This is a genomic window from Mariprofundus ferrooxydans PV-1 (genome assembly GCF_000153765.1).
GTDB classification, from domain to species: Bacteria; Pseudomonadota; Zetaproteobacteria; order Mariprofundales; family Mariprofundaceae; genus Mariprofundus; species Mariprofundus ferrooxydans.
Genome location: NZ_DS022295.1, coordinates 566,887 through 624,557, shown reverse-complemented (window position 1 = coordinate 624,557; position 57,671 = coordinate 566,887). Strand labels below are relative to the sequence as shown.

The 57,671-nt window shown below is 53.5% G+C and carries 52 protein-coding genes and 1 tRNA gene (1 of these 53 running past the window's edge); 37 read left to right on the top strand and 16 right to left on the bottom strand.

Annotation, left to right across the window (positions count from 1 at the left end):
• Positions 1–142: the start of a YeiH family protein gene (locus tag SPV1_RS09850; protein WP_009851037.1), read on the bottom strand. Its footprint begins 887 nt before the window's first position; 142 of the gene's 1,029 nt are visible here — the first part of the coding sequence; it begins with the start codon at positions 140–142; its stop codon lies beyond the left edge, outside the window.
• Between the two features lie 105 nt (positions 143–247).
• On the opposite strand from SPV1_RS09850, the gene SPV1_RS09845 reads away from it, so the two are divergent.
• The 5 genes from SPV1_RS09845 (at position 248) to SPV1_RS09825 (ending at position 3,730) form a co-directional block, all read left to right on the top strand.
• Positions 248–1,156 (top strand): LysR family transcriptional regulator, encoded by a 909-nt coding sequence (locus SPV1_RS09845; RefSeq protein ID WP_009851036.1) that lies wholly within the window; start codon positions 248–250, stop codon positions 1,154–1,156.
• 60 nt (positions 1,157–1,216) lie between these two features.
• Entirely contained in the window at positions 1,217–1,750 is a 534-nt protein-coding gene (locus SPV1_RS09840; RefSeq protein WP_009851035.1) for a sigma-70 family RNA polymerase sigma factor, read from the top strand.
• A gap of 106 nt (positions 1,751–1,856) precedes the next feature.
• Entirely contained in the window at positions 1,857–2,879 is a 1,023-nt protein-coding gene (locus SPV1_RS09835; protein WP_009851034.1) for a permease, read from the top strand.
• Between the two features lie 11 nt (positions 2,880–2,890).
• Entirely contained in the window at positions 2,891–3,127 is a 237-nt protein-coding gene (locus SPV1_RS09830; protein WP_040881811.1) for a thioredoxin family protein, read from the top strand.
• 93 nt (positions 3,128–3,220) lie between these two features.
• A complete protein-coding gene (locus tag SPV1_RS09825) occupies positions 3,221–3,730 on the top strand; it encodes a cytochrome c (protein WP_231288370.1) in 510 nt (169 codons plus the stop codon).
• A gap of 223 nt (positions 3,731–3,953) precedes the next feature.
• Here the strand turns inward: SPV1_RS09825 and cydX are convergent, their stop codons facing one another.
• Genes cydX through cydP form a run of 4 tightly spaced genes read right to left on the bottom strand, consistent with a single transcriptional unit; the run spans position 3,954 to position 6,942 of the window.
• On the bottom strand, positions 3,954–4,076 hold the full coding sequence (gene cydX, locus SPV1_RS14190; RefSeq protein ID WP_009851031.1) for a cytochrome bd-I oxidase subunit CydX: 123 nt from the start codon (positions 4,074–4,076) through the stop codon (positions 3,954–3,956).
• 12 nt (positions 4,077–4,088) lie between these two features.
• Positions 4,089–5,222 carry a cytochrome d ubiquinol oxidase subunit II gene (gene cydB / locus SPV1_RS09815; RefSeq protein ID WP_009851030.1) on the bottom strand — a complete coding sequence of 378 codons (1,134 nt, stop codon included), beginning with the start codon at positions 5,220–5,222 and terminating at the stop codon, positions 4,089–4,091.
• A gap of 17 nt (positions 5,223–5,239) precedes the next feature.
• Complete coding sequence (locus SPV1_RS09810; RefSeq protein WP_009851029.1) at positions 5,240–6,763, bottom strand: cytochrome ubiquinol oxidase subunit I; 1,524 nt, start codon at positions 6,761–6,763, stop codon at positions 5,240–5,242.
• On the bottom strand, positions 6,763–6,942 hold the full coding sequence (gene cydP, locus SPV1_RS09805) for a cytochrome oxidase putative small subunit CydP (RefSeq protein WP_231288369.1): 180 nt from the start codon (positions 6,940–6,942) through the stop codon (positions 6,763–6,765). Before cydP ends, SPV1_RS09810 begins: the two co-directional genes overlap by 1 nt.
• A gap of 327 nt (positions 6,943–7,269) precedes the next feature.
• On the opposite strand from cydP, the gene SPV1_RS09800 reads away from it, so the two are divergent.
• The 4 genes from SPV1_RS09800 to SPV1_RS09785 are packed head-to-tail and all read left to right on the top strand — an operon-like array spanning position 7,270 to position 11,349.
• Positions 7,270–7,806, top strand: a complete 537-nt coding sequence (locus SPV1_RS09800) for a Tll0287-like domain-containing protein (protein ID WP_009851027.1) — start codon at positions 7,270–7,272, stop codon at positions 7,804–7,806.
• 18 nt (positions 7,807–7,824) lie between these two features.
• A complete protein-coding gene (locus tag SPV1_RS09795; protein WP_009851026.1) occupies positions 7,825–9,438 on the top strand; it encodes a tetrathionate reductase family octaheme c-type cytochrome in 1,614 nt (537 codons plus the stop codon).
• Entirely contained in the window at positions 9,435–10,103 is a 669-nt protein-coding gene (locus SPV1_RS09790; protein WP_009851025.1) for a cytochrome b/b6 domain-containing protein, read from the top strand. The genes SPV1_RS09795 and SPV1_RS09790 overlap by 4 nt, the downstream gene beginning before the upstream one ends.
• A 4-nt stretch (positions 10,104–10,107) precedes the next feature.
• Positions 10,108–11,349 carry a cytochrome c5 family protein gene (locus tag SPV1_RS09785; RefSeq protein ID WP_040881931.1) on the top strand — a complete coding sequence of 414 codons (1,242 nt, stop codon included), beginning with the start codon at positions 10,108–10,110 and terminating at the stop codon, positions 11,347–11,349.
• A 7-nt stretch (positions 11,350–11,356) separates the two neighbouring features.
• Here the strand turns inward: SPV1_RS09785 and SPV1_RS09780 are convergent, their stop codons facing one another.
• Positions 11,357–11,779, bottom strand: a complete 423-nt coding sequence (locus SPV1_RS09780; RefSeq protein ID WP_009851023.1) for a Fur family transcriptional regulator — start codon at positions 11,777–11,779, stop codon at positions 11,357–11,359.
• Between the two features lie 57 nt (positions 11,780–11,836).
• Between SPV1_RS09780 and SPV1_RS09775 the strand changes: the two genes are divergently transcribed.
• From SPV1_RS09775 to parC, 24 genes are all read left to right on the top strand, one after another.
• Entirely contained in the window at positions 11,837–12,835 is a 999-nt protein-coding gene (locus SPV1_RS09775; RefSeq protein ID WP_009851022.1) for a cytochrome-c peroxidase, read from the top strand.
• Positions 12,836–12,948: 113 nt separating this feature from the next.
• Positions 12,949–13,536 carry a heme-binding beta-barrel domain-containing protein gene (locus SPV1_RS09770; protein ID WP_009851021.1) on the top strand — a complete coding sequence of 196 codons (588 nt, stop codon included), beginning with the start codon at positions 12,949–12,951 and terminating at the stop codon, positions 13,534–13,536.
• A 5-nt stretch (positions 13,537–13,541) separates the two neighbouring features.
• Positions 13,542–14,126 carry a methyltransferase family protein gene (locus SPV1_RS09765; RefSeq protein ID WP_009851020.1) on the top strand — a complete coding sequence of 195 codons (585 nt, stop codon included), beginning with the start codon at positions 13,542–13,544 and terminating at the stop codon, positions 14,124–14,126.
• A 69-nt stretch (positions 14,127–14,195) separates the two neighbouring features.
• Complete coding sequence (locus SPV1_RS09760; RefSeq protein WP_009851019.1) at positions 14,196–15,263, top strand: hypothetical protein; 1,068 nt, start codon at positions 14,196–14,198, stop codon at positions 15,261–15,263.
• Positions 15,256–15,942 (top strand): TIGR04283 family arsenosugar biosynthesis glycosyltransferase, encoded by a 687-nt coding sequence (locus SPV1_RS09755; protein WP_009851018.1) that lies wholly within the window; start codon positions 15,256–15,258, stop codon positions 15,940–15,942. The genes SPV1_RS09760 and SPV1_RS09755 overlap by 8 nt, the downstream gene beginning before the upstream one ends.
• Positions 15,943–16,554, top strand: a complete 612-nt coding sequence (locus SPV1_RS09750; protein ID WP_009851017.1) for a TIGR04282 family arsenosugar biosynthesis glycosyltransferase — start codon at positions 15,943–15,945, stop codon at positions 16,552–16,554.
• An 85-nt stretch (positions 16,555–16,639) separates the two neighbouring features.
• Positions 16,640–17,275 (top strand): dTMP kinase, encoded by a 636-nt coding sequence (gene tmk / locus SPV1_RS09745; RefSeq protein ID WP_009851016.1) that lies wholly within the window; start codon positions 16,640–16,642, stop codon positions 17,273–17,275.
• Positions 17,276–17,289: 14 nt separating this feature from the next.
• On the top strand, positions 17,290–18,246 hold the full coding sequence (locus tag SPV1_RS09740) for a DNA polymerase III subunit delta (RefSeq protein ID WP_040881930.1): 957 nt from the start codon (positions 17,290–17,292) through the stop codon (positions 18,244–18,246).
• Positions 18,247–18,424: 178 nt separating this feature from the next.
• Entirely contained in the window at positions 18,425–19,183 is a 759-nt protein-coding gene (locus SPV1_RS09735; RefSeq protein ID WP_009851014.1) for a hypothetical protein, read from the top strand.
• A 67-nt stretch (positions 19,184–19,250) separates the two neighbouring features.
• On the top strand, positions 19,251–20,885 hold the full coding sequence (locus SPV1_RS09730) for a PP2C family protein-serine/threonine phosphatase (protein ID WP_009851013.1): 1,635 nt from the start codon (positions 19,251–19,253) through the stop codon (positions 20,883–20,885).
• Positions 20,882–22,261, top strand: coding sequence for a class II fumarate hydratase (locus tag SPV1_RS09725; protein WP_009851012.1), 1,380 nt, complete (start codon positions 20,882–20,884; stop codon positions 22,259–22,261). Before SPV1_RS09730 ends, SPV1_RS09725 begins: the two co-directional genes overlap by 4 nt.
• A 130-nt stretch (positions 22,262–22,391) precedes the next feature.
• Positions 22,392–22,877: a hypothetical protein gene (locus SPV1_RS09720; RefSeq protein ID WP_009851010.1), complete on the top strand. Its 486-nt coding sequence runs from the start codon at positions 22,392–22,394 to the stop codon at positions 22,875–22,877.
• A gap of 98 nt (positions 22,878–22,975) precedes the next feature.
• Complete coding sequence (locus SPV1_RS09715) at positions 22,976–23,944, top strand: ABC transporter ATP-binding protein (protein WP_009851009.1); 969 nt, start codon at positions 22,976–22,978, stop codon at positions 23,942–23,944.
• Complete coding sequence (locus SPV1_RS09710; RefSeq protein WP_009851008.1) at positions 23,941–24,891, top strand: ABC transporter ATP-binding protein; 951 nt, start codon at positions 23,941–23,943, stop codon at positions 24,889–24,891. The genes SPV1_RS09715 and SPV1_RS09710 overlap by 4 nt, the downstream gene beginning before the upstream one ends.
• A 15-nt stretch (positions 24,892–24,906) precedes the next feature.
• Complete coding sequence (locus tag SPV1_RS09705) at positions 24,907–26,769, top strand: ATP-dependent DNA helicase (RefSeq protein ID WP_009851007.1); 1,863 nt, start codon at positions 24,907–24,909, stop codon at positions 26,767–26,769.
• Positions 26,770–26,952: 183 nt separating this feature from the next.
• Positions 26,953–27,597 (top strand): PAQR family membrane homeostasis protein TrhA, encoded by a 645-nt coding sequence (gene trhA, locus SPV1_RS09700; protein ID WP_026195326.1) that lies wholly within the window; start codon positions 26,953–26,955, stop codon positions 27,595–27,597.
• 121 nt (positions 27,598–27,718) lie between these two features.
• Complete coding sequence (locus tag SPV1_RS09695) at positions 27,719–28,135, top strand: DUF4405 domain-containing protein (protein WP_009851005.1); 417 nt, start codon at positions 27,719–27,721, stop codon at positions 28,133–28,135.
• Positions 28,136–28,225: 90 nt separating this feature from the next.
• Positions 28,226–29,758 carry an alanine/glycine:cation symporter family protein gene (locus tag SPV1_RS09690; protein ID WP_009851004.1) on the top strand — a complete coding sequence of 511 codons (1,533 nt, stop codon included), beginning with the start codon at positions 28,226–28,228 and terminating at the stop codon, positions 29,756–29,758.
• Positions 29,759–29,770: 12 nt separating this feature from the next.
• The gene (locus SPV1_RS09685) at positions 29,771–31,642 is read left to right on the top strand and encodes a hybrid sensor histidine kinase/response regulator (protein ID WP_009851003.1); all 1,872 of its coding nucleotides are present in this window, start codon (positions 29,771–29,773) and stop codon (positions 31,640–31,642) included.
• 42 nt (positions 31,643–31,684) lie between these two features.
• Complete coding sequence (gene thpR, locus SPV1_RS09680) at positions 31,685–32,272, top strand: RNA 2',3'-cyclic phosphodiesterase (protein ID WP_231288368.1); 588 nt, start codon at positions 31,685–31,687, stop codon at positions 32,270–32,272.
• 9 nt (positions 32,273–32,281) lie between these two features.
• Positions 32,282–33,292 carry a recombinase RecA gene (gene recA, locus SPV1_RS09675; protein ID WP_009851001.1) on the top strand — a complete coding sequence of 337 codons (1,011 nt, stop codon included), beginning with the start codon at positions 32,282–32,284 and terminating at the stop codon, positions 33,290–33,292.
• Positions 33,285–33,761 (top strand): regulatory protein RecX, encoded by a 477-nt coding sequence (locus SPV1_RS09670; protein ID WP_407942778.1) that lies wholly within the window; start codon positions 33,285–33,287, stop codon positions 33,759–33,761. The genes recA and SPV1_RS09670 overlap by 8 nt, the downstream gene beginning before the upstream one ends.
• Positions 33,762–33,809: 48 nt before the next feature.
• Positions 33,810–36,425: an alanine--tRNA ligase gene (alaS, locus tag SPV1_RS09665; protein ID WP_009850999.1), complete on the top strand. Its 2,616-nt coding sequence runs from the start codon at positions 33,810–33,812 to the stop codon at positions 36,423–36,425.
• A 434-nt stretch (positions 36,426–36,859) separates the two neighbouring features.
• Complete coding sequence (gene parC, locus SPV1_RS09660) at positions 36,860–41,116, top strand: DNA topoisomerase IV subunit A (protein ID WP_040881804.1); 4,257 nt, start codon at positions 36,860–36,862, stop codon at positions 41,114–41,116.
• Positions 41,117–41,299: 183 nt separating this feature from the next.
• On the opposite strand, the gene SPV1_RS09655 is transcribed toward parC, so the two are convergent.
• The 3 genes from SPV1_RS09655 to mazG all read right to left on the bottom strand — a co-directional run bounded on the left by SPV1_RS09655 (position 41,300) and on the right by mazG (position 43,030).
• Positions 41,300–41,376 (bottom strand) — tRNA-Glu (locus SPV1_RS09655).
• A gap of 85 nt (positions 41,377–41,461) precedes the next feature.
• Complete coding sequence (pgsA, locus tag SPV1_RS09650; RefSeq protein ID WP_009850996.1) at positions 41,462–42,010, bottom strand: CDP-diacylglycerol--glycerol-3-phosphate 3-phosphatidyltransferase; 549 nt, start codon at positions 42,008–42,010, stop codon at positions 41,462–41,464.
• Positions 42,011–42,217: 207 nt separating this feature from the next.
• On the bottom strand, positions 42,218–43,030 hold the full coding sequence (gene mazG / locus SPV1_RS09645) for a nucleoside triphosphate pyrophosphohydrolase (protein WP_040881803.1): 813 nt from the start codon (positions 43,028–43,030) through the stop codon (positions 42,218–42,220).
• A gap of 239 nt (positions 43,031–43,269) precedes the next feature.
• On the opposite strand from mazG, the gene SPV1_RS09640 reads away from it, so the two are divergent.
• Together SPV1_RS09640 and SPV1_RS09635 are read left to right on the top strand one after the other, a co-directional pair.
• A complete protein-coding gene (locus SPV1_RS09640; protein ID WP_009850994.1) occupies positions 43,270–44,670 on the top strand; it encodes an NAD(P)H-dependent flavin oxidoreductase in 1,401 nt (466 codons plus the stop codon).
• Positions 44,671–44,710: 40 nt separating this feature from the next.
• Positions 44,711–46,309, top strand: a complete 1,599-nt coding sequence (locus SPV1_RS09635; protein WP_009850993.1) for a hypothetical protein — start codon at positions 44,711–44,713, stop codon at positions 46,307–46,309.
• On the opposite strand, the gene SPV1_RS09630 is transcribed toward SPV1_RS09635, so the two are convergent.
• On the bottom strand, positions 46,306–47,118 hold the full coding sequence (locus tag SPV1_RS09630) for an arsenite methyltransferase (protein ID WP_009850992.1): 813 nt from the start codon (positions 47,116–47,118) through the stop codon (positions 46,306–46,308). The genes SPV1_RS09635 and SPV1_RS09630 overlap by 4 nt on opposite strands.
• Before the next feature lie 81 nt (positions 47,119–47,199).
• Complete coding sequence (arsS, locus tag SPV1_RS09625) at positions 47,200–48,165, bottom strand: arsenosugar biosynthesis radical SAM (seleno)protein ArsS (protein ID WP_009850991.1); 966 nt, start codon at positions 48,163–48,165, stop codon at positions 47,200–47,202.
• A 188-nt stretch (positions 48,166–48,353) separates the two neighbouring features.
• Between arsS and SPV1_RS09620 the strand changes: the two genes are divergently transcribed.
• Positions 48,354–49,505: an IS4 family transposase gene (locus tag SPV1_RS09620; RefSeq protein WP_009849287.1), complete on the top strand. Its 1,152-nt coding sequence runs from the start codon at positions 48,354–48,356 to the stop codon at positions 49,503–49,505.
• Positions 49,506–49,560: 55 nt separating this feature from the next.
• On the opposite strand, the gene SPV1_RS09615 is transcribed toward SPV1_RS09620, so the two are convergent.
• From SPV1_RS09615 to SPV1_RS09595, 5 genes are all read right to left on the bottom strand, one after another.
• The gene (locus SPV1_RS09615; RefSeq protein ID WP_009850990.1) at positions 49,561–51,576 is read right to left on the bottom strand and encodes an ATP-dependent DNA helicase RecG; all 2,016 of its coding nucleotides are present in this window, start codon (positions 51,574–51,576) and stop codon (positions 49,561–49,563) included.
• Between the two features lie 137 nt (positions 51,577–51,713).
• Positions 51,714–52,400 carry an Arm DNA-binding domain-containing protein gene (locus tag SPV1_RS09610; protein ID WP_009850989.1) on the bottom strand — a complete coding sequence of 229 codons (687 nt, stop codon included), beginning with the start codon at positions 52,398–52,400 and terminating at the stop codon, positions 51,714–51,716.
• Positions 52,401–53,066: 666 nt separating this feature from the next.
• Positions 53,067–53,828, bottom strand: coding sequence for a ribonuclease H family protein (locus SPV1_RS09605; protein ID WP_009850988.1), 762 nt, complete (start codon positions 53,826–53,828; stop codon positions 53,067–53,069).
• Positions 53,829–53,951: 123 nt separating this feature from the next.
• Entirely contained in the window at positions 53,952–54,956 is a 1,005-nt protein-coding gene (lpxK, locus tag SPV1_RS09600) for a tetraacyldisaccharide 4'-kinase (protein WP_009850987.1), read from the bottom strand.
• Between the two features lie 127 nt (positions 54,957–55,083).
• On the bottom strand, positions 55,084–56,043 hold the full coding sequence (locus SPV1_RS09595) for a transposase (RefSeq protein ID WP_040881802.1): 960 nt from the start codon (positions 56,041–56,043) through the stop codon (positions 55,084–55,086).
• Positions 56,044–56,246: 203 nt separating this feature from the next.
• Here SPV1_RS09595 and ahr point away from each other — a divergent pair, with 203 nt between their 5' ends.
• The gene (ahr, locus tag SPV1_RS09590) at positions 56,247–57,248 is read left to right on the top strand and encodes an NADPH-dependent aldehyde reductase Ahr (RefSeq protein ID WP_040881800.1); all 1,002 of its coding nucleotides are present in this window, start codon (positions 56,247–56,249) and stop codon (positions 57,246–57,248) included.
• Positions 57,249–57,671 lie beyond the last annotated feature (423 nt).

The window sequence follows — 57,671 nt, the reverse complement described above, 5'->3', positions numbered from 1 at the left end:
CCAGCAAAATGCCGACAATCAGTGGGCTGATTCCCGCGTGCTTTATCCAGGACCACTGGCTGATTTGTATTGCGGCCAGTGCAAATAGTGAGACAAACAGAATGCCATTGATTGTATCTGCGCGTTTATTGGGACTGAACAAGCATCACCTCCTGAAAATACGGTGGCAAATCTTATAAACAGATATTGGTGATTAATAATGATGGTTTGTAATGAAACATATCACTGTCAGTGATATCATAGGCCGATGCGTCTCAACCCTGATCAATTACTCAGCTTCGTCGCTCTGGCTCAGACCGGCAGTGTCAGTATGGCTGCAGCAGCGCGCCACCTGACTCAACCGGCCATATCCAACCAGTTAAAGCGCTTGCAGGACAGTGTCGGTGTACCGCTATATCGTCGGCAGGGGCGCGGCGTGGTTCTGACCTCAACAGGCGAGATATTTTATCGCCATGCTTTGCAGGTACAGCATAGTTTGCAGCAGACAGAGCTGTTTGCCGATGGGTTGCAGGGGCTGACTGCCGGACGCGTTCGTCTGGCTGCCAGCCAGACGATTGCCGGCTCTTTTCTGCCGGCGGCTCTGGTACTATTTAATCAGTTATATCCTGAAATTGAGATTTTTGTCGATAGTGCCAATAGTCAACAGGTGTTTGACCGTATGGACACACATGATCTTGGGTTGGTCGAGAGTCTGTTGCCGACGGCTGTGCCTGATTGCTGCAGTGTAGAGCTGCTTGGACATGACAGGATTGTCGCCGTGATGCGACCTGACCATCCGCTGGCTGCCCAACCGGCAATCGAGCTGAGTGAGCTGGCAATGTATCCACTCATCTGGCGCGAGGCCGGGTCAGGAACGCGGGATGTGCTGGAGCAGGCCATGATGACGGAAACAGGCCGACGGCCGGAAGTACATCTCTGTCTGGGCGGCGTATCGGCAGTACTGGAGGCCGTGCGCCAGGGGCTTGGAATCGGTGTGGTATCGCAATTCTGCTTGCCTACGGGTGAAAGCATTTTGACAACACGCCCGTTTACACCGCAGCTGGTTCGGCCGATGAGTCTGTTGATGCCGGCGCATGCTTCACCTGTAGCACATATTTTTGCCGATTTTATCATTCCGTATGTCAAGAAGCGTCTTATGGATGCCAAAGATGAATAGATACGCTTGTGATCCGGCAGAGGTAGTGGGGTCAGCAGCGGATAAAACAGGGGTATTGGTTTGAAGTGTCTGATCAGGGCGTGGCATAATCATGAGGCAGAATTGCGCGGCTGGCTCATCAGTCGGCTGGATAATGCGGCAGATGCTGATGATCTGTTACAGGATGTGTTCGAGAAGGCGATGTTACAGGGAGAGCGCTTCTGTACGGTTGAGAATGCGCGCGCGTGGCTCTATCGGGTAACCCGCAATGCCTTGATTGACCGTTACCGACTTACACGCGAGCTGGTCGAATTGCCTGATGACATTGCGGCAGACCTACCGGAGACTGAAACGGTAGATAACCTCTCCGAATGTATTCCACGTGTCCTCTCCGAACTGTCTGCAGGTGACAGAGAGGTGATTAACTGCTGCGATATTAACGGTATGTCGCAGCAACAGTTTGCGAGCTTAAAGGGCTTAAGCCTGCCGGCAGTAAAATCCCGCATTCAACGGGCGCGGCGGCGCCTGCGTCAAACACTGGAGGAGAATTGTCAGGTTCGCCTTGATGAAAGCGGCCATGTCTGCAGTTTTGTGCCCAGACCACCCTTGAAATAATACCTGCATCTTTTTACAGCTTCGTTCGTCTTCTGTTATGATGCTATAAGAAAGAGGTATTGAGATGTCACATGCAGTTCAATCTGCTTCGCTAAGCGCTCTGAAAATGGTGCCCGATCGCTACCCGAGGCTGTTTTTGTTGATAGCTGCTCTGTTATGGGGTGTTATCTACGCCAATCTGGCCGGCGGTGCTGCAGCATTAACGGCTCTGTTGCCGGTGGATCAACAGAGTCACCTGGCAGGCAGCCTGCAATTCCTGATTTATGAAGCCCCCAAAGTACTGATGTTACTCACTGCTGTTGTGATGGTGATGGGCATGATTAACTCATGGTTCACGCCGGAGCGTACGCGCAGCCTGTTGGCAGGCAAGCGAGAAGGCGTGGGGAATATCATGGCTGCTCTGCTCGGTATTGTAACGCCGTTCTGCTCCTGCTCGGCGGTACCCCTGTTCATCGGTTTTGTGCAGGCCGGTGTGCCATTGGGCATCACATTCTCATTTCTGGTTGCAGCCCCCATGGTCAATGAAGTGGCGCTCACCCTGTTGTTTGCACTGGTGGGTTGGAAAGTCGCACTGCTGTATCTGGGGTTGGGGCTATCAATTGCGATTGTTGCCGGCTGGGTGATCGGCCGGCTGAAGATGGAAGCGTATCTGGAAGATTGGGTGCGTGATATGGCAAAAGTCGATCCTGCTGTTAAAACGGTGTCCATCAATATGGCTGATCGACTGCATGCCGGTTTCAACGCGGTGAAAGAGATTGTCGGTCGTGTCTGGCTCTATGTGGTGATCGGTGTGGCCATTGGTGCGGGCATTCACGGTTATGTGCCGCAGGACTATATGGCCGGCCTTATGGGCAAGGATGCCGCATGGTGGTCTGTGCCGGCCGCGATCCTGATCGGTGTGCCGATGTATTCCAACGCTGCCGGTATTATTCCTGTTGTTGAAGCCTTGCTCGCCAAGGGTGCGGCTCTGGGCACGGTGCTGGCGTTTATGATGAGCGTGATTGCACTCTCTTTCCCTGAAATGGTGATCTTGCGCAAGGTTCTGAAAATGCGGCTTATTGCCGTGTTTGTTGGTGTAGTGGCAGGCGGTATTTTAACAGTCGGTCTGATATTCAATCTGTTATTATAAAGGAGATGGTGATGAAAGAGATAAAGGTGCTCGGCAGTGGTTGCAACAGCTGCAGGAAAACAATGGAGATGATTGCTGCTGCAGCTGAAGAGAAGAATGTGAAAATTGTACTGGAGAAAGTGGAAGATATGCAGGCGATTATCTCCTATGGCGTGATGTCTACGCCGGGCATAGTGGTGGATGGTGAAGTGGTGCATGCCGGTGGATTACCGAGTCGCAAGGAGATTGATTTATGGCTGTCGCAGTAAGCTGGTTTGTTACAGCATAGCAGTCATCAAGCAGGCCTGTTATCGGGCCACAAGGGAGCATCCGGCAGGGTGGTTCACAAACAGGAGGTCAAAATGAAAACATACAGATGGATAGCATGCGGTATTATTGCTTGTGCGTCACTCTCCGTCAGTGCATTGGCTGCAGATTCTGCAACAGAGATGCGCCCGGGCATGCAGATGGGACGGATGATGGGGCAGGGCGGCGGCATGATGGGAAAAGGCATGCAGCCGATGGTTGATGAACGCGAATCAGCCGGTATTCCGGAACGGATGAAGGTGAGGCAAAAGGCAAAAATGCGCATCCACCTGGAAGCAGTAAAAGATATTATAGATGCCATTGCAGCGGGGGATTTTGATAAGGCATCGGATACAGCAACCCGAAACCTGGGCATGGGAAAGCGAATGGGGAAAATGTGCAAGGGCATGAAAAACGAGGCGTTCAGGTCTCTGGCTCAATCGTTTCATCAGAGCGCTGCTCACCTGGCTGAGGTGCTGAAAAAAGGTGATACGAAGCAGTCATTGATTGCACTTGGTGATACGATGAATTACTGCATTCAGTGCCACGCAACCTATCGTCAGTAAAAAAGCATTCGTGCAATTTTCAAGCTTGCCAGAGACAGTGGTGCTCTAAGCTGTTGGCTTTGAGATCCGGCGCGACAAACAGATATGTATAAGTCAGTTTATATCTTTTATTTCAATAGGATAATATGCATATCCTATAATATAGATTAGCTGTGAAGAGCCCTGTTTTGTGGAGTATGCGCGACTGAAATAAACTGCCTTTTCAGTCGCGCATACTCGCTTTTTACCGGTGCTTCAGACCTTTATCAGGTGTTATATCATCTTTGTGAAACTCAAACCATACAGCTGCCAGGACGCCCATCGCGCAAGCCAGCAATACACCCAGAATCCATGCAAAATACCACATTGTCATATCTCCTTAATACATGCCGTATTCATCACGGCGAACATCCTCAACCAGAACCGGGCCACGCAGCACGCGGTACACCCAGGTTGTATAGGCGAGAATCAATGGCACAAAAATCACTGCGGCAACCACCATCAGCCAGAGTGAGTGTTCGCTGGAGCTCGAATCCCATACCGTCAGGCTATGATCAGCCATGCTGCTGGAGGGCAGCATGAATGGAAACAGGGCGAAGCCGGCAGTCAGAACTACACCGGTTACGCTGATGCCGGTGGCCAGAAACGCTGTGACGGGTAATGCAGATAGCACGATAGCCGCCAGAGCCCCGACAAATCCCATCGCCGGTGCAATCCACATCCACGGCATATCATAAAAGTTCTGCATCCATGCGCCGACAGCCATAACCACGTGTTTATCCGTAGGTGCCAGGCCTGCATTCATGTTGCCAATCGTAGCGACATGATACCCCTGAAGGTGATAGATCACCCAATAGCCGGCGAGCGCGAAGAGTACGATAAATGCGATGGCAGTGAACCTCAGCGCCTGTCTGGCCTGTGTTTGTACGGCAGCGCGGGTTTTGACATTCAGGAAGGCCGCGCCATGCATCATCAACATGGCCAGTGAAACCAGTCCGGCCAGAATGGCGAACGGGGAGAGGGTGTCGAGAATACCGCCATCCATCACCACGCGCATTTCCGCATCAAAGTGGAACGGAATGCCGGTCAGCATCAAACCAAACGCTGCGCCGAACACGATGGCCGGCAGGGCACCGCCAGCCGTCAGGGCCCAGTCCCAGAATCCGCGCCATTGTAGTGAGGTCAGCTTGCTCCGGTATTCAAACCCTGTAGGTCGGAAGAAGAGTGCAAACAGGGCAGCCAGCATGGCCGGATAGAGTACCGAAAATGAGACGGCATAGACTACCGGCCAGGCGGCGAATACTGCGCCTGCCCCCAGAATCAGCCAGACCTGATTGCCATCCCATGTCGGACCGACGCAATTGATGATGACGCGACGTTCATCGTCATTTTTACCGACAATACGCAGCAAGGCACCCACACCCAGATCGAATCCATCGGTTAGTGCAAATCCGATCAGCAGTACGCCGACCAGAGCCCACCAGATTAGTTTTAAAGTTTCATAATCGAACATGATTTACTCTCCCTGTATCAATGTGCATTCAGTAGTGCAGGGCCCTTGCGGGCGTATTTAATCATTAGATACATCTCGGCAATGCTTAGTGCCGAATAGAACAGCACAAAGGCAATGAAGCTGGCGGTGACCGAACCGGCAGTGAGACTCGATGTGGATAGCCACGTCGGTAAAATACCGCTGATGGTCCACGGCTGACGCCCGTATTCAGCGACAAACCACCCCAGCTCCGCCGCAATCCATGGTAATGGCAGCGACCACATTGCCATTTTGAGCAGCCATGGTTTATCCATGAAATTATTTTTATAGACTGCCCATGCGGATAACACGAAGAGCAGCAACAACATGAAGCCGGTGGCTACCATGATGCGGAAGGTGAAAAACAGCGGTGCCACTCTGGGTACGGAATGCATAGCTGCCTCATGAATCTGCGCATCTGTGGCATCGACCACATTCGGTGTATATTTACGCAGCAGCAGGGCATAACCGAGATTTTCCTCATGCGCCTTCAACAGCCCAATGGTGGCTGCATCTTTTTGTCCCTTGTGCATCTGCTGTAGTGCACCATAAGCGATGATGCCGTCTTTGATGCGCGCTTCGTTGTGTGTGATGATCTCTTTGAGCCCCTCGACCGGTTTATCGATCGAGCGGGTAGCAATCAATCCCAACGCATAGGGAACCTGAATAGCATAACGGGTTTGCATGGCATCCTGATCCGGCAGGCCGATGAGGGTGAAGCTGGCCGGGGCCGGCTGGGTTTCCCACTCCGCCTCGATAGCCGCCATTTTGGCTTTCTGCACATCTCCGATGGTGTAACCGGACTCATCCCCCAGCACGATTGCCGAAGCGATGCCTGCCAGTCCGAAGCCCGCTGCAATCGCAAAGGAACGTTTGGCAAATTCGATATGTCTGCCCTTGAGCAGATACCACGCGCTGATCGCCAGTACAAAGACGCTGCCGGTGACATAACCGGCGCTCACCGTATGAACGAATTTTGATTGTGCGACCGGGTTAAACAGCAGATCGGAAAAGCTGGTTAACTCCATACGCATCGTTTCGGCATTAAATGCAGCACCGACAGGGTTCTGCATCCAGCCATTGGCAATCAGAATCCACAGCGCAGACATATTGGAGCCCAGCGCCACGAGGAAGGTAACCAGCAGATGCTGATATTTGGTTAGCCGCTTCCACCCGACAAAAAACAGGCCGACAAATGTAGACTCAAGAAAGAATGCCATCATGCCTTCGATGGCCAGCGGTACGCCGAAAATATCGCCAACATAGTGTGAGTAATAGGCCCAGTTGGTGCCGAACTGGAACTCCATCGTCAGGCCAGTGGCGACGCCCATGGCAAAATTGATACCGAACAGCTTGCCCCAGAACTGTGTCATCGAGCGATATATCTCATTGCCGGTGATGACATAGACAGTTTCCATAATGACCAGTAGAAAACTGAGCCCCAGAGTTAGTGGTACAAATACAAAATGAACCAGCGCGGTAAATGCAAATTGCATCCGCGAAATTTCAACAAGCGAATCCATTATCGGGTCTCTCCTTTTATTCCTGTAGTAACCGTAGCCCTGTTTATTCCGCCCAGGATCTGCTCTTTGGTGTTCATTTCCCGGGATGGGCCGGAAAAGAATGTCTGCCATATTAGTATGATGAACAGCACTTTGATTGCCAGGGCGGCAGCAAGTTCGCGGGTCAGTTTATTTCTCATAACATGAAGCACCATATTAGAATAAAATAATTTGTCAATTAATATTATTTTATATTAGCCTGATAAGCACACAGTAGAGGGCAGGCCGAGCATCAACAATTAGCCGTAAAATAAAGAAAAAATGACGTATATAGTATTTCCGCGTACTTACGAGTGGCACAGGGGAGGCTTCCATCGTGGGGTGTGGGTAGTCGTTATCATCTGTTCATTGCGTTTACGGTGACTTTGTCACAGACGTATTTATAGCATCTTATCATGATATAATGGTTTTTGAGGGTTTATGGAGGGCTTATGTTGCTCAGGCCGTTATTATTTTTATCTATAACAATGGTGCTGACCGGCTGTCTGCGTGAGCCGGTAGTGGACGCACAGCAACAGGCTGCTTTACAGAAAGAGGCGGCGTCTATCGTGCAGCAGTTTGTCGCAACCCTTAAGCCGAAGCTCAAAAAAGCGCTGCAGGAAGGAGGACCGGCACACGCTGTTGCGGTCTGTTCGAAAACCGCACCGACACTGGCAGTACAACTTGGCGATGAAACCGGCTGGAGTATTAAACGGGTTAGTCTGAAGCCTCGCAATCAACAAACGGCAATCCCCGATGCATGGGAGAGTGCTGTTCTCCGGCGGTTTGACCGAGAGCAGGCAGCGGGTAAACCGGTCTCAGGGATGATTGCCAGCCATATCGAAAAGGGTCAGTACCGTTTTATGAAGGCTCAGGTGGTTGAACCGGTTTGTCTTGTCTGTCATGGCAAGGTTATTAGTCCGGATGTGACTGCGGCACTGAAACAGTATTACCCGCAGGATCAGGCTACAGGTTATGAGTTGGGGCAGGTCAGAGGCGCCTTCAGTTTAAGTAAGCGCTTATAAGAACAGGGGGAGGCTGCTATGAAACGATATGTTCAACTGCTACAGATACTTCTGCTTTTATCATGCTTTGCCGGCACCATCACATGGGCGGCATACGGTTATTCCGAAGAAAAAACAGCGCATCCGATCAGCACAACCGCGGATCATTCGCAGTTTAAGGTATTGCAGAAAGATTTTAAGACAGGCCCGGAGGTGACTGAAGCCTGCCTCTCCTGCCATAATCAGGCCGGCAAGCAAATTATGAAAAACATCCACTGGACATGGAGTTATCATAACAAGAAAACAGGGCAGTTACTGGGCAAGGAACACCTTATCAATAACTTCTGCAGCAATGCCCGTGGTAACGAGGGCATGTGTGCTCAGTGCCATATCAGCTATGGCGCTAAAAACTTCAAGTTACCGAAGACACAGGATAAAATAGATTGTCTTGTCTGCCATGATACAACGGGGAGCTATTATCGGTTGCCACCCACCAAGGGTAGTCCTGCATGCTCTATTCTGTTTGCCGGAAAAAAACCGATCGACTGGAAGCAGGTAGCCCAGAATGTCGGCATGCCCGGTCGTGCAAACTGCGGATCCTGCCACTTTTACGGCGGCGGCGGTGACAATGTCAAACATGGCGATCTCTCATCCATCATGGCAAATCCGCCGAAATCGGTAGACGTTCACATGTCTCCGGACGGGCAGAACTTTGCCTGTACGGCCTGTCATATGACCCGGAACCATTTATGGAGTGGCAGCCGTTATCAGTTGCTGGCGAAAGATACCAAAGGTGTCGGCAAACCTGGCTTCCGGCGTATGGCGACATCATGCGAGTCCTGTCACGGGCTAACGCCGCACCCGAAGGGTTCGGTGAAACACCTGATGCTCAACACACATGTTAAACGCGTAGCCTGTCAGTCCTGTCATATCCCGGCGTTTGCCCGTGGTGGTGTAGCGACCCGCACGTTCTGGGACTGGCGTACAGCCGGCCGCACAAAAAACGGTAAGGGGTTTATGGAAGAGGATTATACTCAGGGTAACGGTGAAAAGCGGGAGACTTACTGGTCAATCAAGGGCAATTTTAAAAATGGCGAAAATGTCGTGCCTTATTATGCCTGGTTTAATGGTGAAACAATCTATACCACGGTAGACACCCATTTTGATCCGACCAAACCTGTTGATATCAACCACCTGGAAGGATCATCCGAAGATTCGGCATCGCGCATCTGGCCCTTCAAACGCATGGAGACATGGTTGCAATACGACAAAAAATACAACAATCTGGTTTATACACACCTGTGGGGAAATGACGACGAATCGTTCTGGGGTAACTTCAACCTGACCAAAGCTGTGGCGCGCGGAATGAAGGATGCAAACCTGCCCTTCAGCGGTCAGGTGGGCTTTATAAAAACCTACTCCTATTGGCCGACCACGCACATGGTTGCCCCGAAAGAGAATGCACTGGCGTGTATGGAGTGCCACAGTGCCAGCGGGCGTCTGGATGGGATCGGTGGTATATATCTGGCCAGTCATGATCGCTTTCCATGGCTGGATAAGACTGCATGGATTGCCATCGCCCTGACGGCTTTGGCCATTCTGATTCATATGCTGATGCGTCTGTTCGCAGGAGCGAGGAGGAGACAGTCATGAGTATGCACCGGATTATGATTTACACCCGTTTTGAGCGGTTATGGCACTGGTTGCAGGCGGGGGCCATTCTGACCCTGTTGTTTACCGGGTTGAGAATTCACGGCATTCATACGTTAATCAGCTTTGAAACTGCGGTAAATATCCATACAGCAGTAGCCACAGGGTTATTGGTACTGTGGGCTTTTGCCACCTTTTGGCTGTTTACCACGGGTAACTGGAGACATTATATGCCGACAAGGCAGGGGTTATGGCGCATCGTCCGGTTCTATTCCTATGGCATATTTCAGGGGGAGCACCATCCATACCGCAAGGCCTTCTGGCGCAAGCACAATCCTTTGCAGGCAGCTGCATATTTGGGGGTAAAGGTAGTGATTTTCCCGATGGTATGGATTTCGGGGCTGATTTACCTCTATCTTGTGCTTGGCGGAACATGGACAGGGCTGGTGAATTTTCCTCCGGCAGTGGCGCTGGTGCATACGCTGGCAGCTTTTGCCCTGATCCTGTTTCTGATGATTCACCTGTATATGTTGACAATCGGCAAGGGCTTTATTCATCATGTTACACCGATGATTGATGGTTTTGATGAGGTTGATCTGTCTGTTGTTGAAGAGGCCTATCTGGAAGCAGATGAGCCGGGACATATCAAAGATAATGCTGACGGATAATCTGATGACTATGTTATCTGCTGATAGCGATTACAACAGGTTGCTGCTAACGATTGCTTTGCTTCTGGGGTTCATTCCGGTGATCGGGTTCCAAGATTCTGCGCATGCCGATCCAGGTACCATTGCGTTCAGTGATTCGAACTACCCGGCACTCAACCTCACTCAATCCGGGCATAGTGCCGAACAAATCAGGCGTGGTGAATATCTGGTCAAAATGGCGGATTGCTTTACCTGCCATACCAATGAGGCGGATCATGGCAAACCTTTTGCCGGTGGCCTGAAGATAAAAACGCCATTCGGCTCACTATACGCACCGAATATCACACCGGATAAAGATACCGGCATTGGCACCTGGAGTGATGATGACTTTGTACGGGCTGTGCGTCAGGGCATAGCACCTGACGGCTCCTATTATTATCCGGTGTTCCCATATAATTATTTTAACAAGATGAGTCGTCAGGATGTGCTGGATATCAAAGCGTATCTGGATGCCGTTCCTCCGGTTCGGCAGAAAAATCATAAGCAGGAGATGAGGTGGCCGTTCAATTACCGCGTGCTGCAAGCTGGATGGCGACTGCTCTTCTTTAACTTCCGCAAGGGGGAATTCAAGGCAAATCCGGCTCTCTCTGCAGCCAGGAACAGGGGGGCGTTTATAGTAAAAGGCCCCGGTCATTGCGCTTTATGTCATACAACATTGAATTATTTTGGTGTCCCCGAGCAAAATCATTATCTCGCCGGAGCATTTGTGGAGGGCTATTATGCACCGAATATTACCTCACAAGGTTTGCGGCATCTGGCCAACAAGGATGTCGCGAATATTTTTCTGCATAATGAAATGCCGACACATGCCGAGCTGGACGGCCCGATGAAAGGTGTTGAACATAACAGCCTGCGCTATCTGAATCGTAATGATATGCTGGCTATTGCCAGTTTCCTGAAGTCAGTGAAGAGCCAGCCTCCCGCAGTGGAAGTGGAGATGGGCAGAAAATTCTCGCTGGATGATGGTAAAAAGCTGTATGAGTCCAGTTGCGAGATGTGCCATGCCAGTCAGCTGATGGGGGCGCCGGGCCCGGATAAACATGTTTGGGATGTGTTGCTGGATCAGGGACGCGAAAAATTATATGAAATAGCCATTCGTGGTAACGGCAATATGCCGGCCAAAGGTGGATGCGATGCCTGTTCCAATGGCCGGGTGAGAGCGGCTGTGGACTATATGATTGATCAGGCCGGAAAATCGCACAAGTGAGTGCCACTCATCCGTCGGTACCGATGCAAGCCGGGCAGAGCCCAATCCAGATGCGTTGTTCGCCGTATATTTGCCACTCCTTTAATGCTGTGGGCAGCAGTGGTAATTCCGGCTGTGCGCCGGGCAGATCGATAATGGTGCCGCATTTACTGCAACAGGCGTGATCGTGTGGCAGGGTATTACTGTCAAAAACTGCATTGCCATTGATTTCAAAGCGATTGAGAAGATTGCAGGACTCTAGCTGGCCCAGCGTCAGGTAAACCGTATTCATCGACAGGGCAGGATGTTCATTCTTGAGTTGCTGATAAACGCTGCGCGCGGTGACATGAGTATGTCTGGGTAGAACCAGTCCGGCCACGGCCAGACGTTGTGGGGTCAGGCGCAGGCCGTGGCTGCGCAACAGGGTGGAGATTTCATGGTTGGTTGACATGGGCGTATGGTTGCATACTATTCCTAAATAGTAAATATTCCTAAAAAAGGGGTGAATATGAAAACATATATATCATACTGTGCCATAGCGTTTATGACTGCGTCCGTCGGACTGGCTCAGGCAGCTGAGCGACCGGCCGATGTGCCTGAAGGCATGGGAGCACTGCCGGCTAGCGTACCCGTGCCAGCTGATAATCCGATGACCCCTGCAAAAGTCGAGTTGGGCAAGCAGCTGTACCTGGATCCTGCATTGTCGAAGAGCGGAAATATTTCCTGCAACTCCTGCCACAACCTTGGCTCATGGGGTGTGGATAATCAGGTGCGTTCGATTGGGCATAAATGGCAGAGAGGCGGCCGTAATGCGCCGACCTCATTTAACGCTGCATTCTGGTCAACGCAGTTCTGGGACGGGCGCGCTCCACAGCTGGAGGATCAGGCCAAGGGACCGCCGATGAACCCGGTGGAAATGGCCGATGACACAGAGGCGCAGCTCGTCGCGCGTTTGCAGGAAGCCGGTTACGGACCTGAGTTTGATAAGGTGTTCGGTAAAAACGGCCTCTCTTTCAATAACATGGCCAAAGCCATTGGTGCATTCGAGCGTACGCTGTTGACTCCGGATGCGCCATTCGATCGCTATGTGCGGGGAGAAGGCGATATTTCGGCTGCCGCCAAACGCGGTATGAAGAAGGTGGATGATATTGGTTGTACTTCCTGCCACTCGGGTCCGTTGTTCACCAATAATACATTCCAGCAATTTAACTATGGCACTGATACAGGTCGCGAAGCTGTGACCGGCAAGCATGATGATGATCATTACTTCCGCGTGCAGTCCTGGCGTAATGTAGCAATGACGGCGCCGTATTTTCACGATGGTTCGGTGAAAACACTGAGCGAAGCAGTACGCATAATGGCCAGGGTACAACTGGGCACGAAGCTGTCCGATGCCGATGTGGCCGATATCGTGGCCTTTCTGAAAACACTGACCGGTACACCTCCAAGCGTTACATATCCGGTCTTTCCGCGTCCGGCAGGTCACGCCCTGAACTGGATGGATTAGTCAAAACCGTTACCGCAGTGGGCAGGGAAACAGAGTCATAAGAAGATTTACGATCTTTATCAGATATTGTTTCTTCGTGACTCTGTGTCTCTTTGTCGTAAAAGGAGAGAATCATGGATGTATTTGATAAGGCGGTAGGTGGTGCCGATATAGTGAGTTGTCTCGGGCCACTCTCCGGCCTTGCAGGCACATGGAGTGGAGAGGCAGGCATAGATGTGGCAGCGGGTCGCCATGGCCCGGTGGAAACGCCGTATCGTGAGCGCTTGCAGTTTGAGCCGCTGGGGCCGGTCGTCAACGGTCCCCAGCTGCTTTACGGGTTACGCTACGCAACCACGGCATGGCCGTTGGGTTGTGACGACCCGTTCCATGAAGAGGTCGGTTACTGGTTGTGGGATGCCAAAGCAGGGCAGGTGATGCGTTGTTTTATGGTGCCCCGCGGCGTCACCATCAATGCCGGAGGCGATGCATCTGCGGATGCGACAGCATTCACCATGCAAGCCCTGCTCGGGTCAACCACCTTCGGCATCCTTTCCAATCCGTTTCTGGATCAGGCTTTCAGAACGGTGCGATATGATTTGTCGGTCGAACTGCATGAGGACGGCGCTTTTTCCTACCATGAGGATACCCATCTGCAGATTCATGGTGTCGAGGGAATATTCCACCACACAGACTGCAACCGCCTGACACGAATAACAGATTAGCCCCGTTGCAGAGCATATTGCTCATCTGGCTGAGTACGCTCGTATTTGCCATCATCCACAGTCTGCTGGCCACTCGTCGTTGCAAGCAATGGGCAGCATCAAACGGATGGGATGAGCCGCGCTACAGACTACTCTATACGATTGTGTCGCTATTGCTGACAGCTATATGGCTGTTCTGCATTCACGCATTGCCGGACCTACAGCTGTTTCGTGCAGAGGGTGTGTTGTTCTACATGCTGGTTATGCTGCAAATCACCGGTGCGATCATCATCTTCGCCGCCTTCAGACCGATCGATACCATGGCTTTTCTGGGGTTTCGGCGGTCGGCTCACGATGTCGATCCGTTTGTGATCAGCGGTATCTACCGTTATATGCGCCACCCGATGTATAGCGGAGTCATACTGATGCTGCTTGCCAGCCCGCTTCAGAGTATCAACAGCCTGAGTATGACACTGGCCGTTGCACTCTATTTTCTGATCGGATCCCGGCTGGAAGAGCGCAGGATGCTCGAACATCACCCGGAATATGCTGCTTACCGCAGGAGCGTACCTGCTTTTTTGCCTCATTTCCGGAGCTGTCGGCGGAGATGAACAGATGACGCTGCTGCAGGCCAATCATCTGATGGATGCAATTCCGTTCGTAGCCTCTAGGTTTTGCCCATGACGACGTCTCTGGCCAGCGAAACCCCTGTACCTATCTCATCTTCTGATCTGGATACGATGCTCCGTTTTTCCCGCACCGTGTTCCGCCTGAAAGATAACCCCGCCTATCTGGTAGCACTGGAAGATGAGCTGCCTGCTACTGCCCGTATTGCTACAGCATGGCCCAGTGTGCTGATGGGTTTTGATTTTCATTTGACTGCAAGTGGCCCGAAGCTGATTGAGATCAATAATAATGCGGGCGGCCTCTATATCGGGGACGGGCGTTGGTTACCTCAGCCCGCTAACGCACATCTGCCCGGCCTGTTGCCGGAGCGACTGGTCGCGATGTTTCCGCAACAGTGGATGAATATCGCCATCATGGACGAAGATGTCACTGCGCAATACATGTATCCGGAAATGTGTGCCTATGCCGATTTACTGCGTGCTGACGGGCGTCACGCCTGTGTAGTCTCTCCGCAGGATCTGCAACCGACAGGTGGGCGACTGACCTACAAGGATGAGTGTGTTGATGCCATTTATAACAGGCATACGGACTTTTATCTGGAGGAGCGTGAACTGGCTCATGTGCGTGCGGCCTACGAGGCAGGGCAGGTCGTGATCAATCCACACCCGCGCAGTTATGCACTGATTGGTGATAAAAGGCGCATGGTGGACTGGTGGCAACCGGGATTGCTGGAGTCATGCGTTGATATGAATCAGTGCGACCTGATCCGAGCTGTCACGCCGGAAACGCACAGAATGGCAGATATGGATCATCAGGCGATGTGGCGCGATCGCAAACAGTGGGTCTTCAAGCCTGCGGCACGTCACGGCGGTAAGGGCGTAATCCTCGGCAAAGCCATGAGTCGTAAGCGACTGGAATCTATGGATGTAGATGAGACCATTGTGCAACAACTGGTGCCTGCTTCCGAAGTGGAAGTGGAGGGGCGGCAGCTGAAACTGGATATACGCCTTTATATGCATGGTGAGAGCCTGATTGCGCTGGCCGGTCGCGCATGGAGCGGTCAGGTGACCAATTTTCGCGAGCCGGGCAGTGGCTGGGTCTCCTTAAGCATTGATGCGTGAATGCAGCATCGCAGTGGTTGTGCCTGTCCTCAATGAGCAGGCTCTGCTGCCTGCGCTGCTCGAGCGGTTGCATGCGCTGCCGGCCGATGAAGTGGTGATTGTGGATGGCGGCTCAACCGATGGCACATGTCAGATGCTGGAGAACTCAACCATCCGCTGGATCAGTCGTGCAGCAGGCAGGGCGAATCAGATGAATGCCGGCGCCTCTGTCACAGATGCGGATATTCTGTTGTTTATTCACTCGGATACAGAGATTAACTCATCCTGTTTTACGGCAGTCAAAAGAGCCATGCAGGATGCTGCTACAGTTGCCGGTCGTTTTGATATTCGATTCTCGGGCGGGCATCCGCTCCTGCGGATGATCGCATGGTTTATCAATACGCGCTCCCGCCTGACTTTGATCAGTACCGGCGATCAGTGTCTGTTTGTCCGCCGTTCACACTTTGAGGCGACAGGAGGTTTTCCTTCTCAGCCGTTGATGGAAGATATCGAGTTTACCAAACGGTTGAAACGACAGGGGCATATCGCCTGCCTGCGTGAGCAGGTTACCACCAGCAGCCGCCGCTGGGAGACACATGGCATACTCAAGACCGTGATGTTGATGTGGCGATTGCGCCTGCTCTATTTTTTCGGTGTCCCGGCAGGGGATCTGGCAAGCATGTACAGGCAGGTGCGCTGAATGCAGCAGGTGACAGGCATACAGGTCATCATCATGTGCAAGGCTCCGGTCACGGGGCGTGTGAAAACGCGGCTGACCTCCTGTTATTCGCCGGCTCAGGCAGCGGCCCTGCATGCCGCCATGGCAACAACCGTTATTTTGCGGGCTGCACGTCTGTTTGCAGATGTTGTGATAGCCGCTGATGATGTGACACACCCGTTCTTTGCCGGCTTTGATCTGCCGCTACGTGCACAGGGAGAGGGAGATCTGGGGCAGCGTATGGCGCTGCAGGCCCGGTATGCCTTTGCAGCTCGTGCCGGATCGGTATTGTTACTTGGTACAGATTCGCCTCATATGCCGGATGAGCGTTTGCTGCAGGCAGCCGACGCCTTACAGGATCACGATATTGTACTTGGTCCGGTGGAAGATGGCGGCTATGACCTGGTAGCCATGCGCAGGCTATTAGCATCAATATTTACCGGTGTTCAGTGGTCATCGGGCAAAGTATTGGTACAGACGCTGGTCAATATTGAGAGGCAGGGAGACGCTGTGGCGCTGTTGGATACCGGTTTCGATGTTGATTTTCCGGAAGATGTGGATCGGGCAAAGCAGTGTGGCTGGCAATGGCCGTAGCGTCAATCACCGGTTTACGTGGCGGCTGCGTTTCTTCAGCCTTGAGCGACTGCCAAGAGCAGGGTGGGGTGACTGGAGCGTGAGTATGGGGAAGTTGATCACATTTGAAGGTGGCGATGGTAGCGGCAAGAGCACGCAACTGCGTTTGACTGCCGACTGGCTGACATCAATCGGGAAGCGCATTATTACCACCTTCGAGCCGGGTGATACGCAGTTGGGTGCAAAGATTCGTCAACTGCTGTTATCCGGTGAGGATGTGCCGGTGCCTGAATGTGAGATGTTATTGTTTCTGGCAGATCGCGCCCAGCATGTGCGCGAAGTTGTGCAACCGGCCCTGCAACGGGGCGACTGGGTATTGTGCGATCGTTACAGTGATTCCACACTGGCCTATCAGCTGGCAGCCAGAAAGCTGGGCGCAGCTGATGAGCTCCTGCGTCAGATGCTGACATTTGCCGAATGCGGCGTGACGCCTGATCTGACACTCTGGTTTGATCTGCCTGTATCAGCGGCTCTGGAACGGATGCGCCAGCGACAACAGGCGGGGGAGAAGAGTACCCGTCTGGATGATGAGGCTCTCTCTTTTCACCAGCGGGTGACAGCTGCCTTCGCCAGTCAGGCTGAAGCGGAGCCGGGGCGGATGATGCGCGTGGATGCTGTCGGTGATATCAAGAGCGTTGAGCAGCAGGTTCATCATATCATCCGGACGCGTTTCTCCCTGTGAGTCACAATTCTCCGGTGCTGGGTCACCAACGGGTTGAGCTGCGTTTTACAGAGGCTTTGAAACAACAGCGTATGCACCATGCCTGGTTGCTCTACGGCATGAAAGGTATCGGCAAGCGTATGCTGGCCGAGAGGCTGACCGGCCTGTTGATGTGCGATTCCCATAACGATTGCGGCGAGTGCCATGGTTGCAGGATGCTTGCCGCTGGTTCGCATCCGGATGTGTACAGAGTCGGGCTTGCTGAAGGCAAACGCGATGTGAATATCGAGCAGGTACGTCAGATGCTCGGCTTTCTTTCCCTGAGCGGCAGCGAGGGTGAGCGACGAGTGGTGATCCTGGATGATGCGGAACGATTGAATCATCAGGCTGCCAATGCCCTGCTGAAGGGGCTGGAGGAGCCATCAGCGGGAAGTGTGCTGCTGATGGTTTGTGCCGACCTGGAACGCCTGCCCGCGACCATTCGTTCCCGCTGCATGCTGCAACAGTGCATGCCTTTGGCCGAACATGATGTACGCCGGATACTCGATGCGTCATTGATGGAGGGGGATAATAAGCCGGATGTCGCCACACTGGAGCTGGCTGTAGAATTGGCAGAGGGGTGCCCGGGTATGGTCGCATCTCTGCAGGATAAAAAAATTGCTGATGCACTGCTTGCATGGCAAGCGTTGATTGCGCAGCTGGATCATGCCGATATCGGGCGTGTGGATGAGTGGATCAGGCAGCATGTGGGCATTGTGCCGCATGCGCTGATTGTGCGCACTCTGCTTGCACCGGTTTATCCGCTGCTTCAGCAGCAGTTCGATGCAGCCTCATTCACGGCAGCAGAGTTGTTGCGCAGCGCAGCACATGATTGTGCCCGCTGGCCTGCGGATGTGGTGCGCAGTAGTCTGCGTGCGGCACCTACATTGCTGGCCTATGTGTTGGCTCTGCGCTCCGCGATCAAAGCGATGCCAGTAGACAGGACTACCTGAATCGGGCCACAGACGTGAAATTTTGTCTCCGATGCGGTAAAAATAACCGTGCCGGGGTGTTATCCCGGGGCCACAGTGTCGCATCACTATAGTTTCTCAACGAGCTGATATATAATACTTTTATGCTCTTTCATATCCCTGTTTTCGATAGTGGCCTGTATATTGCTTTGTTACAGGTATGTTGAATTCGGTAACTGGCCTCGGCGATATGATTACCAGCAAAGTGAAGCTGCTCTGCTGTTTTCTGGTATTGATATACGCCATGACCGGAACAGCTCTGGCGTCACCGGGTAGCGGAGCATTTGTTTACAGTAGTGATGCTGGCAATGAACTGGTTTATTACCAGGTTCGACTGATTGATTTTCATGGGGTAGCTGCGCGTGAAGTTGTCTGGGAATGCGGCAGTATGCAGGCCCGCCACGTGCTGCAGCAAAGTGATGGAAAGCCCCTCTATGCCTTGCGGAAAGATCTGCAGAAGCATGAGGAGGTGGAGGTGATTTACGGCCTGCACCGTGGTGAGCCGACCCTCTATCGTCGCCATGCAGGTACTGGTGTCGTTGAGCGGCGGATTGATCAGGATGGCCTGCTTGATCTGGGCGGTCTACCTGCCATGCTTATACCTGCGCTCGCAGGCAGAGATGTCTTTCGTTTTTCCGCACTGAACTACGCAGACGGAAAAGTCTATGATTTTCGGGCGATGCCGACCGGATACAGACAGGTAGCCACGGCTGCCGGCCGGGTGCGTTGCGCACTGATTGAGGTAAAACTGGACTCATGGTTATCTGCTCTGACGCCAAGCGTTCAGCTGGTTCTGCCCCTGTCACAAGCGGGGTTGCCGTTCATCGCCTATTCCGGACCGGCGCTGGCCGGCTCAGGCAGCATTTCACTGCGCCTTGTCGGTGCATCACCTTCACTGGCCATGCTGGAAACCCGTTAGCCCGGTCGGGATTAACAGATCCAATTGGGATTTGTCATGCCGGAGGCTGGCTCCTAGAGTCGGGGTAATGCTACAACACCCATTCGCGCGATTTACGCTTTATCTCTGGCCGCTGTTACTGGTTTTCGCACTGGGGCAGTTCATCATGCGCTGGACCGGCAATACCGAAGCATTGGGTATTACATGGGTACTGTCACTGGCCGATATGGTGGTTTTTGTATTGACCTTCGGCATAGCCGCCTGGCTCTCCTGCCGATCATTAAGCCGTTGTCTGAGATCTGCTAACCCTGAAAGGAGTGCGCGCAGAGTCGAAACAGTCATGGCAGATTTTCCCTGGCGTGTTCTGAAGCTGTTCAGCATTGCCGGTGTCAGTTTTGCCTTGTATCTGTTTGGTGCTGTCGCCCTGACGGCACTGGCCGGCGGGAGGGATCTGCCCCTTAGTGTGCTTATCTCCCTGTTTCTGAACTTCGGCTTTGGAGCCGGCGTACTGGCTCCGGCACTGGCAGTGGCCAATGCCATCGTATTCAGCGTCAATCTGCGCCTGCATCTCTCCGGACATGGTCTGTTTCAGGGCCATCTGGATGAAGGGCACTCTTTCCGACAGTTTACGTCCTCCACACATCGGCCCTGGCTGGTATTTATGGTTACCGGCCTGGTTCCGACCCTGATTCTCTCCGCCTATGTCTATCTGTCTCTGAGCGGTGATGAATCCAGCCGTCACTTTATTCTGATGCAGGCGCTGGTGCTGCTGATGATGTCGGTTTCAGCCAGTATGATACTGGTGTGGACGATCAGCCATACGCTTAAACGTGTTACCCAGGAACTGGAATCCGGCCTGAAGAAACTGGCTAAGGGGCAGTTCGATGCCTGTGTGCCGGTGTTGATGGATGATGAATTTGGTGATTTGGCGCTTGGCCTGAATACGGCCATGCGAGGCCTGCGCGAGCGGGAGGATCTGAAAGATTCTTTGGCCATAGCTGCCGAGATCCAGCAGGGGTTGCTGCCTAAGTTTGCACCGGTCATTCCGTTTTACCAACTGCTCGGGTTTCAGCAGACCTGCTTTTCCGTGGGCGGTGATTATTACGATTATATCGAACTGGAAGATGGGCGTATCTGGCTGATGATTGCCGATGTCTCCGGTAAGGGTTATCCGGCCGCACTGACCATGGCAAATCTGCAAGCCATGCTGCGAGGTCTGGCTACGCTGGACTGGCCAATTGAAGAGGCTGCGAACTATCTCAATGAAGCGCTGTGTGAGACATTGACCGGCGGGCGCTTTGTGACATTGTTTATGGGTAAATTGCAGCCGCAGTCACACTCTCTGATATGGATCAATGCCGGCCATGTGCCACCGTTGCTGCTGCGCAGTCATGATGGCGTTGAGCAGCTTGCAGCGCTGTCGCCGCCGCTCGGTCTGGTTAAGGGGATCAGTTATGAGGTGACGCGTACGGAGCTTGATGAGGGCGATACCCTGTTCTGCTATACCGACGGTGTAACCGAATCTTCCAGCCATAACGGGCATGAACGCTTTGGCGAGGCTCGACTCAAGCAATGGTTGTTGGAACACAAGGATATTACCGACCTGAAGCAGCTGCCCGAAGCGCTGCTTAACAGGTTGAACGATTATGGCCGTAGCGATGATGATGATGACCTGACGCTGTTATGCGTGCGTCATTGTGAGGCAAACAAGGAGCAAATATGAGCGAGTATAGAACGGAATCGGATTCGATGGGGCAGATGCAGGTGCCGGCTGAGGCGATGTACGGTGCATCAACGGCGCGTGCAGTCGAAAACTTTCCGGTATCAACCTTGCGATTCCCGCGGGAATTTATCAAGGCGCTGGGGCATATCAAGCAGGCTGCCGCATCGGTCAACCTGGGGCTGGGCCGCTTGCCCAAGAATCGGGCCGAGCTGATTCGCAAGGCGACTGCCGAAATGATCGAGGGTAAGTGGGATGACCAGTTTGTGCTGGATATTTTCCAGACAGGTTCCGGTACATCCACCAATATGAATGCCAATGAGGTGCTTGCCCACCGCTGCGCGCAACTCAGCAGTAAAGTGAGTGTTCACCCCAATGACGATATCAATATGGGGCAGTCCTCCAATGATGTGATCCCAACCGCTATCCATCTGGCCGCAACCGACCTGCTGCTCGCCGACCTGATTCCTGCGCTGAAGCAGCTGCATGTGGAACTGGTAAAGAAAGCGAAGGCGAACGACACAGTTATCAAGATCGGTCGCACCCACCTGATGGATGCCACTCCGATTACGCTCGGCCAGGAGATCTCCGGCTGGGCAAGACAGGTGGAGCTGGGCATCCAGCGACTGGAGAGCTGTCTGCCGCGTATCACCGAACTTGCTCAGGGCGGTACCGCCGTAGGCACAGGTTTGAACACCCATGCCGAGTTTGGCGCCCGCATTGCCATGCAGCTTTCCCGTGATTACGGCATCAAATTCAATGAAGCATCCAACCATTTTGAGGCACAGGCGGCACAGGATGCGGCAGTTGAACTCTCCGGCCAGCTGAAAACAGTGGCTGTGAGTCTGGTCAAGGTTGCCAATGATGTGCGATTGCTCAATGCCGGCCCCAGATGCGGGCTGGGAGAAATTACGGTGCCGTCCGTGCAGCCCGGCTCATCCATCATGCCCGGCAAGGTTAATCCGGTAATTGCCGAGTCATTGGCGCAGGTCTGTGCACAGGTGATCGGGAATGATGCGGCGATCAGCTTTGCCGGCGCTTCCGGCCTGCTGGATTTAAATGTAATGCTGCCGGTGATTGCGCATAACCTGCTGGAATCGGAGAGATTACTGGCTTCCGCCTCGCGTATGTTTGCAGAGAAGTGCATTGAAGGTTTAACAGCAAATACAGAGCGTTGTGCCGAACAGATCGAGTGGAGCATGAGCATGGTTACCTCGCTTGCGCCTGTGATCGGGTATGACAGGGCATCGAAGATTGCCAAGCAGGCCGTGGCTGAAGGCAAGACGGTGCGTCAGCTATGCGAAGAGCAGGACGTGATGCCACTGGCAGATTTAAAACGCCTGCTGGATCCGGCGACAATGCTGCATCCCAACCGTTGATGTTTCAGCACGGGCGTTTGATGCCGGATTTCATTGGGCAGGCTGCCGAAAAGGGAATATATGCTGTTGGTTAAATGATCAAGGCAATCAATGAATGATGCCCTGTGGCTGTCACAGGCCGGGAGAGCGCATGGATTATCAGGTTAGTGATGCGGAAAAGAAGCGGGCGCGTACTCCGCATAATCTGTTTGTGCTCAACATATTCTTTTTCAACCTGTTGATGACACCGGCCGCTATCGTGCTCAATGTCGGCATGTACGGTTTTCTGATACCGCTGTTTTGTTCGCTCTCCGTCATTGTCTACATATATCTGCGCTCAACAAAAACGACGGCGTGGTTTGTCGATATGCATTGGCGCCTCTCTTTCAGGCGCTGTCTGTGGCTGATGGGGGGCTATGGCATCACGGCCGTGCTGATGCTCGCAGGGTGGTTAATCAGTCAGGCTGCCGCAGATGCCCGCATGGCTGAGATCATGTTTACAGCTATTTCGCGCATTGCCGTGTTACCAACGTTGCTGGCTGTCATGGTTACCGTCGTGTTTGAAGCGGGGGCTTTGCAGCTGGTGAATAAGGGCGAGGTTCCGGACAGGCTGGCAGAGCAGTTTCCCCCGGGCTGAATGCTGAAACTGTATCGCGGTGAAAGTGGCAGGCAGCTTGTCGGGGTGCCTGCATGATTGTGCTGGAAAGGGCGTAGCGCATCGGTCACACTGCCGCCATGCTTGAAGTGTCCGATCTCTCTCTTTCTGTATCCATTCAGGGTGAATCCGTTGAAGCGGTCTCCGGGGTTTCATTGAAACTAAAGGCGGGGTCTGTGCTGGGTCTGGTAGGGGAGTCCGGCTGCGGTAAATCGATGACGGCCCAGGCCATGTTGCGACTGGGCGAACATCAGGGCGTGACGAAAGCTGGCGGTGATATCCTGATTGACAGACAAAGTCTGTTCAGTATGGATGACGAAACACTGCGACACATACGGGGCGGTCGCATCGCGATGATATTCCAGGAGCCGATGACGGCACTCAATCCGGTGTTTTCTGTCGGCAGCCAGCTGATTGAGGTGATCCGCCTGCATCTGGATATGGATAAACGACAGGCCCGCGCACGGGCGATTGGTCTGCTGCAGGATGTCGGCATGCAGGATGCGGAGCAGTTGCTGGCGCAGTATCCGGATGCGCTCTCCGGCGGTATGCGCCAGCGCGTGCTTATTGCCATGGCGATGGCAGCCGATCCCGATTATATCATTGCCGATGAGCCGACCACGGCGCTCGATGTATCGGTTCAAAAACGCATTATCGCGCTGCTGCTGAACCTGCAGAAAAAGCGCAATCTCGGCCTGTTACTGGTGACGCATGATTTCGGGCTGGTGGCGGAGATGTGTGACCAGGTGGCGGTGATGTATGCCGGCCAGATCGTTGAAGCAGGGCCGGTAAAAGAGATCTTCGATCATCCGGCGCACCCATATACGCGTGCGCTGATGGGCTGCAGACCGGAAGTGTCGGAACCGGGAGTGTTGATGCCTGTGATTGGCGGGCAGGTGCCACCGCCGGGTCGCTGGCCGGCCGGTTGTCATTTTGCCCCGCGCTGTGCATTGGCTGATAACGCCTGTCAGGCGCCTGTGGCCGCGAAGGCCTGGAGAAGTGGAGAGCATATTGCCCGCTGCCTGCATGTGCCGGAGGTCGGACAATGACGCCAATACTGACCGCTGCCAACCTGCATAAAAGCTTCTCCGGTGGTGGCATGTTTCGCGCCGTCACCGGCGAGAAGAGGGCGGTGATTGATGCCTCATTTGAGCTGGCCGCCGGAGAAACACTGGCCATTGTTGGTGAATCGGGCAGCGGCAAGTCTACCACGGCGCGTATGGCAATGCGTCTGTTACCAATCGATTCGGGGCAGATGCTCTGGGATGGCGAGGATGTTTCATCCCTAAGTGCGCGTGCGCTGAGATCCCGTCGTCATTTTATCCAGATGGTCTTTCAGGACCCGTTCGCTTCTCTCAATCCCCGCATGAAAATATGGGAGTCGGTGGCTGAAGGCTTAAGGGTGCACCACCGCGATCTCTCTCACAGCCAGAGGCGCCAGCGGGTAGCCGAAACACTGGCCCTGTGCGGGCTGGATGATTCGGGCATGGATCGTTATCCGCACCAGTTTTCCGGTGGTCAGCGTCAGCGTATCGGCATAGCCCGCGCTCTGGTCGTGGAGCCGAAAGTGCTGGTGCTGGATGAGCCGGTATCGGCGTTGGATGTATCGGTGCAGGCGCAAATTCTGAACCTGCTCAACAAGTTACAGCGCGATCGCGGGCTCTCCTATCTGTTTATTTCGCACGATCTGTCGGTGGTGCGCCATATTGCCGACCGTGTAGCTGTCATGTTTGCCGGTCGCATTGTTGAGACAGGCAGTGCAGAAACGGTGTTTGGCCGTTGTCGGCATCCCTATACGCAAGCCTTGCTGGATGCGCGTCCCATTGCCCATCCTGCTGAACGGGCGCTGGATAGCGTACCGGTTGCTGCCGATGAAGGCGTGGCTGGTTCCGGTTGTCCGTTTCAACTGCGTTGTCCGCGGGTGCAGGCCGACTGCGCCAACTTTGACTGCCGCCTTAATGCAGAGGGTTATGCCTGCTTGCACCCCTGTCGGTGAAAAAGGTGGTGATGCATGGGTGATCTGGGCCGGCGGGTAAGCCGCGATTTTGAGCGCGGCGGTCTGCTTGATGAGCAGTTGCCGGGCTATGGCCGGCGAGAGGAGCAGATCAAACTGGCCGGCGAAATTGCCGGCTGTATCGTAAGTGGCAGTCGTCTGTTGGCAGAGGCGGAAACAGGCACTGGTAAAACGCTGGCTTATCTGATCCCCGCGCTGCGCTCATCCGATAAGGTATTGATATCCACTCATACCCGCTCCCTGCAGGATCAGCTGGTGCATCGTGATCTGCCGGCCGTACAAAAGGCTCTGGGGGCCAAACGACGCGTGGCGCTGCTGAAAGGACGCTCCAACTACCTCTGTCCGCAGCGGCTGAAAACCCATATATCCAGTCCGCAGGTGGAGCTGTGGGCACAGAAAACCATGCTCAAGGTGCTGGACTGGTCGCGCAAGACGCAGGACGGAGATCTGGCTGCTCTGCCGTTTGATCCGTTTGCCAAAGGTATCGGTGCGATGATTACGGCCACGGCCGATCAGTGTGCCGGTTCCAAATGCGCCGAGTTTGAACACTGCCCGCTGATGAAGGCGAGGCAGAAGGCGCAGGGTGCGGACATTGTGGTGACCAATCACAGTCTGCTGCTGGCCGATGCGGCACTCAAATCCGGCGATTTCGGTGAAGTGTTGCCGGCCTTCGATGTCTATGTGCTCGATGAAGCCCATTCGCTACCGCAACTGGCCGGCCAGCATTTCGGCATACAGTTAACGCGTATGAACTTTATCCAGTGGCTGAATGATATGCAGGCTGAGCTCGAAGCGATGGGTGATGAGCCGGCACTGAAAAAAGATATCGTTGAACAGGGGCGGGTAGTGCTGGAGGCCTGGCTGGAGAGCGGTCTGGAAGCACTGGAAGAGGCCTGGGGTGATATGCTCAAGCTGTCAGATCTGCGCCGGGAGCGTAGTGAGCCGCTGACGCGGTTGGCCGAGCGGGCGGAACAACTGGCGGAAGAGATCGCCATGGTGAAAAAGCCCGGCGATGGTTTTGTCGGCTGGTCGGAAGGGGAGGGTGAGCTTACGCGCTATACCGTTGCGCCGGTAGAAACAGGCCCCGTTCTGGCCAAACATCTGTGGAGTCGTCAGGCGGCATTTATCTTACTTTCCGCGACGTTGCGTGTCTCCGGTTCATTTGATTATGCACGCAATCGTCTGGGGCTTGCCGATGCCGAGGAGTGCTTCCATCCGTCGCCGTTTGATTATGCACAGCAGGCGATGATTTACCTGCCGCGCCATATGCCGGATTCCCGCTCACCGGGTGCTGTAGCCACCATGACCGACGAGATCGAGACGCTGCTGCGTGCATCGCGCGGACGCGCATTTGTGCTGTTCACTGCCTGGTCGATGCTCAAGCAGGTCGCGCCGGAGCTGGCCCGCCGGCTGCCGTGGGACGTGCTGATTCAGGGTGAGTCCGGTAGTCGCGATGCCATTCTCGATGCCTTCCGGGCCGATACCCATTCAGTGTTGTGCGGCACGCGCAGTTTCTGGGAGGGCGTGGATGTGCCGGGCGAATCGCTGAGCATGGTGATCATCGATAAAATGCCGTTTGCACCACCCAATGATCCGTTGCTGCAGGCGCGTATCCGCCGCTGTGAAGAGCAGGGGGGCAGCGGTTTCCGTGATATCCAGCTGCCCGAAGCCATCGCCACCCTCAGACAGGGTGCCGGTCGCCTGATTCGCAGCGAAGATGATCGCGGCGTCATGGCACTGCTCGATTCACGCCTCTACCACAAAGCCTATGGTCGCGAAGCGGTACATAATCTCCCGCCGGCCCCCATCCGCGACGATCTCGCCGATGTCCGCTGGTTCTTCGAAGAAGCAAGCGAATAAAAGCCATGGTATGGCTTTTATTCGCGCGATAGTTCTCCAACAAGAACAGACCCTGAGCCGGAGTAATTCGTCAGCCCCGAATATCAATCAATCCATTGCCGAATATGCTGGATTGCGCCATTCTACGATAATCCGATGAGTTAATTATGGGAATTGGTATCAATGGGATCAGGCACGATTGATATGACAGGCTCCTCACGCGGGCAATCGCGAGGGGAAGAGCTCGCGAACAGTATCAGCCACGGGATGGCGCTGGTTGCCATGCTGGTCGGGGCGCCTTTTCTCATCATGCATGCGGTGCAGCAGGGAGGCACAGCTCAGGTAGTCGGCACCTGTGTCTTTTCCGCGACGGCCATATTTCTTTATCTCTCATCCACCGTGTACCACGCACTTGCACCGGGCAAGACCAAGGATCTCTTCAGGGTCATCGAGCACTCCGCGATATTCCTTCTCATTGCAGGCACTTACACTCCGTTCACTCTCGGGGTACTGAAGGGAGCCTGGGGCTGGACATTGTTCGCTCTCGTCTGGGGCCTTGCCTGTGCAGGAGTTGCGCTGAAGGTATTCGAAAAAAAGCCCCATCCCATTATCTCTACCAGCCTCTATCTGTTCATGGGCTGGATTATCGTTCTTGCGGTGAATCCGTTGCTTGCCAGGCTGCCAGCAGCGGGGCAGCTCTGGTTGGTTGCCGGAGGCTTGCTTTACACCATAGGCGTGGTGTTCTTTGCAACAGATGCGAAGCTGCGCTACGGGCACCTGACCTGGCATCTCTTTGTTATCGGTGGAACCACATGTCACTACTTTGCGATTCTCTGGTATGCGGCCTGATTGATATATTCGTTCTGTCTACGACGTACCACTATAGCTTGTGAGAACGGGGTGATGTTGGATAATGAGCATCACCTACGGTAACGTATGACTACAGGGGGAAATACATGATGCCAATCCTATGCAAAATCCGCATTTCCTTGTTGCTGAAATCATGAATCATTCAATGCTCATAAAGGTTGTCGATCTGCTTTCATTTACTGCATTAACACTGATGATCTCTACCGGCACGTTGCTCAAATTCACATTGCCACCAAGAAGTGGCGGGGATGAGGTATGGTATCTGACGCGGCATGACTGGGGTGATATACATTTTTATCTGTCAGTTACTTTCCTGATGCTGATGTCTGCGCATTTGATTACACATCTGAAATTCATTAAAAGTGTCGTGACAGGCAAAGCCTCGGCTGAAAAAAATTATAGAATAGCAATTGGCATATTAGGGCTCGTAGCACTGGTTTTCCTGGCATTCGCACCCGTTGCCTCTCCGGTAACGGATGTGCAACGGGGGCAACAGAATTACCACCAGATGCGCTAGTTGTCAGACAGGTAAACTCGAATGGGGGGCTCAGACGTAGCGAAAGTGCCTGTTTTCCGGCAGGATTAACGCTGGACGGGAGAACATTATATGAAACAATTATTCAGGCCTATCATCCTGTTATCGTTGCTGCTGCCGGCACAACTGGCGTTTGCACAGGCTGAATCGGCACCGGACGTTGATGCATTTTTCGGCTCCCTCAACGGATATCTGGGCAGCGTGCTGTTTTATGATGTTATGCCTGGCGAGGCTGAGGTACCGTTTATCGTTGCCTGGCTGGTGGTCGGCGCCGTCTATCTGACCTGCCGCTTCGGTTTTATCAATGTGCGCATGATGGGCCATGCCCTCCGGGTTATCCGCGGTAAATATCAGTCGCCAGAAGACAGAGGCGAGGTTAGTCCGTTTCAGGCACTCACTACGGCTTTATCGGCCACAGTTGGATTGGGCAATATCGCAGGTGTTGCGATTGCCGTCAGTATCGGCGGGCCCGGCGCAACTTTCTGGATGATCATCGCCGGTTTTTTCGGCATGACCTCCAAGTTTACCGAAGTGACACTGGCTCAGATGTATCGCGAGTTCCGCAGCGATGGCCGCATTATGGGTGGCGCCATGGAGTACCTGTCCAAGGGTTTTGCCGAAAAAGGTATGGCGGGAGTTGGGCGGATGCTGGCTATCCTCTTCGCCGTCCTCTGCGTCGGTGCATCCTTTGGCGGCGGTAATGCCTTTCAGGTGTCTCAGGCGCTGGGGGCCGTGCAGAATGAGCTGCCGTTTTTCACCACCTATCCTTGGGTGTTCGGTGTATTTATGGCCGGTGCTGTCGGCCTGGTCATTATCGGTGGTATTAAGCGTATCGCTCATGCAGCTGAAGCTGTGGTACCGACAATGGTCTTTATTTATCTCTCGGCCTGCCTGTGGATCATCATATCACATGCTACTGATATCCCGGCAGCAGTAATGAGCATTATCACAGGGGCATTTGCACCGACGGCCGTGGCCGGCGGTGTGGTGGGCGTTATTGTGCAGGGTTTTAAGCGCGCGGCATTTTCCAGCGAGGCGGGCATCGGTTCGGCTGCGATCGCCCATTCGGCCGCATCGGTGCGCTATCCGATCCGTCAGGGTTTTGTGGCCCTGTACGAGCCGTTTATCGATACCGTTATTATCTGTACGATGACAGCGCTGGTGATTGTACTGACCGGGGTTTACAACGCACCGGAGCATCATGCGCTGGTTGAAGCCAGCAAGGGTGCAGCGCTGACGGCTGTTGCTTTCGGTTCGGTCATTTCATGGTTTCCGATCATTCTCTCCGTCTCGGTCGTACTGTTTGCCTATTCGACAATGATCTCCTGGTCCTATTACGGCGAGCGTTGCTGGACCTATGTGTTCGGCGAACGATTTTCGATGGTATACCGCATTATATTTCTGATGTTTATCGTGCTCGCCTCACTGGTCAGTGCAGGCAATATTCTCGATTTTTCCGATCTGCTGTTGCTGGGTATGGCCTTTCCGAACTTTCTGGCGCTTTACCTGCTACAGGGGAAAGTGGCTGCTGCCCTGAAGGATTACCTTGCGCGCCTGCGCAGTGGTGAACTCGACCGCGAGGTCATCAATGGTGACGCGATTTAAGGTTCAGCTGGCATGACGAGCATGCGCAGGCTGCTTGTCGGTTACCGCCCGCTGGATGAACATCCACAGGCGGATCGGGACTCCATGATTCAGTTGATCGGCATATCTATTCCCATTGCCGCTATTTTCACAGTCGTCAATGCAATCGCCGGATTTGAGCAGCTGGCCATTATTCAGCTTACCGCAGTCATTATTCTGGCCATATATTGGTATCAGACCCGACGTGGTCAGATGTTGTCCTATATTCATGAAGTACTGATGCTGCTCTGTATCTCGGTGTTCGCCTCTCTTACATGGGCCGGTGGTATTGGCAGTGTCGGTATTTACTGGTCGCTCGGCTTCCCGTTTCTGGCTTTTCTCATCATGGGCGTACGCAGTGGCTGGATCTGGCTAGGCGCCTATGCACTTCTGATTGCTGTGTCTGTTGTGATGCATGCAATGGGGCTGATTCACTTGCCCTACAGCCGTGATACGTTGGTTCTTGCACCGGTTATGTATCTCTACTTCACACTGCTTGCCTGCGTGCTGCAGGTGCGTAATGAGAAGCAGTACGTGATGATGGAGCAATTGAACAGGCAGCTTAAGGAGAGTCAGCAGGAGTTATCTGAAGTCAATGCAAGGCTGGAAAATGACATACGGGAGCGTGTCAGCCAGTTGCAGGCGACCAATAGCCGCCTGAGTGAAGAGGTGGTGGAAAAAGAGAAAGCGCTGACCGCCATGCGCAATAGCGAGAAAAAATTCGAACACGCACAACGCATGGAGGCGGTCGGTACACTGGTTGGCGGCATTGCGCACGATTTCAATAATATGCTTTCCGGCATTACAGCCAATTTGTATCTGATGCAACGGGATGTCCACTCTGAGCAGGCTCAACAAAGACTCGCTAAAATCGGGGATCTGGTGGTGCATGCGGCAGATATGATCAAGCAACTGCTTACCTTTGCGCGCAGGGATTCCGTTGAATTATCACAGTTTGATCTGCGCAGCTTTCTCGGCGAAGCCTATAAGCTGGCGAGGGTATCGATCGAAGAGCATATCCACTGTGAGCAGCACATGGGTCACAAGGCGCTCTATATCAATGGCAATGCCACCCAGATTCAACAGATGCTGATGAACCTGATGAATAATGCCCGCGATGCAGTGACCACAGTATCCTCGCCGATGATTCGAGTGGCGCTGAGCGATTTTCAGGCGGATGCATCTTTTGTAAACACTCACCCGCAGGCTGAACTGCGTAGCTATGCACTACTGACGGTTGCTGATAACGGTGTGGGCATTCAGGCTGATATGCTGCCTCGTATTTTCGAACCCTTTTATACAACCAAGCAGGCGGGAAAAGGGACGGGGCTGGGACTTGCCATGATATATGGTGCCATGCGAACTCATCACGGCGTTATTGATGTTACCAGCCAACCGGGCAAAGGCACATCTTTTTCACTCTATTTTCCGCTAGCTCACGAAGAGGAGTCGGATGTTACCACTGCGATGCCGCCGGATCAGGTCGTACAGGGGCATGATGAGATGATTTTGCTGGTCGATGACGACCGGGCACTGCTGGAAGCTCACGAGGCACTGCTTACACAGCTGGGTTATCGGGTGATGACGGCTGTTAACGGTATTGAAGCGATCAGACTCTACCGCGAACATGGCGATGGCATTGCACTGGTGTTAATGGATGTGGTGATGCCTGTGCTTGGTGGCGTGGCAGCGGCAAAACGCATTATGGCTCTCAACAAAGAGGCCCGTATCATTTTTGTCAGCGGGTATGACCGGGATCATGATATAACCAGTGAACTGATGCCCGAACATCAGTTGATGCTGAATAAACCGCTGGATGTGATTGAACTGAGCCGAGCCATTGCCGCGGGGATTTCAGGTGAATGAGTGCATATATAGTGAGTGGGCCGACAGGAGCTCATGAGCCGCATGCGATTGTTTGCCGCCCTGGAAGTGCCCGAAGCCATTAAATATGAAATCAATGCGTGGTGGCAGCTGGCATACCCCCGGCTGGGTCCCGACTTGTGGCGGGCTGTGTTACCGCATCAATGGCATATGACACTGGCCTTCTATGGAGATGTCAGCGGCCGCGATGCAGATGATCTGGCCGAGATGCTTGCCGTTTGTGCAGATGCATCACCACGGCTGCACCTCTGTTTGACCGGCTGCGGCATCTTTCCGCAAGCCAGTCGACCCCGCACGTTCTGGGCAGGTGTAGAGTCGTTATCCGCCGACCCCGCATTAAAGCATCTTGCCCGTTGTTGCAGGCGGGCAGGACATGTTACGGTTCGCAATCGTACTGCCAGAGAAGCTCCATTTCGCGCCCATATCACACTGGCGCGGGCGAACGGTCATCTGCCTGCATTGCTTGATTTGCAGGCACTGCCGCCGGTTCCGGAGCTCAACTGGCAGGCTGATCACCTGTGCCTGTTCCAGTCCATTCTGCACGCGGATGGAGCGCAGTATCGTCAGTTGGAGAGATTTGAATGTCGGGGTGCGCAACGCATACCCGGGTAAGGGGATAAGATGTCAGATAAATCAAAGGCTTTGGACACAGCTTTAAGCCAGATTGAACGCCAGTTCGGCAAGGGTACGGTGATGCGTTTGGGCGATCACGCAAAAGTACCGGTATCGGTCGTTCCCAGCGGATCGCTGGCGCTGGATGCAGCACTCGGTGTTGGCGGCTATCCGCGCGGCCGTGTAATTGAGATCTATGGGCCGGAATCATCCGGTAAAACCACGATGGCGCTTCACGCTATCGCAGAAGCACAAAAACTGGGCGGGCAGGCTGCTTTTGTCGACGCCGAGCATGCGCTGGACCCGAGCTATGCAGAACGGCTGGGTGTGGATGTCGATAACCTGTTGGTATCTCAGCCCGATTCGGGTGAACAGGCGCTGGAAATTGTAGATATGCTGACCCGCTCCGGCGGAGTCGACATTATCGTGGTGGATTCCGTGGCGGCACTGACACCGAAAGCCGAGCTTGAAGGTGACATGGGTGATTCACACATGGGGCTGCAGGCGCGTCTGATGAGTCAGGCACTGCGCAAACTGACCGGTTCGATTGCCCGCTCCAATACGATCATTATCTTTATCAATCAGATCCGCATGAAAATCGGCGTGATGTTCGGCAATCCGGAAACGACAACCGGCGGCAATGCCCTGAAATTTTACGCCTCGGTTCGACTGGATGTCCGCCGTATCGGTGCGATCAAGAAGGGCGATGAAGTCATGGGCAACGACACCCGTGTTAAAGTGGTGAAAAACAAGGTAGCGCCGCCATTCAAACAGGCTCAGTTCTCTATCATGTATGGTGAGGGCGTATCTCATGCCGGTGAAGTGCTGGATATGGGCGTGCAGTACGGACTGGTGAACAAGAGCGGTGCCTGGTATGCCTGTGGCAACGAGCGTATCGGGCAGGGCAGGGACAATGCGATGACCTATCTCAAGGAGCATCCCGAAATGCTGGCCGAGATTGAAACCGGTGTGCGCGAAGCTCTGGGATTGATCAAGAACGGGGAAGACGCGACTGAATAAGGACGAGCTTGCGGCTTATCATGCCGCCATCCGCTTTTTGACACTGCGTGAACACTGTGCGGTCGAATTAAGAAGGAAACTGGCGGACAGAGCCTATGCAACCGGGGTGATTGAGGTTGTGCTGGCACGGCTGGTGGACGACGGTTATCTCAGTGAGTCGCGTTTTGCCGAATCGTTTTTGCGCAGCCGCTTGCGTAAGGGGGAAACACCCCGGGTGGCTGCGATGAAGGCGCGTCAGAAGGGCGTGGATGAAGCGGCGCTGCAACTGGCACTGGATGAGGCGGAAGCCTCCTTCGACAGTGATCAGGCGTGCAGGTCCATACTCAAGCGGCGTGATCCTCAGGGGCTGCGCCACGGAGATGAGCGATTATGGCAAAAGCATGCGCGGTTTTTGCAGAACAAGGGCTTTGATGCAGCTACGATAGTGCGCGTGATGAATGATGATAAGCATGATCAGTTTGATGACTGATGATAAAAAAGATGATTTTGATGATAACGGATCGGGATGAGGAAAAACATGAGAACATCGGAAATTCGTAAAAAGTTTCTCGATTATTTTGCCGCCGAGGGTCATACCATCGTGGACTCCAGTTCACTGGTGCCGCATGGCGATCCGACGCTGATGTTTACCAATGCAGGCATGGTGCAATTCAAGCATGTCTTTCTCGGTAACGAGTCCCGTCCATATCGCACGGCGACCACCAGTCAGAAGTGCGTGCGTGCAGGCGGCAAACATAATGATCTGGAAAATGTCGGTCACACGGCACGTCATCACACCTTTTTTGAGATGCTGGGCAACTTCTCGTTCGGTGACTACTTCAAGCACGATGCTATTCGTTATGCCTGGCAGTTTCTGACCGGCGAGCTGAAACTCGATCCCGCACGCCTGTTTATCACCGTATTTGAAGAAGATGATGAAGCTTATGATATCTGGACGAAAGAGGTGGGGATACCTGCCGATAGAATCGCCCGTATCGGTGCAAAGGATAACTTCTGGTCCATGGGTGATACCGGTCCCTGCGGTCCCTGCTCTGAAATTTTTTATGATCATGGTGCGGATGTATGGGGTGGCCCTCCGGGCACGGCGGAAGAGGATGGCGATCGCTATATCGAAATCTGGAACCTGGTCTTTATGCAGTATGATCGCGATGAAGACGGTACGCTGACCCCGCTGCCGCATCCGAGTGTCGACACAGGTATGGGGCTCGAGCGCGTGGCTGCTGTTATGCAGGGCGTGCATAATAATTATGATATCGACCTGTTTGCCAGACTGATTGATGCAGCCGGTGCATTAACCGGCGTCCGTATGGGCGATGATCCGGTTTCCGATGTGTCGTTGCGCGTACTGGCAGATCACCTGCGCTCTGTCTCCTTCCTGCTGGCTGACGGTGTGTTGCCGAGCAATGAGGGGCGTGGTTTTGTACTGCGCCGTATTCTGCGCCGCGCATGCCGTCACGGGCGACTGCTCGGCATGTATGAAGCCTTCATCTACAAGCTGGTCGATGCACTGGTGGCGGAGATGGGCGATCACTTTGCCGAACTCAAAGAGAGTCAGGGCAACATCGAGCAGGTGATTCGCATTGAGGAAGAGCGCTTTATCAAAACGCTGGATAAGGGGCTGAAGCTGGTTGAACAGGCTGCCGCCAGTGCAGGGAAGGGGGGGACTATCCCGGGTGAAACCCTGTTTGCCCTCTATGATACATTCGGCTTCCCGACCGATCTGACAGCCGATATCCTCAAGGGTACCGACATCAGTCTCGATATGGATGGCTTTGAGCGCTGCATGGAAGAGCAGCGCACGCGCGCACGCGCAGCGTGGGGCGGTAGCGGCGAATCAGCCCTGCCGAAGGCTCTGTTTGAGTTGCGTGAACATCATGGTCCAACCGAGTTTCTGGGTTACGACACACTGAGTTCAGAAGGGGTGATTACCGGTCTGATTCGTGACGGTGAGGCTGTCGATACGCTCCATGCGGGCGAAGAGGGTTGGCTGATTGCCAATCAGACACCGTTTTATGCCGAGTCCGGCGGTCAGGCGGGAGATACCGGACTAATTACTATCGGTGATGCGATTTTCGAGGTTAGCGATACCAGAAAAATGCTGTCGGATCTGTTTGTCCACACGGGCAAGGTCGTGAAGGGCTCATTCGAGGCCGGTAGCGTCGTTCACTTTGCCGTCGATGAAGATCGACGCGCTGCGATTCGTCGTAATCATACGGCAACGCATCTGATGCATGCGGTGCTGCGCAAGGTGCTCGGTGAGCATGTAAAACAGGCCGGTTCTCTTGTTAATGAACAGAGATTGCGCTTTGATTTCAATCACTTCAAGCCCGTATCTGAAGAAGAACGTAAGGTAATTGAGGCGGAAGTGAATGCTGCAATCTGGGCCAACGACCCGGTTGAGACAAAACTGATGTCACAGGATGAGGCCGTTGCTTCGGGTGCGATGGCGCTGTTCGGGGAAAAGTACGGCGATGAGGTACGTGTTGTTTCAGCCGGTTTCTCCACCGAGCTGTGTGGTGGCACACATGTCTCCGCAACCGGCGATATCGGCCCGTTCCGTATTGTCTCGGAAGCCGGTATCGCTGCAGGCGTTCGTCGTATTGAGGCCGTAACAGGGTCGGCTGCGTACCAGAGCCTGGTTGCCGATATTCATACACTCGAAGAGGCTGCAGGCCATCTGAAAGTCCGTCCGTTTGAAGCAGCCGATGCGGTTGTGACACTGCAGGGCAAGCTGAAAGATGCCGAAAAAGAACTCACTTCGCTGCGCGCCAAACAGTCCACCGGACTGCTGGATGACCTGATCAAGCAGGCTGTAGAGGTCAATGGCGTGAAGCTGCTGGCTGTCGAGGTCAGCGGCGTGAAGGATATGCGCGATTTTATGGATAAGGCCAAGGGAAAGCTGAAATCGGGTATATTGGTATTCGGTATGAAGAATGGACCGAAAGTACAGTTGATCGCCGGTGTTACCCAGGATCTGCTGGGCAGTTATCATGCCGGTAATATTGTGCGCGAGGTGGCTATGATCTGTGGCGGTAAGGGCGGCGGTAAGCCGGATATGGCGATGGCCGGTGGAACAGAGCCGGACAAACTGAAGCAGGCACTGGCCGGTGTTGCCGCTCTGATTAGCGGCTAACAGGTATCATCGGGAAAATTAAAAGAGCCTCCGCAGTAATGCGGGGGCTTTTTTATTCATTGTGAACTCGCGGGACGGATTCATGCCTTGAATAGGGGAGGGACCTGTCTTGCAAGCGAATACATTCGCTTGTTCTTTCCTGGCGCCCCGAAACCAGCCGCCCTGACGGGTTCCCAATCCAACAAGTTCAAAAGCGGTTGCGGCTCTACCGCTTTCTTCACTGTTGAACTTGCCGGATTGGCAGCCTGCTAACGGGGGGGATGATATCAAATTGGATAAATTTTCTTTGTAATATCGGGCACTTTTGTTGTACATTAGTGCAGCCGTAGCGATGCATTGTTTTAAGCGCCCGCTCTTTCTTTGAAATGCATGCATTTTGTTCGATCTGCCGGCAGATGACAAAAGCAGAAAACTACAAAAAAGGAACTCTATCTATGAGTGCAGACTACGATATTGACTCGATCAAGGACCTGGACGGTATCGCCCATATCCAGTTGCGTCCCAATATGTATTCCGACACAAGCAAGGAGCTTGGCTGCCATCATATAGCACAGGAGGTGCTCGATAACTGTGGCGATGAGGCCATAGGTGGTTTCTGCAGCCGGATTGTTGTGGAGCTCGAGTCTGATAATGTCATCAGCATTACCGATAACGGGCGGGGCATTCCGGTCAAGGAGAATGCAGCCGGGATGTCCGGGGTTGAGCTGGTTCTGAGCAAGGACAAGGCAGGCGGCAAGTTTGATCACGATGCCTACAAGGTCTCCGGCGGCCTGCACGGTGTTGGCATCACGGTGACCAATGCACTCTCATCATGGTTGGAGGCGACGGTCAAACGCGATGGCGGCGAGTTTACCATGCGCTTTGAGAATGGGCGCGCCGTTGACAAGCTTAAGCAGGTCGGCACGGTCGGTCCGCGCACGCACGGCACACAGATTCGCTTCTCTCCCAACCCCAAATATTACGAATCACCCAAATTCCGTGTACAGCAGGTCCGCCAGCAGGCGATGGATAAAGCCATTCTTATTCCGGGGCTGGAGGTGATCTTCAAGGCGCCGGGGCTTGCAGATGAGCGCTTCTGCTTCAAAAACGGACTCTCCGAGTTTATGACGAGTCAGATGGAGGGTACCCCGGTCTTCGAGTTCACCGGCCAGCTCGGCGATATGGAAAAGGTGCACTGGCACTTTGCCTCCTTTGAAGAAGCGATCCCTGTTTACGTCAGATCATACGCCAACACGATCCCGACGCCGCTGGGCGGCACACATGAAAAGGGTTTCCAGGCAGGGTTGATCAAGGCCGTTCGCGAATACATCGATATGCGGCCGGAGTTGAAAAAAGCACTCGGCAGATCGACTCGCATAGCGCCGTCCGATGTAATGGCAAATTCGCAGCTGGGTCTTTCGGTCTATATTCAGGATATCTCGTTCAAGGGGCAGACCAAGCAGGAGCTTACATCGGCAGAGGCGAGCAAGTTTGTCGGCGGCGTTATCCATGATTCGGCCACGCTCTGGCTGAATCGGGATGCGGAGCTCTCCGATGCCTGGGTGAAACTTATTATCGACAGGGCCGCCGCCCGCGCTGCAGCCGAAAACGGCAAGGCAAAAAAGGTAGACCGCAAAACCTTTACCGGCCGCACGCCGCTGCCCGGGAAGCTGCTCGATTGTCGCAGCAACGATATTGAGCATACGGAACTCTATCTGGTGGAGGGTGATTCTGCCGGTGGCTCTGCCAAACAGGCCAATGACCGCGATCTGCAGGCGATCTTCCCGCTAAAGGGTAAAATCCTCAACTGCGAGGGCGTCACATCAGAGGATGCCAGCAACAGTGAAGCGGTCGCAGATCTGATTACCGCTATCGGCACCGGCATCGGTGAGCACTGCGATATCGAAAAGCGCCGATACGGGAAAATCGTCGTGATGACCGATGCGGATATCGACGGTTCGCATATCCAGACGCTGCTCTTCACCTTCTTCTGGCGACAGATGCGGCCGATGGTGGAGGCCGGGCGCGTCTATATCGTGCAACCGCCACTCTATGGTGTAACGATCGGTAAACAGAAACACTATGCACAGAGCGAGGATGAACTCGACGGCCTGAAGGCCATGGCTCTGGCCGAGGGCAAGAAGATCGAATATATCCGCTATAAAGGTCTGGGCGAAATGAATCCGCCGGAGCTGAAAGAGACCTGTATGGATTACGAAAACCGGGTACTGGTTCAGGTCAGTCCGGAAGATGCCCGGCGCATGGATGCGCTGATGACCAAGCTGATGGGCGATGATGCCGGCCAGCGCAGGGATCTGCTGATGGGCAAGGAGATTGAGGACGCGGAATTCGTCACCGATCCGTTTGATGTGACAGACGATGCCGAGGATGCAGTGGCCTGCTTCAAGCCCTACGATTCGGGGAATAACACCATTGCCCCGTTTGAAACGGTATTCCGCGAGCTATACCGCAGTTATGGCCTGAAGGTCGTCGGCGATCGGGCGATTCCCGATGTGCGGGACGGCATGAAACCGGTGCACAGGCGGATTCTCTATGCGATGGAGATGCTCAAGCTCCGCTCGAATACCAAAACCAAGAAATCCGCGCGTGTGGTCGGTGACGTGATCGGTAAATATCATCCGCACGGCGATTCTGCCGTTTATGGCGCTATGGTGCGTATGGCCCAGCCCTGGGTGATGCGCTATCCGCTGATTGACGGGCAGGGTAACTTCGGCTCGATTGACGGTGATTCAGCAGCAGCCATGCGTTATACCGAAGCGCGTATGACGCCCATTGCCGAAGCCATACTCTCCGGTGATCTGAAAGACGGCATTACCATGTATCAGCCGAACTACGATGATCAGGACAAGGAGCCGATGGTGCTTCCCGCACCGTTTCCGCTGGTGATGATGAACTCGTCCACCGGCAACCCGGCGGTCGGTTTTAAAACAGAGATCCCGTCCCACAATCTGACGGAGCTGCTCGGCGCCTGTATTGCGCTGGCGAAAAAGCGGGGCAGAACAGGAGCAATGGAGTCGCCCACGGACTTCCGCGACGTACGCAAGCATATCACCGCACCTGATTTTCCCGGCGGCGGTATCATTGCCAATACGCATGAAGAGCTCGAAGCGATGTATGCCAAGGGTTACGGCAAAATGCTGCTACGCTCCAAATGGCATGTTGAGACCCTGCCGAAGGGATTGTGGCAGATTGTAGTAACCGAGATCCCTTACGGTATTGAGAAATCGCCGCTGCTGATTGAGATGGGGGCTCGTATTTCGGATAAAACCATCGCCGAATCACGTCAGTTGCCGATGATTGATGATCTGCGCGATGAATCCAGCGCGGAAGATGGCATCCGTATCGTCCTGTTTCCCAAATCGAGAAACCTCGACCCGGAACAGATCATGCTGCATCTCTTCTCGGCCACCAATCTGCAGGTCACGATCCAGTATGCCACCTATGCGCTGGAGAAGTGGCATGATACGCCCAATGGCGAGCGCTACCGCTTACCGAGCCTGTTTCCGCTCGACAAAATGATCCGCTCATTCCTCGACTACAGACAGGAGCTGGTGATGAGCCGGGCAAAGGTCCGCCTGGCCGAAATCACAGCCCGACTGCATATACTCGACGGCTTGCTGCTGGCATATCCGAATATTCGGGAAATTGTCGAGATCATTCTGGATAACGATGAACCGCGTCCGATCATCATGGAGAAATATTCACTCACTGAAATCCAGACCGATGCCATTCTTGCCATTCGCCTCTCCCAGCTGCGCAAGCTGGAGCAGATGAAGCTACAGGGAGAGCACGACCGCCTGAGTGAAGAAGCGGCCGGGCTGCATCAGGTGCTCGATGACGATGCGCATCGCTGGAAACATATTACCGGCGAGTTAAGGGATGCACTGAAGAAATTCGGCGATGAGCGCAGGACGATTGTTGATCCGGATGCGCCAAAATCCAGGCCGATGAGTCGCGAGCAGATCGTATCGCGCGAGCCGGTGACCGCCATCCTCTCCAAACAGGGCTGGCTCAAGGGTATGCGCGGCTCAAGCATTGATGTGTCATCCGTCAGGTTCAGGGAGAGCGACAAATTGCTCGACTCGGCCGCCGGCCACACCACCGATCAGCTGATTCTGATCGGCAGGACAGGGCGTGCATTCAGCATGCTTGCCGCAGATCTGCCGAGCGGTCGCGGTAATGGAGAGCCTGTATCCAAACACTTCGTATTCAGCATCAATGAAGCACCGACCCGCATGGTCATGGTTAAACCGGATGCCGAATACCTCGTGGCAACCACCGCCGGCCATGCATTCCGTGCCATGGGCAGTGATATGGTATCAGCCAACAAGAAAGGAAAGGCATTCATCAACTTCCCGGCAAGCTCCAGGCTGCTCTGTATCAGGGAGATTGAAGCCGCCCATGACGCATTTGCATTCATCGACTCCTATGGACGTATGGCCGTTATCCTGAAAGATGAGTTTCCTCTGCTGGGCAAAGGCAAAGGTTTAACTGCAGTGGCAATGAAGAAAGGTTCCAAAGGGCTGCGCGATGCAGCGCCGATTACGCTGAAAGAGGGGATCAGGGTAGGGACGAAGAAACGGGCGACAACGATTACGACAGAGGAGATTGAAGCTGAATATCTGGTTCCCCGGGCCAAGGCGCCAAAGTCACTGCCGATGGCTGCCGTAAACGGGATGGTGGTTTTCTAAAGGGCAACAGAAGATGATTAAGTGCAAGGTTCAAACAGATCAACAACAAGAGCAATAAAGAAGTAGGGGGGCAGTAAGGTGGCTCCGATATCAGGCTGGCGCGCGTTTTTTACTTATCGCCTCTTTGACAAATAAAAAAAGGAGCTGCATTTTATACAACCCCTTGATTTTATTGGCTAAATTTGGCGTCCCCAACCGGATTCGAACCGGTGTTGCCGCCGTGAAAGGGCGGTGTCCTAGGCCGACTAGACGATGGGGACCTGTTGGACGCCGCGAAGATTAACGAACGACCCGGCTGCGTCAATCAAAAGATTTACCGTAATCAGAGTTACGGTATTTCAGGGTTCATTCAGACTGAATCAGTTCAGGCCAGGCATCGCGCATATATTCATAACCAGACCATAAGGTCAGTGCAGCAGCGATCCACAATAGTATCAGGCCAACTTCATGCATGGAGATGCCGGCGATCCTGATGTGCAGAAGCAGGGCAACAATGGCAATCATCTGAATGGCAGTTTTCCATTTTGCGATTTGCGATACATGTACAACAGTGGATCGTTGCGCCAGCCATTCACGCAAAGCGCCAATAGCGATCTCCCTGCCGATAATAATGACCGCAAGTACCGCCGGCGCCTGACCACTGGATGCAAGCAATACCAGTGCGGTTGCAACCAATAATTTATCCGCCACCGGGTCAAGAAATCGACCAAATGGCGTCACTTCGCCGCGCGATCGTGCCAGATAACCATCCAGCCAGTCGGTTATAGCTGCAAAGGTGAACAGTATGGCCGATAGCCAGTAACCGGTGGTTCCAGGTAGATAAAAAACGAGCAGAAAAACCGGTATGATAACCACCCGGCCTGTTGTTAACTGATTGGAGATGGTCCATTTCATAATGCGCTGAGTATCACAGAAAGTGGTTGTCTGGTAAAAGCTTAATACGCTTTTGCCTCAGTAAGAGGTATAAACCGACCGGTCGGGAGATCTGATGTGGTCGGCTGGATAATCGCCACGCCACAAGCTTAATCACAGCCGATATTTTTCTGCAGGACGTTGCACAACACCGGTTCGAACCCGGTTGGGACGCCAAATTTAGCCATTTTATGCCCCGGAATTATCAGCTTGTTTGGCTTTCACTGCCTGATACAAACGCTCAAGGCTATCGAGATCCATTTGATTCATCGGGACAGAAAGGGCGACTGCCTCGGTTTCCATGCCGCGAAATCGTCTGGCAAACTTGCGATTGGTTCGCATCAGGCACAGCTCTGCATCCAGATCGAGCTTTCGTGCGAGATTGGCCAGCGTAAACAGAACATCGCCGAATTCGTCCTCAAGTCGTTCTATATCGGCATGAGAGTTGATTTCATGCTCCAATTCATCCATCTCCTCACGCATTTTGGTCATCACATCGGCAGCCTGTTGCCAGTCGAAACCGACACGTGCCGCACGCTGTTGCTGTTTCTGGGCATATTTCAGAGCAGGCAGCGGTGGAATGCCATCCATCAGACTGGTTCGGTCATGCTGTTCGGCATCTTTGAGTTGATCCCATTGCCGGTTGATATCCGTACTTATCTGCGCTGTCTGATCAAAGACGTGAGGGTGCCGGTAAATCATTTTGTTAATCAACGCGTCGATAACATCGCCAAAGTTAAATGCATCAGCTTCTTCAGCGATCTGTGCGTAGAAGACAACCTGGAGCAAGAGGTCACCAAGTTCATCCTTGAGCGGCAACCAGTCATTGCTCTGATCGGCTGCATCGATTGCTTCAATGACCTCATGTACTTCTTCCAATGTATATCGACGCAGTGAGAGCAGGGTTTGTTCGCGGTCCCATGGACATTCTGCGCGCAGAATGCTCATTAGCGTACATAACTTATCGTAATGGTTATCTTTATTGGTGATTCTCTCAGGCATTCCTTCTCCTGTAACTTTACATAATATCCATTATGCGACGTTATATAATGCGGATATTCAGAACAGATCCCGAGGCGGATATATCCCCCCTCGCAAGCGGCAAATGACAAACTGGCGGCATCATGCTCGAAAATCAATATCAGTGGTGATAGTGTCGCCACTGGTGGATCACAGTGACTGGTGTGTAATTACGGCGTCGCCCCTAAAGGGCGGCACGACCGACAGGAAAGGACTTCGACATGGCATTTGAGCTTCAACCGATCATGATTTCAGGCAAAGAGGTTCTTCCTCTCATTGAGGGTGGCAAGGGTGTAGCTGTATCCACCGGCGAGAGCTCCGGTGCCTGGGCTGCTGCCGGAGGCGTCGGTACATTCTCAGCCGTTAATGCTGATAGTGTTGACGAAAATGGCCAGATCATCCGCACCGTTTATCACGGTAAAAGTCGTATCCAACGTTTTGATGAGCTGGTGAATCAGGCGATCGCCGGCGGTATTACCCAGGCGCGTATTGCCCATGAAGTCTCCGGTGGTGAAGGCCGCCTGCACATGAATGTACTGTGGGAAATGGGTGGCGCTGAACGGGTGCTCGAAGGCGTCATGGAGGGTGCCAAAGGTCTGATTCACGGCATCACCTGTGGTGCAGGCATGCCCTTCCGTCTGGCTACGCTGGCGGCCAAGCACCAGGTCCATTATTACCCGATTATCTCTTCTGCGCGCGCATTTCGCGCGCTGTGGTTACGCTCGTATCGAAAGTTGCCGGATCTGCTGGGCGGTGTTGTTTACGAGGATCCGTGGCTTGCGGGCGGCCATAACGGCCTGTCCAATTCGGAGAGCCCTGATAAACCGGAAGATCCATATCCGCGTGTTGTCGCCCTGCGCAAAACCATGAATGAGTTCGGCCTGCAGAACACACCGATTGTTATGGCCGGCGGTGTATGGTTTCTGCGCGAGTGGGCAAACTGGCTGAACAACCCTGAAGTTGGTCCTGTCACATTCCAGTATGGCACACGTCCGCTGTTAACGCAGGAGAGCCCTATTTCCGACGCATGGAAACAGCGCCTGCTCAAACTGCGCGAGGGTGATATCAAACTGAATCGCTTCTCCCCTACCGGTTTTTACTCCTCAGCAGTGTATAACTCATTCCTGCATGAGCTGTATGAGCGCTCCGATCGTGAAGTAGCATTTGTTGATCATCCTGCCGGCGACCACGTGGCCGAATTCACCTTCGGCGTCCGTCACAAACAGGTTTACCTGACCCAGCACGATTTGAAGCTGGTCCAGGGTTATATTGAAGATGGTTTCACCAAAGCGCTGCCAACACCGGATTCAACGCTGATCTTTGTTTCGCCTGATAAGGCGCGTGAAATCAGACAGGATCAGCTGGAGTGCATGGGCTGTCTGTCCCAGTGTAAATTCAGCAACTGGGCAGCCAATGAACAGGGTACGACCGGACATAAGGCCGACCCGCGCAGTTTCTGCATCCAGAAAACATTGCAGGAGATCGCTCATGGTGCCAATCCGGACGGACAGCTGATGTTCGCCGGCCATGCAGCTTACCGTTTTGCTGAAGACCCGTTCTATGCCAATGGCTTTATTCCAACGGTAAAACAGCTGGTTGAGCGCATATCAACTGGTGACTGACCACAACCCTTCATCTCCGCCCTCTTCGCCGCCGCTGGAATTGAGTGCAGAACTTCGTCTGCATCCGCAGCGGCTGGAATTGGGCAGGGCTGAGCTGCTGACCGATGCACTGATCCTCCCGTTTACTGATATTGAAGGCAGGCTCTCTCAGCTGGCGTTCTCTGCCAATGCGCTGGAAGCAAACAATTTGCGCAAGAGCATGAAGAGCTACCTGGGGCGACTCAACTCAAATCCCCATATCCCGCTGAAATTCCGCTTGAAGGTATTAAACCGTTTTGAACAGGAGTTGGACCTGTTTGACGGAGAGATGACCGCCGCTGTTCTGAATGCGCATAAAATCGGTGTGGTGCTTGTGCAGGAGAAAGCACGTAGCGCACCGGACTATTACCCTGTTCTGGTCGATATGGTGGCCAATGCCATTGAGTTGTCGGTAAAACTGTTGCGACTTTCGCTAGAGCAGTATCATGGCCAGTCCATTCTGGCGACACGCCAGTTTTTCGATCTGGCCAGACTGGGGCTGGATGTAGCAGCCGCATCTGTTGATCTGCCGGCAGATTCAGTGTCTCGTTTGTATAAGGCTATCTGCAATCATGAACTGTTGCGCAAGCTGGATCTGTTTGCCCATACCCCGGCGATGCAGCAGAGGATCTGGCTGGAGATGCAGTACCATGTGGGTCTGCTGACACCCTGTTTTTTTCGGCAGGGATCTACACCTCCTGCCGCTTGCACCGCCCCGCTGCTGCTGACAAATCTGAATCGTCCGAATGATCCGGCGACCACCTGTACAGAGCTCAACGAGCCCCCCGCTTTTGATGCAATCATGATTCCGGCAGGCCCATTCACAGAGCGTCTGGAAATGGCGGCGCATCATGCATCCACTGTACTGCATCAACCCGATATGCAGAAACAGACACTGCATACCGAACACGAGCTGGAAAATACCCTGCTCGGCTGCAGAGCTATACTGAATGCGCTAAGCGGAGAAAAAAGAAGTGAAGAGGAGCGCGGTGACCGGATAAATGCCCGGGTAGTGCTGCAGCTGGATGCAGCCAGAGCCATACGCGATGCATTTCACAGCGATGACGGTGTAGAGAAGAAACTGACAGCGGCTGAAAATAGCGATCATAGCTGGCGTATTGCCAACCTGCATACGAGCGGCCTGTGTCTGGAGCGGGTGAATGCAGGAGCAATTCCCTTGATTGTCGGTGCGCTGGTCGGTCTGCAGTGGCTGTTGCCCGAGCATGATGCACCGGATCTGCCATTTGATCAGAAAAATCCCCAATGCATCCCTCCTCTGAAACGGCTGGGGGTGGTAAGCTGGATCAAGGTTGTAAAACCCGGTGAGCAGCAGATAGGCATCGCATTTCTCGCCGAGGGTTATCATCTGGCTGTTGCCGTAATGCCCGGTGGCGGGTCTGATGCCGAAGCAAGGCGCACCTGGCCGGTCCTGCTCCGTCAGCAGGAGCGCAAACGCATCATGATTCTGCCTGACCCGGGTATTCACAGAGGCATGATATTCATGCTCTCACAGGGAGAGAGGCATGCGGCATTCAAGGTCAGTGATGTAGAGGAAGTCGCGCTAAACTACACGCGCAGCCATATTATTCTGGCCAATACAACGAATATCAGCAGCCGTTAGCAGCAGCCCGGCTTTACCGCTTCGATGTAGGCCGACACAACATAATCCTCAACGCCCCGCCCCGGAGCCCAGTCACGGATAAATGTGCGGGACTCATCTTTCGGCTCGATACGAATCTCCGTGAATCCGGCTTCCGTCATCATCGACTCCAGCTCTTCGATCAGCGAAGCGCCGGCCATACAACCGGCATGCAGAATCGGATCATTTTTCATCTCATCCGGCATCACGGCTGTAGCAACTACATCGGATATAGCCAGTCTTCCTCCCGGTTTCAGTGCCCGGAACGCATCCCGGAAAACCTGCTGTTTGTCCGGTGAGAGATTAATCACACAGTTGGAGATAATGATATCGGCTGTGTTATCGGCAACCGGCAGATGTTCGATCTCGCCCAGTCGGAACTCCACATTGGTAAAGCGTCCCTTCTCCGCATTGGCCCGAGCCTTCGATAGCATCGTCGGTGTCATATCGATACCGATCACGTGACCGCTCTCGCCTACTTCATGCGCAGACAAAAATGCATCGAAGCCGCCGCCGCTACCGAGATCGATAACCACTTCACCCGCCTTCAGGCTGGCAATTGCGCGCGGGTTACCGCAGCCCAATCCCATATCGGCGCCTTCCGGTACACGGGTAAGGTCATCTTCCGAATAGCCCAGACGGGTGGAGATCAGCGTATTGATTGCCGCATCATCCGACACACCGCAGCAGCTGGATACCTCGCCACAGCAGCCGCCTTCATTGCTGGCCTCGGCTACTTCGGCATATGATTTACGTACGTGCTGACGCACATTGTCTGCCTGAACACTCATGCAATACCTTCCTTGTTTTCCAATCGTCTCTCATCGTTTTGCAGCACGGTGCATACTCTATCATCAGAAAGCCATTCTGCTCTATGCATCGAGTGCACCTCCGCAACTCGATCCCTGCCCTGCTGTACAGCCATAACAATGATCCATCACCACAATCGGCCGCCCCTGCATATCCTCATGCATCAATTCAGACAAATGCGTACTATTACCATGTTTGCCTGCAAGCGGCAGCTCCAGCATCTGGTTGAAGTCACAGTCATATACAAACCCCTGCCAATCGACGCTGATCAGGCTTCTGCACATGACTCCGGACAGGTTTTCCTCACTATATGCTTCTTTAAGTAACTGCATGTAACTGGCGAATTCACCACGGGAAATCAATGTGCTACCAAAACGTTTTATCGGCATATTGGTAATCGTAAACAGCTGGTTGAACTCAATGCCGTAACGCAGGCGCAGCTCTCGCTTGTAAGCGGCTTGCAGCTCGTCTTGTGATGGCGGCAGGCAGGCTCCCTGCGGGTTATACACCAGCGTCAACGTCAGCCCGGAGCCTTCGATTCCATAGCCCAGGGCATTGAGTTGTTTCAGTGCCGCTATACTGGTCTCGAATACACCCTTGCCGCGCTGGGCATCGACATTATCACTGAGGTAGCAGGGCAATGATGCAACCACCTCAACCCGGTGTTGTGCAAGAAAGGCAGCCATATCCTCATAGCCCGGCTCTTCCAGAATCGTCAGGTTGCAACGATCAATAATCCGCACACCCAGTTTTGTTGCCTCGCCAATCAAATAGCGGAAGTGAGGATTCATCTCCGGTGCCCCGCCGGTCAGATCGAGCGTTGTAATCTGCTGTGTCGCCAGAAAATCCAGCACCTGCTGTACTGTCTGCTCACTCATGATTTCGGTTCGCCGCGGTCCTGCATTGACGTGGCAATGCAAACAACTCTGATTGCACAGATAACCGAGATTGACCTGCAGCGTCTCCAGCCTGCCCCGATGAAGGGGCGGAAAGTCACTCTCTGTCAGTAAGGGTAATGTGGCATGCATGCCTCTGTTCTCCTGATAAACGGATTGGAATCACCCATAGGTCGATCCGCTGCACGTTTTATTACAAAGCAAATCACGGCTGTCCGGTTAAGGAATCCGGAGGGATAAAAAAAGGTCTGAATTCCCAAGGGATATGGTAGATTTATTGTGATTGAGACAGCAAATCTACGCCCCGGAGAATTCAGACCATGAAGCATGCTAACACGGTTTTTCATCAATTGCTCAGAGTGATTCCGCGTCACCGTTTTGAGGAGGTTGTCAGGCGTTATGATGGTGACAGGCGTATCCGCAGTTTGTCCTGCTGGACGCAGTTTTGCGTCATGCTCTATGCGCAGCTTTGCTCCCGGCAGTCTCTGCGGGATGTGGTTTCGGCATGGGAAAGTCACGCCAGCAGGCACTATCACCTGGGAGCAGGCTCGGTGAGGCGTTCCACGCTTGCTGATGCCAATGTGAAGCGCTCTGCGGGCATGTATCTGGAGCTGTTTTACTGGCTTTTGCATCAGTTTCGCGGCAAGGGCATCCACCGCAAGGATGCCGTTCGGCTGATTGACTCCACGACGATTGACCTGTGCAAGCATCAGTTTGAATGGGCGAGCTTCCGCACCGGCAAATCGGGCGTGAAGGTGCATACGGTGTATGACCCTGATGCGCAGGTTCCCACCTTCTTTTCCATCACCGCAGCCAAAAAGCATGACAAGAAGGCTGCGGAGCACATGCCCCTGTTGCCCGGCGCCACTTATGTGTTCGACAGGGCCTACAACGATTACGCATGGTTCCATGACCTGACACAAAGGGATATCCGCTTCGTCAGCCGCATGAAGCGCAACGCGGAATTCGAGGTAGTGGCAACGCTCCCTGTATCAGATGACGGTGTATTGGAAGACCAGCATATCCGTCTGTCATCGGCCAAAGGCAGGAAGGAATGTCCGACCATCCTGCGCCGCATCTGCTTCGTGCATGAGGAAGATGGCAAGAAGCTTGTCTTTATCACCAATGACCTGAAGCGCTCCGCCGGAGCCATCGCAGCCCTGTACAAACAGCGCTGGCAAATTGAACTGTTCTTCAGGTGGATTAAACAGAACCTGAAGATCAAACGCTTCATCGGCACATCCGAGAACGCTGTCAAAATCCAGATTATCATTGCCATGATCGCCTATCTGCTGCTGCACATGGCAAGAAGGATCCTGCCTGCAAGCCGATCCATGCAACAACTGGCGAGACTCGTTTCCGTCAACCTCATGCAGCGACGAAACTTGCTCGAATTGCTGGCTGATTCCCCACCGCCGCCAAAGCGACGATTCGCCATAAATCAGCGACAAATGTGCCTCATCAATGCTTAACCGGACAACAGTGAAAGCAAATGATGAGTATGCGAAAGCCTGATGCAGATGGGCCTTAGTCTGTCGATTCAGCGAAGGGACGCCAGAAGCGCTGCATCTCTTCGCCGGGATCGAAATCGGGCAGGTTTTCAAACCAGTAACGAATCAGGGTCGCATCCTCTGCCATGTTGAGCAGGCGAAAGCCCGCATCACCATGCTGACGGGTACCGACCGCATCACCGCTGCCTCGCAGGGCCAGATCGGCTTCGGCCAGCTCCAGTCCGTCGTGCGTGTTTACCATCTGGTTTAATCGTGTCCGCGAGCCTTCAGATGCAGCATCGCCCGCAATCAGCATGCAATACCCCTGCTCCGATGAGCGCCCTACCCGCCCGCGCAACTGATGCAGCTGGGCCAGACCGTAGGATTCAGCCTCTTCGATCACGATCAGGCGCGCTTCGGGTACATTCACACCCACTTCCACCACCGTGGTGGAGACAAGCATTTTACATACCCCGGTTGTAAAAGCTTCCAGTGCACCGTTTTTATCGCCGGATTTCATGCGACCGTGCAGCCCGAGCACATTGGCATCGGGAAAATAGCGCTTGAGCAGCTCTACCCGCTGATCGACCGAGAGGCCGTCTTCATCCTCATCAATGCGGGGTACGATCCAGTAGATGCGCCCTTCTGCATCCAGTATGCGCTGCATACCGGCAATCAGAGATTTCATTTTATCCGAAGCGATAACACGCGTTTCCACCGGTTTACGCCCCGGCGGCATGCCGCGCATGATCGAGAGATCCATATCGCCATAGAGTGCCAGCGCCAGCGTACGCGGAATCGGGGTTGCGGTCATGCCGAGCAGGTGTACCGCCTGATGGCCGTCGCGTTTCTTATCGGCCAGACCCCAGCGCTGACGCACGCCGAATCGGTGCTGCTCATCGACCAGCGCCAGCGCCAGATGATTGAATACCACATCCTCGCTCAGCAGCGCGTGCGTACCGACAATTAGTTTTAATTCACCGCTGCCAAGCTCCGCCAGCAATTCACGCCGCTCTTTGGCTCGGGTGCTGCCGGTTAGCAGTTTGATTGTGAAGCCAAGCGGGGCAAACAGCGCCTGCAATGTTTCTGCATGCTGCTTTGCCAGCACCTCGGTTGGCGCCAGCAGCGCAGCCTGATATCCGCAGCCGGCCGCCTTGATCATGGCCAGTGCCGCCACCCATGTTTTACCGGCTCCCACATCCCCCTGCAACAGCCTGTGCATACGTTTGCCGGAGTTTAAATCAGTAGAGATATCGGACCAGGCCGAAGCCTGCGCATCGGTGAGCTCAAACGGCAGACTCTGATGCATCAGGCGGCTACTCGTTTCTGCCTGCAGTGAGACAGCAGGGCAATCAGCCTGTCGCTTCTTCTCCCGCATCAGTTGCAGATAGAGAATCAACTCCTCACATTTCAATCGTACGGCTGCACGATTGAGCGCCTCTGAATCCAGATCATGCGGTTGATGCAACTCTCTGAGTGCCTGCCGCAAGGGTGAAGCTGTAGCGGCCAGCACTGCATCCAGCGGGCTGGAGGCGGCAACCGGCAGCAGCGTTAATGCCTGCCGGATAAGAGTGGCAATGCGTTTGCCGGAGAGGCCGGCCAGCGCACGATAAACAGGCTGGTATCCCGGTTGAAACGCTTCGGACACACACCACTCCGGATGAGTCATCTGCCACTGTCCCTGCCATCGCTCGGCCACGCCGCGCACAGCAATCTCCCGTCCCTCCGACAGCCGCGCATCGCTCATCATATAACCGGAATGAAAGAAATTGAGTCGAATCCGGCCCGAATCGTCGGCCAGCAGAATGATAACCTGCCGCTTCTTGCCGTAACCGCGTGCCTCCTTTGTCAGGATGCGTCCCTGTATGCGGGCTGATACGCCGTCACAAAGCTGCGCGATCGGGCTAAGCTGCCTGTCATCGATATAATCCTTCGGCAGATGCAGCAGCAGATCGCCCAGCGTACGGATATCGCGCTGATGCAGGCGCTTTTCCAGCGCAGGTCCCACGCCCTTCACCGTCGATAACGGCAATGCCATCGTCTGATACATCATCCCCCTATAGTGACGAATATCGGCAACGCACTCAATATCAGGCTATGTCGGTCTAAAAGAGATGTATAGTACGCCGTGTTGGTTCTTTTTCACTTCACCCTACAATAAGAACCAACATGTGAAACATGATAAACCGACTATGCCAGTGGTTCAGGACGTTTAATGCCGGGTATCCACATGCGGCCCTCGGCCACTTCCAGGCCGTTTCTGGTTAACAGAGCGATCCACAGCCCGTCGGTTTCGAGCAGTAGCACCTGTTGCTCATATAACCATGCCAGATCGGTACGCAGCCGGTCAGATGAGACTTTATGGCCGAGTGCATCGAGCGATTGCTGTAATAACTGCTCGTTCACCGTATATGCATTCTCCTTTACCAGCAGTTGCAGAATGCGCAGTCGCCGATCTTCTATACGGGCCTGATCCTCACGGCTGAGAGTTGCAACCGGCTGCTGATGCAGTGCCAGCTCGAGCTGGCCGGTTGCATGAACCGGCTCTGGCTCTGGCGACTCCACAGACGTTTGAGTTGTCACTGTTTCGGTCGCCACCGCACGGCGTTTCTGCTGTTGTTTCACAACCCCCGGATCAACGCCATCTGCCAGCAGAGACTTGGCCTGCTCCCGCTTCTGGCGTGCATCATCAAGGCTCACAGCCGGATATACCCCCAGTGCCAGCGACTTCTGTTTCCCGTCGAAGCGATAAGCAAGCTTCCAGTAGCGACCGGATGGCTTTACCAGCAGGTAGAGTCCCCCGCCATCGCTGATTTTCAGCTGCTTCTTACCCTCGGGAATCGACGCTTCATTCACTTGTTCATCAGATAAAGCCATGCTGAACTGCTCCGCTTGTTGGTTCTTTTGGTGTTGGTCTATATGTTCAATATGACGGCACAACAGTGTTGGTCCCTATTGTAGTACTGTTTATCATAAAGACCAACAATTAGATGTTGTTACAGGCCTGTAGACGTGCTGTTTGGCCATCGAAGCTAAAATTCGATTTTAAGCCTTTGCATGTAGGATACGGGGTCATGATATGGATTGGTGCCTTTAAATTGATTGTAGAGGATTCTGTGCGGTCGTATTTTCGCTTACGTTACAGGAAAAATAAAAATCAGCTTTTGATTGCCAAATGGCCTGAAACCGTGTCATTTCAACGATTCTTATCCACTTTGTGATTCTGATTATCATTACAGAAAACAGTCGCTTGCCATATCTGCAATGCTTCTACCCGTTGAATATAACCTATTGATATTTATAGCTTTTATTCGATGCATAAATTTTGATCATTTTGACCGCTCGGCGCTGAATGCGTTGAAACGAGGGGGGTTTGCAAACTCATCCACAAAGTTATCCACAGATTTTGTGGATAGATGAAAAATGCTTTATTTTACAGCACGTTCAGGGAGCTGCCCTGATGCAGCGCGGAAGGAGGAAAAACTCCCCCTACCCTCTCCACCAATCAGGTCGTTTGAGCTGCTATGTCCGGCTCTCTATCGATTAACCGGCACGCATGGCCAACAGTGCATCGATATCGAGCTTGTCAGAATAACGCGTGAAATCTCTGTTGCGTGATTCAATGGCCAAAATCGACATGCGGTCGGCCAGCTCATTACCCTCGACTCCAACATGGCCGTTCACATGCAGGATCTTCAGCTTCTCTTTCAGACTCTGGTAGAGGGTAAACATCTGTTTGATCAGCTCCAGGTTCCTGATCTCGCCACCGGCTTTTTTCCACCCCTTTTTCTGCCAGTTTACCGCCCACTGTGTAATACACTGGATGGCATATTTGGAGTCGCAAAAAATCACCACCGACCTGTTACTGCCGATTTCGTCCCCGGCCATTATCAATGCCTGATGCAGTGCATTTAATTCGGCCGTGTTATTGGTGCCCATAGGGTTAAACAGGCCGTACCAAAGCTCATCAACCTGATTATTTCGATAGATCGCGACGCCGGAACCGGCCTTGCCGGGATTCGGTTCACAGCCGCCGTCGGTGAATATTTTTGTATCGATCTTCATCGCTGCAATCTCGGCTGCATCATAGGTTTTAACCGTTTGATTCGATGATCGCTTTTTCACCGGACTGCCGGAGGCAGACTTCACGCTGCCGCCATGAAATGCCGCTTCGGCTTCGGCCAGTGTTGTGAACGACTTGTATCTGGCACCGGCAAACTTGTCGATCTGCTTTTTGCAGCTGATCCAGTCGCTGAAAATGCCGGGCTCTCTGCCTTGCCATACTACATAATACTTTTTGGCCATGGATACCTCTTGTCGTTGGAAAGCATAATCGCCACAGGATTTAAGTCACTTTATGCGGCTGGAGGAGTGTATAGCCGGCCGCGATTGAAGCAATTGATACCCGTCCTGTCTGTCGGCGCAACATTAATTCAAGCTCCGGGCCTCTCCCGGTTCGATGACTTTTACGATGCTTTCGGCCAGGCCTGCCTCTGCTTCAGCACGCTGCTCCAACACCCACAACGGCCGCTCCTGCGGCCAGAACGGCATCAGCTTCACCGCATCCTTGGCTGTTGTCACAATGGATTTCTTCGTTTCTAACAGCAGCTGAATATCCTCTCTGGAATATTCATGGTGATCGGCAAAACAGCTATGGTCGGCCACTTCAAAGCCGAGTGCATTCAGATCCCGCAGCACACGCCATGGACGCGCGATGCCGGTAACGACATGGATGGGCCGGGACGCCTCCAGCAGGATATCCGCCCGACTATTCCAGTCCCGAACCCAACCGGCATGTGCCGACCAGCTCCACTCTTTCTTATTCGATAACGGCGTAAACTCACCCGCCCCGCTCCTGACAACCAGATCGGCCCGCCCCAGTGCCGACAGAGGCTCACGCAATGGCCCTGCAGGCAACAGAGAGCCGTTCCCCACCCCTTCGGCAGGTACCAGCACAATATCGCAGACGCGCTGCAACTGACGATACTGGAAGCCGTCATCGAGAATGAGGATATCGCCGTATGTTGCGGCAAGCCCGGCACCGGCAATGCGGTCCCGCCCGGCAATCACCGGGCAACCGCTGAGCCGGAACAGCAGTACCGCTTCATCGCCCACTTCATGCGCTTTGGAGTATTCGGAAACCAGATGCGGCGTCTGATTGTTTGCCCCATCCCCGCGCGATAACAGCACCGGGTTGAAACCGCGTTGCTTCAGCTCGGCTGCCAGCCAGAGGACAAACGGCGTTTTACCGCTGCCGCCGACGGTAATATTGCCGATAGAAATCATCGGAATCGGTGGTGTCACAACCTGCTTCAGGCGTTGTTGCTGCTCGAATCTCGATAGCGGTGCATAAACAGCAGCCAGAGCACGCAGCAACAGGTTCGGCTTTCGCCTGCTACTCCACCACATCCGTTCTATCTGCTGATAGAGCATCCACACTCCTCTGGGCGACCAGCCCCGTCCAACTGTAACGTTTTATACCGTCTAATGGTAAACCTGCGCTTCCAACCCTTGCCCCCCAAGTGTTGTCAGTGCGGATCAGGCATGGAAAAATCGGGGGTCAGGCATGAGTTATTGAGTTGTTTGAACTCAGATTTAATTTTACCCGGGTTACTTTCAACTCAAACTCGGGATCATTTTTCATGCGCTCTCTGGTTTTTTTCGTTAACAAACTTAATGCTGATGGATCACGATTCAGTCGACGGGCCAAATCCGCTAATGGGTGCAGACCCAACTCCGATGCAAGCCATGCAGCCACTCCGCGCGCCTCGGCAAAACTCCTTTTCCTGCTCGGCCCGGAGAGGTCTGTATCTTCAATGCCAAAGGCCTGAGCTACAGAGATAAGCAACTCATCCAGAGAAATTCTGATTGGCGCAGGTTCCTCGGTCTGAGTCATAACCCGAGATACAAAAAGATCTTCGCCAAGAATACGTGAGTCATCATCGCCCTGATGAAATTCCGGACGATGTGTTCCACTCACTCCATCCATGACAAAACTGACATATCGACCTCTTGCGACATGTATCGTGCTGCCGAATTGAGCCAGGACCGAATCACATGTCAGCCATGGAATATTGTCATCACCGATATAAGCCCGATGCCCACTCCATTCGTAATCCTCAGGTCGTGAAACCAGTTCCGAACGAACAGGATTAAGGTGGATATAGCGGACCAACTCCAACAGATAACTATCCCCGTCCACCAGCAATGCCTTATACCGCCCCTGAAACAGATGCCCGATGCGCTGATAACGGCGATTGATCCATAGTGTATAGCGAAAAGCCAGGTTTTGCATAACTCTGGAAAGAGGAATATCGGACACTTGAACTGCCAGGTGGATATGATTATTCATCAGGCAAAATGCATGCACCCGATGGCCGAATCGCTCTATCCCCTCCTGGATCAGAAAATACAGCTGGTAACGATCATCCGGGGCAAAGAATATATCCTGTCCCCCATTGCCTCGAAGCATGACATGATACAATCCGCCTGAAACATGAATCCTTGGTTTGCGTGCCATGATATGATTTTAGACTACCGGTGAAATAACTCAATAACTCATGCCTGACCCCAATGTCTCCCAATGTCTCTGGTTCGCTATCGCCCGGGGATTGCTACGAAGCTGGTGAACACTTATGTTTATCCGACTATCAAAATGTGCAACACATGCTGGTCCGACAACCGCAGAGGATGAAAGCATAAAAGCAACATCAGGAGATGGTCATGATTAAAGCGTATGCAGCATTCGAGCCGAAGGGCGAACTCAAACCGTTTGAATACGATCCCGGCCCACTGGCTAATGATGAAGTTGAAATAGACGTATCATATTGCGGTATCTGCCACTCTGATGTGAGTGTGATCGACGCTGAATGGGGCGAAATGCCCTACCCTGTTGTGGCCGGTCATGAAGTGGTGGGCAAGATTGCAAAAACAGGCAGCAGCGTGAGTCATCTGAAAATCGGTCAGGTGGTTGGACTCGGCTGGCATGCGGGTTATTGCGGCACCTGTCACCCATGCCAGAGCGGTGATAACAATCTGTGTGGCACTGCGACTGCCACCATCATAGGCCATTATGGTGGTTTTGCCGAACAGGTTCGGGCCAAAGCCAATAGTGTGGTGGCAATCCCTGCCGGCATTGATCTGGAATCTGCCGGACCTCTGTTTTGCGGTGGTGTGACGGTATTTAATCCACTGGTTCAATTTGATGTTAAACCCACCGACAAGGTGGCAGTGATCGGCATAGGTGGTTTGGGGCACATGGCATTGCAGTTTCTCAATGCCTGGGGTTGTGAGGTAACAGCATTTACATCCAGTGATGCCAAGCGTGATGAAGCACTGAGCATGGGTGCGCATGATACACTCAATTCCCGCGATGCAGATGCGATTGCCGGTGCGGCCGGTCGCTTTGATTTCATCATTTCGACGGTCAACGTGAAACTGGATTGGAACTTATATCTCGGCACCCTGCAACCTAAAGGCAGACTGCACTTTGTTGGTGCCACACTGGAGCCTCTGGATATCGGCGTATTTGGTCTGATTGGCGGCCAGCGCTCCATCTCAGGTTCACCGGTAGGCAGCCCGTCGACCATGTTGCAGATGTTGGAGTTTGCCAAACTGCATAGCATCAAGCCTGTGATCGAAATGTATGAGTTTGCCGATATTAACGAGGCACTTGATCGCGTAAGAAGCGGCAAAGCGCACTATCGGGTGGTCTTAAAAAGCTAAACAGTGTTGAGGCATCGTTAAAATGGAGCCCGGTTTCTTTTAACCCGGCTCCATTTTTTTGGTTCATCGCGGAAGTAGTCCGGGAACTGGCGTTAGTAACGATGAGCTGGTGACGCTTCCTGTCCTGCTATTGTTACGGGAGATATTTGTTCATTCTTTGTGCGTACAAGAACGAACCAAAACAAATGGCAGGAGTCATTTGGACGCCTGAACAGGCGGGGCGTAAGCCCTGAGGGCCAGGACGCCCGAATCAAAATTGCCCCGGTATATTTGAACCGATATCTATCGCGCGGCGGGCCAGCGCCGCACGATAGTTGAAAAGTGAACGCCTCGGACTCCCCCTTATAGATTTGCCGAATAGAGTTATTCACTACAGGAACAAGCTGCGGATGCAGCGGCTGTAGTGAATGGCTCGTATGAGGA

Bases quoted from the DNA above. Each gene is read 5' to 3' on its own strand.
- SPV1_RS09845 (WP_009851036.1), top strand. From the start codon at position 248: ATGCGTCTCAACCCTGATCAATTACTCAGCTTCGTCGCTCTGGCTCAG.
- SPV1_RS09835 (WP_009851034.1), top strand. From the start codon at position 1,857: ATGGTGCCCGATCGCTACCCGAGGCTGTTTTTGTTGATAGCTGCTCTG.
- SPV1_RS09830 (WP_040881811.1), top strand. From the start codon at position 2,891: ATGAAAGAGATAAAGGTGCTCGGCAGTGGTTGCAACAGCTGCAGGAAA.
- SPV1_RS09825 (WP_231288370.1), top strand. From the start codon at position 3,221: ATGAAAACATACAGATGGATAGCATGCGGTATTATTGCTTGTGCGTCA.
- cydX (WP_009851031.1), bottom strand. From the start codon at position 4,076: ATGTGGTATTTTGCATGGATTCTGGGTGTATTGCTGGCTTGCGCGATG.
- cydB (WP_009851030.1), bottom strand. From the start codon at position 5,222: ATGTTCGATTATGAAACTTTAAAACTAATCTGGTGGGCTCTGGTCGGC.
- SPV1_RS09810 (WP_009851029.1), bottom strand. From the start codon at position 6,763: ATGGATTCGCTTGTTGAAATTTCGCGGATGCAATTTGCATTTACCGCG.
- cydP (WP_231288369.1), bottom strand. From the start codon at position 6,942: ATGAGAAATAAACTGACCCGCGAACTTGCTGCCGCCCTGGCAATCAAA.
- SPV1_RS09800 (WP_009851027.1), top strand. From the start codon at position 7,270: ATGGTGCTGACCGGCTGTCTGCGTGAGCCGGTAGTGGACGCACAGCAA.
- SPV1_RS09795 (WP_009851026.1), top strand. From the start codon at position 7,825: ATGAAACGATATGTTCAACTGCTACAGATACTTCTGCTTTTATCATGC.
- SPV1_RS09790 (WP_009851025.1), top strand. From the start codon at position 9,435: ATGAGTATGCACCGGATTATGATTTACACCCGTTTTGAGCGGTTATGG.
- SPV1_RS09785 (WP_040881931.1), top strand. From the start codon at position 10,108: ATGACTATGTTATCTGCTGATAGCGATTACAACAGGTTGCTGCTAACG.
- SPV1_RS09780 (WP_009851023.1), bottom strand. From the start codon at position 11,779: ATGTCAACCAACCATGAAATCTCCACCCTGTTGCGCAGCCACGGCCTG.
- SPV1_RS09775 (WP_009851022.1), top strand. From the start codon at position 11,837: ATGAAAACATATATATCATACTGTGCCATAGCGTTTATGACTGCGTCC.
- SPV1_RS09770 (WP_009851021.1), top strand. From the start codon at position 12,949: ATGGATGTATTTGATAAGGCGGTAGGTGGTGCCGATATAGTGAGTTGT.
- SPV1_RS09760 (WP_009851019.1), top strand. From the start codon at position 14,196: ATGACGACGTCTCTGGCCAGCGAAACCCCTGTACCTATCTCATCTTCT.
- SPV1_RS09755 (WP_009851018.1), top strand. From the start codon at position 15,256: ATGCGTGAATGCAGCATCGCAGTGGTTGTGCCTGTCCTCAATGAGCAG.
- SPV1_RS09750 (WP_009851017.1), top strand. From the start codon at position 15,943: ATGCAGCAGGTGACAGGCATACAGGTCATCATCATGTGCAAGGCTCCG.
- tmk (WP_009851016.1), top strand. From the start codon at position 16,640: ATGGGGAAGTTGATCACATTTGAAGGTGGCGATGGTAGCGGCAAGAGC.
- SPV1_RS09735 (WP_009851014.1), top strand. From the start codon at position 18,425: ATGTTGAATTCGGTAACTGGCCTCGGCGATATGATTACCAGCAAAGTG.
- SPV1_RS09730 (WP_009851013.1), top strand. From the start codon at position 19,251: ATGCTACAACACCCATTCGCGCGATTTACGCTTTATCTCTGGCCGCTG.
- SPV1_RS09725 (WP_009851012.1), top strand. From the start codon at position 20,882: ATGAGCGAGTATAGAACGGAATCGGATTCGATGGGGCAGATGCAGGTG.
- SPV1_RS09720 (WP_009851010.1), top strand. From the start codon at position 22,392: ATGGATTATCAGGTTAGTGATGCGGAAAAGAAGCGGGCGCGTACTCCG.
- SPV1_RS09715 (WP_009851009.1), top strand. From the start codon at position 22,976: ATGCTTGAAGTGTCCGATCTCTCTCTTTCTGTATCCATTCAGGGTGAA.
- SPV1_RS09710 (WP_009851008.1), top strand. From the start codon at position 23,941: ATGACGCCAATACTGACCGCTGCCAACCTGCATAAAAGCTTCTCCGGT.
- SPV1_RS09705 (WP_009851007.1), top strand. From the start codon at position 24,907: ATGGGTGATCTGGGCCGGCGGGTAAGCCGCGATTTTGAGCGCGGCGGT.
- trhA (WP_026195326.1), top strand. From the start codon at position 26,953: ATGACAGGCTCCTCACGCGGGCAATCGCGAGGGGAAGAGCTCGCGAAC.
- SPV1_RS09695 (WP_009851005.1), top strand. From the start codon at position 27,719: ATGCAAAATCCGCATTTCCTTGTTGCTGAAATCATGAATCATTCAATG.
- SPV1_RS09690 (WP_009851004.1), top strand. From the start codon at position 28,226: ATGAAACAATTATTCAGGCCTATCATCCTGTTATCGTTGCTGCTGCCG.
- SPV1_RS09685 (WP_009851003.1), top strand. From the start codon at position 29,771: ATGACGAGCATGCGCAGGCTGCTTGTCGGTTACCGCCCGCTGGATGAA.
- thpR (WP_231288368.1), top strand. From the start codon at position 31,685: ATGCGATTGTTTGCCGCCCTGGAAGTGCCCGAAGCCATTAAATATGAA.
- recA (WP_009851001.1), top strand. From the start codon at position 32,282: ATGTCAGATAAATCAAAGGCTTTGGACACAGCTTTAAGCCAGATTGAA.
- alaS (WP_009850999.1), top strand. From the start codon at position 33,810: ATGAGAACATCGGAAATTCGTAAAAAGTTTCTCGATTATTTTGCCGCC.
- parC (WP_040881804.1), top strand. From the start codon at position 36,860: ATGAGTGCAGACTACGATATTGACTCGATCAAGGACCTGGACGGTATC.
- pgsA (WP_009850996.1), bottom strand. From the start codon at position 42,010: ATGAAATGGACCATCTCCAATCAGTTAACAACAGGCCGGGTGGTTATC.
- mazG (WP_040881803.1), bottom strand. From the start codon at position 43,030: ATGCCTGAGAGAATCACCAATAAAGATAACCATTACGATAAGTTATGT.
- SPV1_RS09640 (WP_009850994.1), top strand. From the start codon at position 43,270: ATGGCATTTGAGCTTCAACCGATCATGATTTCAGGCAAAGAGGTTCTT.
- SPV1_RS09630 (WP_009850992.1), bottom strand. From the start codon at position 47,118: ATGAGTGTTCAGGCAGACAATGTGCGTCAGCACGTACGTAAATCATAT.
- arsS (WP_009850991.1), bottom strand. From the start codon at position 48,165: ATGCATGCCACATTACCCTTACTGACAGAGAGTGACTTTCCGCCCCTT.
- SPV1_RS09620 (WP_009849287.1), top strand. From the start codon at position 48,354: ATGAAGCATGCTAACACGGTTTTTCATCAATTGCTCAGAGTGATTCCG.
- SPV1_RS09615 (WP_009850990.1), bottom strand. From the start codon at position 51,576: ATGATGTATCAGACGATGGCATTGCCGTTATCGACGGTGAAGGGCGTG.
- SPV1_RS09610 (WP_009850989.1), bottom strand. From the start codon at position 52,400: ATGGCTTTATCTGATGAACAAGTGAATGAAGCGTCGATTCCCGAGGGT.
- SPV1_RS09605 (WP_009850988.1), bottom strand. From the start codon at position 53,828: ATGGCCAAAAAGTATTATGTAGTATGGCAAGGCAGAGAGCCCGGCATT.
- lpxK (WP_009850987.1), bottom strand. From the start codon at position 54,956: ATGCTCTATCAGCAGATAGAACGGATGTGGTGGAGTAGCAGGCGAAAG.
- SPV1_RS09595 (WP_040881802.1), bottom strand. From the start codon at position 56,043: ATGGCACGCAAACCAAGGATTCATGTTTCAGGCGGATTGTATCATGTC.
- ahr (WP_040881800.1), top strand. From the start codon at position 56,247: ATGATTAAAGCGTATGCAGCATTCGAGCCGAAGGGCGAACTCAAACCG.